Origin of the sequence: Dolichospermum lemmermannii CS-548 (genome assembly GCF_028330815.1) — a bacterium.
GTDB lineage: Bacteria > Cyanobacteriota > Cyanobacteriia > Cyanobacteriales > Nostocaceae > Dolichospermum > Dolichospermum lemmermannii.
The window spans coordinates 1-53,480 of the sequence record NZ_JAQMTJ010000226.1 but is presented as its reverse complement, the minus strand read 5'-3'; the positions used below and the strand labels follow the sequence as shown (position 1 = coordinate 53,480).

Sequence of the window (53,480 nt, the reverse complement as noted above, 5' to 3'; positions counted from 1 at the left end):
TTTCATCACATTGCTACCCCCCTTTCCCCTTGTAAAGGGGGGAAACAATAAAAATCCAGTTCCCTCCCCTTTACAAGGGGAGGGTTAGGGTGGGGTAAAAAATATTTGATACATCAACCATAACTTTTCAAACACCCTCTCAGTAAAAAATATTTTGATGGTTTTTTACTGAGGTAATAATGTATGATATAGTCATGTTACTTTTAGAGTTTTATCTGTTCTCTATTAGCGGCATATACTGGGATTTTTTCGGCACATTATTTCAATCTCATGTTTTTAAACATGAGTTTTTCCATTTGCCCGTTCCCTGTTCCATCTGAATTTTTACCTAAAAAATCAACATGAAAGTTTTTACCCCCCCCATAATCGCTAAAACCCTTGCTCTGACTGGATTTGCTTCTTTATCTTTCATGGTGGCTGCTCCTGCCCAAGCGATTAATTTTACGGGAGATACAACAGGCGCTCCTACGTGGAATCGCCCAAATCAGAATGGAACCAATCCCCCTGCTGCATTATCAGGTGCTGACGTCCCCTATCAAGTGCAAAATTTCTTTGTGGATACTACTGGGGCTTACTCTCTTCTTAGTACGGCCACTTACGATAACTTCACCTTTCTCTATCAGAATAGCTTTAGTGCAGCTAGTCCCCTAACTAATGTCATTATCGGTAATCATGACTATTCAAACGGTTCTGGCTTTGACGGTTCTGGCTTTGAGGGGGGTAACCTGACGGCAGGTACTCAGTATTATTTCGTGAATACGGGATTCTGGAACGATGATTTCGGTGCTTACGCTTCTAGCATTACCGGGGTTGGGAATGTCACTCTGGGAAATGTGGCTGCTGTGCCTTGGGAAACCGACGCTCTTCCTGTGGTGGGTAGTACGGCGCTTTTTGGTGCGGGTATGTGGGCTAAACGCAAATTTGCTCAAAAAAAGATCGGGATTGAAAACGCTTAAATTGTTTTATTGTTGATAAATAGTCAGAACCCACTTAGAGGTTGTTTGAAAAGTATCAGATGAAACCCATAATTTCCAAAAACCTAACCCCCCTGCCCCCCTTCCCTGCAAGGGAATGGGGGTTTTAAAGCCTCTCCCCTTGCAGGGGAGAGGTTTGGAGAGGGGTCAGTCTATACATTCAAAACTTTTCAAACATCCTCTTAATGAGTGGGTTTTTTATTCTGGTTTTAATTTCATGTCAATTTTGATAACTGCTAGATAAATCACGAATTTGAGGATAGAAAGGCAACTCCTTTTATTGGTAAATTCACTCTAGATTTTTATAATCCAATTGTTTTATATTGGATGGGGGGTTGTGTCTAGAACGAAATAACCCCACCCCCAACCCCTCCCCGCAAGCGAGGAGGGAGGCATGATTTGTTTTATTTAAGTGCATACGACTGTAAGAAATTGGGGAATTTGTATCAACTCGAAAACTGCGTAAATCGGCTTAGTTAATAACCCTAATATATGGGTGATCATAACTCCATTCCCCAGGCAAATTTATGACTTCTAGTATTACAGATTCATTTGTGAAAGCTGCTATTGCGTCCATATCTTCAGAGTCAGCAACAACAGCCGAAAAAATTCAAATGCTGATAGAAATAGCACAAGGTTTTCAAAAAAAGCCGAAAACAGCCCAAGATTTACATAATGCAATTGGGCTATTTGACCGCGCTTATCAAATGTGTGGGGATGACTATGTTTTACTGAAAGCACGGGCTAAGGTGGGCATGGCAGGGTCATTACAGATGATTCCTGACGGGGGTTCTCAATTTTTGCAACAAGCACGGGCAGATTATCAGGAAGCTTTGCCGATTTTACAACAATTGGCAACGGCGGAGGAAGTAGCCGCAGTGCAGATGAATTTGGGGTTAGTTTTCCAATCTTTAGTTCCCTATAATTTAGCCCAGATAACTGAGAGTATTCATGCTTATCATGAGGCTTTGCGGGTGTTTACTTGGGAAGATTACCCCCAGGAATATGCGATTTTACATAATAACATAGCGATCGCTTATCTTTCCATGCCCATGTCATCGGCACAGGAATCTTTGCGTCAAGGTTTAGCGGTTCAGTCTTTTGAAATTGCCCTCAAGCATATTAACTTAATTGACCATCCTAGAGAGTATGCAATGTTGCAAAATAATTTAGGAAATGCTTTACAATATTTAGTAAGTTCTCATCCTATCGAAAATAATTTACGGGCTATTTTAGCTTACAATGAAGCTTTAAAAGTGCGTAATTTGCAAGATACACCGTTAGAATATGCGAATACAATTTCTAACAAAGCTAACCTTCTCTTCAACTTACCTGACGACCCCGAAAAACCAGAATTAGGGAATCCCCAAAATCTCTTAAAGGCAGAAGAATACTATCAAGAAGCTTGGCGAATATTTACAGAACATCAGCAATTAGAACAAGCGGAAATAGTAGCCAAAGCCCTCCAAGATTTAACTGCGGAAATTCAAGCATTTTCATTAAATTAAACCCTAAATAGGAGAATATCTATGTTTGAATTAGTAAATGATCCAGTATTTCTCAAATTTCTGCATAGTTTAAATACAGAATTAAATCTCACTACAGGATTTACTTGGTTAATCATTGCTGTGATTTTATCAATGATTGGTGGTGCAATTGGCGGAATTATCCTTGCGGGTAAAGATATCGGATACCAATTTGCAGCCATAATTGGTAGTTTATTTGCACCAGCAGGGGTAATTCCTGCGGTAATTTTAGGGTTATTTATCCTGAATTTATTAGCCAATCATTAGGAGCATATATGTTAGCATTAACTTGGTTTTCTATTCAGTTATTTTTTAAGGGTAAACTATTCCGTGACCCTATGTATTTTCTGCGTCAAATTATTATTGCTGGAGGTATTGGTACGGTTATATTAGTATTATTAGCACAAGCATCAATTCCCCTTTGTATTCCTATTAGTGTGGCTAGTTTGACGACAGGTGCAATTATGCCTTTTTTGTTGCAAGATTTTAGAATGAAATGATTTAAAGTAGGTTGGGTTGACCCCAGGAAACCCAACATAATCATAATGTAAATTCACACTCGGGTTTTCCGATAAACAAGTAGGTTGGGTTGACCCCAGGAAACCCAACATAATCATAACATAAATTCACATTTGGGTTTTCCGATAAACAAGTAGGTTACAACATTTTCAGGAATTTGTTGGGTTTCGCTGTCGCTTAACCCAACCTACAAATATATTACGATTATATGCTATTATGAAAAGAAGATTAATAAATAATTTCCAGGGATTATGTCTGATTTCAATAACTATATCCAAGACTTACAAGAAAATATTAAACGTGGTGGAGAACGCAGTCATTACCCTAGCCTAAAACATCTAATTGAGGGTTTAATGATTGGTATTAATGCCAGAATTGAAGAAAAAGGCAACCAAGCGGGAATCCCTGATTTAACTATCAGAAAAAATGATCGAATTTTGGGATATATAGAAGCTAAAGATATTCATATTGATTTAGGTAAAATCCAAAAAACTGCACAAATCAAACGTTATTTGGAATCCAATATTGGTTACAACTTAATTTTAACTAATTATCTAGAATTTCATTGGTATGTAGACGGAGAATGTGAAAAAACTGCTAAATTAGCTAATTTAGAACAAGGTGAAATTATTCTGGTTAATGATTTACGACCTATTACAGAATTACTCCAGTCATTTCTGAATCAAAAAGCCAGAGATATTAATAACTATTATGATTTGGCTAAAGAAATGGCAGCTTATACTAAAACCATTAGAAACGCTATTCAATCATCTTTAGAAATAGAAACAACTACAGAAGAATTAAGTCAATTAAAATCAACATTCAAAAAATTACTACTTTTAGATATAGATAATGATAAATTTGCAGATATGTACTCCCAAACTATTGCTTATGGGTTATTTACTGCGAAAATTGGTCATGCACAAAACCCTGGACAATTTGCATTTAATCGCACAACCGCAAGTATTTATATTACTGATAGAATCCCTTTTTTAAAAGGTTTATTTGATTTGGTTTTAGGAACTGATAGCGTTAGTAAAATTCACAAATCAATTGAAAATTTAATAGACTTATTTAACACAATAGACATGACCAATATTTTAGAAAACTTTGGTCAGGAAACCCGCACAGAAGACCCAGTTATTCACTTTTATGAAACATTTTTAGCTGCTTATGAATCTTCATTAAGGAAAAGTAGAGGAGTTTATTATACTCCTGAACCTGTAGTTAATTTTATTGTTCGTGCTGTTGATGATATTTTAGATCAAGTCTTTGATTTAGAATATGGTTTAGGAAATCGCAAAGTCACAATTCTTGACCCCGCAACTGGAACAGGAACATTTTTATATGCAGTTATTAAACAAATTCGTGATAATGTTGCTAAGTTTGATATCCGTCAATGGAATAATTTTTTAAGAGGTGCAAGACTTTTAAACCGTCTATTTGGATTTGAATTATTAATGACTCCCTATACTATAGCGCATTTAAAATTAGGTTTATTATTAGGAGATTTAGGTTATAAATTTGTACCAGAAGAAAGATTAAAAGTTTATTTAACCAATGCGTTAGAAGCAGGAATAAAGGAAGGTGATTTAATTCCTGGTATTACTCAAATTATTGCGGAAGAATCCAGTCAAGCAGGAAAAGTAAAAACAGAAATTCCGGTCATGGTGGTATTAGGAAATCCTCCTTATTCTGTCAGTTCTCAAAATGCTAGTAAACGCAAAAGAGTTTTAAATCAAGATGAAAGATATTTAGCAGATGTTGAATATACTGGTTCAGCTTGGAATCGGATTTACAAAACAGGAAAAGCGGGTAAAACCATTACGGAATTAACCCACATTGGCGAACTTTTAGAATTATATAAAGGTAGAGTCAGATTAGAAAAAGAAAAGAATATTCAACCTTTAGATGATGATTATATTAAATTTATTCGTTTTGCTCAATATCAAATTCAAAAAATACCTAAAGGTTATGGTATCATTGGTTTTATTACTAATCATTCCTATCTCAATGGTTTAATTCATCGAGGTATGAGGGAAGAACTATTAAGGTATTTTGATACTTTATATATCATGGATTTACATGGTAATTCTTTATTAAAAGAAACCACTCCAGAGGGAAATGTTGATCAAAATGTTTTTGATATTCAACAAGGTGTAGCGATTTTAATTGCTGTGCGCGAAAAAAGCGAACCTGATTATTTTTCTACCGCTTATAAATCCAGAGATGGAATTAAGGAAATGGCTAAGGTGTTATATTATGATCTGTGGGGAAGTCGTGAGGATAAATATAAGTTTTTAGAATCTGCAAGTTTAGATAATGTTAATTGGATAGAGTTACAACCAACAGAACCTAATTACTTTTTTGCACCGAAAGATTTTGATTTAGCAACGGAATATAATCAAGGATGCTTAATTAGCGATATATTTATAATTAATTCCAGTGGTTTTACTACTCATAGAGATAACTTTGCAATAGATTTTGATAGAGATATAATTAAAAAAAGAATACGTGATTTAATGTCTGAAAATTTATCTAATGATTATTTGCAAGAATTATATAGTATTCATGATAGTAGAGATTGGAATTTAGCTGAAGCACGAAAACAAGTTAGAAAAAATCTCAACTGGGAAAATGATTTAATTTCTTGTTTGTATCGTCCTTTTGATAAGCGTTTCTGTTATTTAAGTACAGTAGCAATGGATTTTCCGCGTCCACCATTGAAACAGCATCTAATACAAGATAATCTGAGTTTATTATGTAATCGTCAGCTTTCTATTATGGGGTGGAGACATATTTTTGTTACTAACTCAGTTCCTGAAATCTGTTCTATTTCGTCAGCAAGTAGAGAAAGGACTTATGTTTTTCCTCTCTACACATACCCAAATACAGAAAATGATCAAACCAATCTTTTTCTGGAAAAAACTCCCAACCTAGCACCAAAATTCCTAGAAACTATCAAAGAAAAACTTGGTAAAATACCCACACCAGAACAAATCTTTTACTATGCTTATGCTATATTTCACAGTCCTACATACCGCACTAGATACGCTGAATTTCTGAAAATAGATTTTCCGCGTCTTCCTTTAACCAGTAATCAAAAACTCTTTCATGAATTAGCTATCAAAGGAGAAGAATTAGTTAATTTACATTTAATGAAATCTGATAAACTCAATACCTTAATCACAACATACCAAGCAATAGGAGATAATCAAGTTACTGAAGTTACCTATAATTCCGAATTGCAAAGAGTTTATATCAATAAACAGAGTTATTTTACCGATATTCCTCCACATATTTGGGAATTTAAAATAGGAGGATATCAAGTATTAGATAAATGGTTAAAAGACCGAAAAAATGCTAATAGAAAATTATCTGTTGAGGAAATTAACCATTATCAAAAAATTGTCATTGCTTTAACAGACACTTTACGATTAATGCAAGAAATTGATAGAATTATTCCAGGTTTTCCCATAGAGTAAAAAAATGTTATAATTAATATGTATTGTCTTGTAAAAACCCAAGCAGTAAAATTACTATAGTCCTTCTATTTGAGGTAAAACTTATGTTACAGCTACAAATTAAATCCGATTCTCCTGACGTTGAAATCGTACAAAACCTGGTTCAGTCAGCCATTGATTCCGAGATTAAAAACTTAAAACGTTCAATAGAAAAAACCAATAAATTACTAATGGAATTTGAAGCAAAATATCAAGTTTCATCAGAGTTTTTTTTCGCCAATTGGACAGCAGAAGACCTTACAGGTGGTGACGAAGAATATGTAAGTTGGGCTGGAGAGATAAAAATTAAACAAAAATTAACTAATTCTCTACAAAAGTTAGAAGCAATTGAATATGTTACTCAACAATTACCAAGCTAATATTGTTACTGTTATTCAAAAATATGTGAATGAAGGATGGATTTTATCATTTAGCTTTTCTGTTGATTCCAGATCCAATTATGTAGGTTTTATCCAAGGTAATTTAGAATTTTTGCAAGGTTCACGTCTATTTTTTAAAGAATATATTGACCTACAAGAATCTATTGAAAAGCTTTCCTATTCATTCCATTATCAAGACCATGAAAATAACTTAATATTTCGTTATGACAACGCAAAGCATAAGCCTGACCTGGGTTATACAGATCATAAACATATCAAAGGTAAAATTATCCAATCTAAAATCCCAGATATTGAACAAGTAATTTTAGAAATTATTAGCGAATACTTAAATAATACAAAATGATTAATATAATTTAATATCAAAAAATAGAGAATTATAAGTTATTTTATCAAATAAATAAACATCCTATAAATCCTTAAATCCTGTAAATCCTGATATGGCTACGCCACGCTACGCTATCAGACAAAAATTATTAAGGATTTTGTTGGGTTTCCTTGCGTCAACCCAACCTACGAAATGTTTAACTCATTAAATCTTGAAACATAGCGGTACTTAAATAGCGTTCACCAAAGGAAGGTTGAATCATTACTATTAATTTACCAGCATTTTCTGGACGTTTACCTACTTCAATGGCAGCAGCTAAAGCCGCACCAGAAGATATTCCTGATAATAACCCTTCTTCTCTGGCTAATCTCCGTCCATAGTCCATTGCTGCTGCGTCCTCAACTTGAATTATTTCATCAATTAGATCTTGACGCAAAACATCAGGAATAAATCCCGCACCAATACCTTGAATTTTGTGAGAACCTGCTTTACCACCTGATAGAATCGGACTATTACTAGGTTCAACTGCAATAACTTGAAAACTTGGTTTGCGTTGTTTAATTACTTCAGCAATACCAGTAATTGTGCCACCAGTTCCGACCCCAGAAATTAAGATATCAACTTCTCCGTCTGTATCTGCCCAAATTTCTTCTGCGGTGGTTTCTCGGTGAATTTTCGGGTTAGCTGGGTTAGCAAATTGTTGTAACATAAAAGCATTGGGAGTATTAGCAACAATTTCCTCCGCTTTGTTAATTGCACCTCGCATTCCTTGAGTACCAGGTGTTAATTCCAAACTGGCACCATAAGCCCGCAACATGGCGCGTCTTTCTTGGCTCATGGTTTCTGGCATGGTTAGAATTAACTTGTAGCCACGGGCGGCTGCTACCATTGCTAAGGCGATACCTGTGTTACCAGATGTGGGTTCGACTAAAATGGTTTTGTCCGGTGAAATTAAACCTTCAGCTTCAGCGGAAAGAATCATACTCACGCCAATTCTGTCTTTCACAGAGGCAGCAGGATTCATGCTTTCTAATTTGACAACTATCCTCGCTACCACTCCCTCGGCTTGGGGAATTTTATTCAACTGAATTAATGGAGTTTTGCCAATAAGTTCTGTTACGTCTTTAGCAATTCGCATTTATTAACCTCTAAAATTTATATATTAATCTATTTTGGTTAAGTATTTATCTGATTGAGTTTTGATATCAGCCATAGCTATTTTAGCATAACTTCTATCTAGTCCGCTAAAAATATTAGTAATTAATGAAAATTAGAATACAATTTCTTCCTTAGAATATCTTAATTTTGTTTCTGAGTTATTCAAGATATCTTAGGTCTAGCCTTGTCATGAGATCCTGTGATTTGAGTACAGTTTGTACTTGTGAATCTTCCTTTCAAAATATCTCAAACCAATAGCCCATCTTAGTTTGAGTTTGAGTACAAAATCCCCCGTCCCTTCCCTCAAAAATGCTAGTACCCCACTCGAAAAATACTAGCACCCCTACACCAAATATTTTTTTAAATGCTTGCACAGTGAGGATTACAGGCTGTGAGTATTGTCGTAATTATCTTAATAATATTAATTGGCATCCCTTAAAGCTAGGACCAGAAAGGCAACTGATATAAACGATATAGGATTTACGCAGAGATTCCCCTCTACCCCCCGAAGTTCCTAAGATGAAAGTCTGACGAATCAGGGGGGACTTCTTAACTCCTATATCTCTCAAGATTCATCTAAATACTATCTGTATTACTCCATACAGAAAGGACATAATTTTATTTTTGAGGAGATTTTGATCAGCATATTTTGAATAACAAAAAGGTGCAAAAATCAATCTAATAGAAATTTTATTTCTATCTAGGTAATCTATACCTGGCAATGGAGAATAAATATGAAAGTCAAACTTTTAAATGTGCTGACTGTAAGTTTGGTAACTTTAGCATTAATTTCTCCAGGGGTAGTAGTATTTGCTATAGTTTGGGGACAACATAGAGAGTTCGTTAAAACACAGAATTTATCCTGTGAATTGCCGAAAATAAATATAGCATCTCCTCAATTAGTTCCCCAACAAAAAATTATCAATACTCAGCCATCTTTAGTCAAGGTCAAATTATCTGACAATAACTTTCTACATCAATTAAAAATTGCTGCAAAAAAATATAAATTAGCAACAATTTTGCAGTGGATATTTTTAGTAACACCGATTTGTACTGGTATAGGAATTATCGCTTATGACAGATATCTTGTCTATCGTGCTGCTGTATTAAAAGAACACATTGCCATCTTAGAAAGAATGTGGCAACAAAGCATCGAACAGTAATTTTTCAAGTTAATCATTCACCATAAACTAAATTATCATGACAGACGAACGCCAAACACAGTATTTTAATTTAATTGATGAACTTCTCCAATGTCCTAATGGTCAAGAACCAGAAGTTTTGGAAGCACAACCGGAATTAATTGACTCTGGTTTAGTGCAAGCAATGTTACAAGTAGCCACAATGTTTGCCCATCAAGGTAATCAAGATGGAGCGCAATTTCTATTTTTTGTTGCTAAACAATTAGCAAAGGAATTAGGTTTATATCCTGAAGTTTCTAATCAAATTGTCACTCAGGAGTAATGATGCTATTGACTTCAACTGATGCTGGAAAAATATCATTAGAATTTCTTTTGGCAGATTGGAATATTGCTGATGATTATAGAGATTGGTTTACAGTGATTAATTCTCGATTAATGGGTGAGAGTTGGTACATTGTAGAATTGGGTGTAGAGGGATTACCTGATAAATGGTTTATGCAGGTTTATGACACAGGAGTTTGTGACCCTAACTATACTTTTATTTCGCCAATTTCTGGTTCAGAGGGATATACCGATTTGAAAAGTCTACCAGATATTATTGCTGATGTTTTAGTAGCAGAACGTAATTCTCGATAAAAACTTGAGATATTTAGATCCCCGACTTCTTTAAGAAGTCGGGGATCTGGTATTTTATTATTAATTTTGTCAGATTTAAATGACAATTATATGTTATACTAAATAGAGTTATGGAAGCTACAGAAGAATCAGTCAAATGATTACTGAAGACATCCTAGCCCAAGAATTTATTAGAGTCGTAAATGACTATTATCCCTCCGTGGGAGAACTTTTAGAAGGCTGCCACGTGAAAGTTATCACTTGCTTTTGGGGACGACCTGCAAAACGGTTTCAATATATAGGAATTTATTGTCGAGAAGACATCATGCCCTATATTGAAGCCAAAAAAGAAATCCTCAGAGAATTAGCCGAAAATATGGGGTTAATTCAAGTAGTTTGTTTCAATGCTAAACGATTGCTACGTGACCCTATGTCGAAGTTAAAACAGTCTGAACCTCGATTATGGTTGGAGTTGCAATTAATGGCAGCCTAATCTGATATTTGGTCAACAATGAAAACAGGACTTTTCTGCAATTACGAAAATCATCACCTAGATGCTAGACGGACTATTTTTGAGCAAGTTTTATTGGTAAAAGAGGCTGAAACTTTAGGTTTTGAAGAAGCTTGGGTAACAGAACATCATTTTAATGAGTTCAATCTCAGTTCTTCAATTTTGCTGTTATTGGCACATTTGGCAGGTGTGACTTCGCAAATTCGTCTAGGAACTGCCGCTGTATTATTGCCATTTCATCAGCCAATCCGCGTGGCTGAAGATATCGCTACTTTGGATAATCTTTGTAGTGGAAGGCTGGCTTTTGGAGTAGCTAAAGGTGGACCTTTTCCGCAGCAAAATAAACATTTTGGGGTGACAACTCAGGAATCTCGCACCAGAATGTTAGAGTCAGTGGCATTGATTCAAAAGCTTTTATATGAGACTAACGTATCATTTAATGGCCAATATTATCAATGCGAAAATCTCACAATTCATCCCCAACCATTGCAAAAACCAATTCCCATATATGTTGCTAGTGGTGATCATGATGCAATTGAATTTGCTGCTAAAAATTCCTTTGGAATCATGGGTGGTCCACCTTTTTCTTTAGAAAGACTCAAGAAGACAGTCAATAAATATCGGGAATTTAATTCCAGTGGTGCTGATAAGTTTCTGTTAGCGCGGTTCTTTTTTGTGGGTAAAACTCATGATGAAGCGGTAAATGAAGCATTGCCTTTTATTCGCCATTTCAGCAAAGAAATGACAGCTAACTCGACTCAAGTAATGCAGAAAAGTCCTCAACAACCAGCATTTGATCGGACAAATATCTGTTTTGATGAAGACTATTTGATTGAGAATTCAATTATCGGTGATGTTAACGGTTGTCGTGACAAAATCAAGAAATTTCAGGACGAATTAGATCTCAGCACACTAGCGTTAAAACCCTCATCTTTTTCTTTACAAAAAAATCGAGAAAGTTTGCAACGCTACAATCAAGAGGTGCGGAATTATGTCTAAACTTTCTTTACTTCCTCCCGATGATTTACCTCCTGCTAAGGTGACAAAAGAGGATGGTATTCTCCATTTGGAGTTGGAACAAGCTATAGGTAGATGCTTCTTCTATGCGTGCGATCGCATTACCCAAGTATTACTATCTAATTGTCAGTGGTACATGACTACAGATAAGACTACTTTGATGTTAATTGTAGACTGTCCCGATATAGTGGCTTATTGGCACATAGTCAGCAATATTCCCCAATTGGGAAATAGACTGGAAAGATTTACTAAAAATGCCAAAATTCGCGTTTATCCTCCTTTTGGAAAAGGATCACCTTTTGAAATTGGAGTAACCGAAATTTCCGCTTATCGAGATTGGTTATAAGTCCTAAATTATATTTTAATTACGACAAGATCCCCGACTTCTTTAAGAAGTCGGGGATCTATCTTGTTATCTTGTTATAATAAAATAAACACAATAATATAACAGTCATGGTTAGCAACTTTGTCAATAATAAAAAAGAATTATTTGACCGTTGGGCAAATAGTTATGATTGGGCATTTCCTTCTTTTATTTACCAAGCTATCCACAAAAGATTACTGACAAAAGTTGAATTATCACCAAATGCCAATGTACTTGATTTAGGTTGTGGAACTGGACGTTTATTAAATAGATTAGCAACTCAGTTTCCAGAAATTACAGCTACAGGTTTAGATTTGTCTCCCCAAATGTTGCGGATAGCTAGACAAAATAACCGCCACCGTCCCCGATTAATTTATCTGGAAGGTAATGCAGAAAATCTCCCCTTTACTGAGGGACAATTTGATGCGGTTTTTAATACTATTAGTTTCTTGCATTATCCCCAACCAGAACAGGTTTTAAATGAGGTAGCAAGGGTACTTTCTCCCGGTGGTAAGTTTTATTTAGTAGACATTACCTTTAATAACTCATCACCATGTCAAATTACACCCCATTCTCCTACAGGAATTAAGTTTTATAGTAAGAATCAAAGAGAAGAAATGGGTAATAATGCTGGTTTAACTTGTGTAGGTCACTATGATTTATTGGGGTTTGTACTATTAACTGTTTTTCAAAAATAATATTCGTAGAGTGCGTTAGTGATAGCGTAGCGCACCATTTTCTTATCTTAGATAGTTAGCATATTTAATATTCCAAGTTTAAACTTCTATCTCTTGAACGACCTCTAGAGGTAATTCTAATATTTCTACAATTTCTTGATCACTTAAACCTAACTGCCTTAATTTTTCGATTTTCTTAACTCTCTTTTTATCTAACTTTCTTTTAGGAGGTTTAGAACCAATATTCACACAACCAATTATATTTTGATTAATACTTTTATCACCTAAAAAAATATTTACATTTCCCTGTCGTTCAAGAACAGATTTAAGATTACTTTTATCAACTGGTTCATCGAAAATATTAGATAACATTTGCAAGAGTTCATAACCTACATCCTTCGCGTGACCGGCACTACAACCACAAGCTTCAGCAATATCAGCATATTTTTGATATTTTAGTGTTCCTTCAATAACGCCACGTTGTAAGTCGTTGAGATGCTGTCCTGTGTTGAGATAAAGAGCGTCATCCACAAGTTGTAGTAGTTGCTGAACCTGCATATTGATAAATGTAACGCGACATAAGTAATTTTAGCAGACTTTATCCGTATTTTTCCGCTTTTTTCCGTCTGGTTTTTAATTTTTTTTGCAATCCGCTTTTTTCCGCTTTTCAATGTTAGGTGTTTGGTGTAGTTTCGTAGAGATATCAGTCCGCAATTTAACTTGCGGGAGTTCGCACATTTTTCTGCGGGGATACTCGTTGATTTTTTGGGTGAGTAAAAATACTATCGGTAAAGGCTTAGGAAATTCCAAGCTGAATCAATACCTTAGCAATTCACAGTAATTTTTTTTTGAGTAACAAGCGTATGAAATTATTTAACATGAAGTCAAAATTTGTTTTCCATGCTTGTTTAGCAGCAGGCGTATCTGCTTTTGGTATTTTATCAGCCTCAGTTGCTCAAGCTGGTAATGGTGTACCTGATTATATTGTTGAGTATAAAGGACAGCCAGCGATCGCAGTTTTTGAAGATGTAAAGCAATCTTACGCGCTCGGTTGCCCTGGATTTCGTAGTCTTTGGAAAAAAGTTCTAGTACAACAGGCTGTCAGTTCCGCAGTGTTTAACAGAATTATCAGCGCGAATCCTATCGTTGCAGATATTCCATGCAATGGATCAGTTGATCCATACGCACCCTCTGGAGAACCCGGTGCATTAGTGATTCCTCACCGTGATGGTAAGTCTTACAGACATTATATAAACAGCCTTGATTTTGTCAAAACTGTGGGGGGCGGCAATTTGATTCCGATTTCTAGAGAGGAGTTTTACAAGCGCTTTCCAAGTCGGGGTACTGACTTTCGTGTAAGTCGGTAGTGATTTTTGCAGTGTTTAGATTTGTCTGTATTGACCAAGCTGCTTTGTAGGCGATCGCACTTCCCAATATATTCAGATCCCCGACTTCTTTAAGAAGTCGGGGATCTAGTTACCCTAAATAGCTATAAAACATCTACTTCGGTTATATAATTAAAACAAATTTGTAAAATATTGAGAACCTTATGACTCAGATTACAATTGAAGAAGCTACTCAAAATTTATATAAACTTCTAGAACAAGTCGCTAAAGGTGAGCAATTTATTTTGATAAAAGAAGGCAAAGAAATTGCTCGTCTTCTTCCTCCCCAACAGGTGAAGAAAGTATTTCCTAGTTTAAACCATTGTAGAAAATCCATAGTTTTAAAAGGAAGTGCAATGAGTACCACGATATTAGAAGAAAGAGAGAACGAAAGATATTGATTTATTTAGATACTAGCACCATTGTTTCTTTATAGACATCTATAACTATTGTAAAGATGTTTCATATAACTTACTCTTGACTTAACCAATTATACCAATCTTCCAAACCTTCTCCAGTAGTAGCAGAAACTTGGAAAATTTTGATTTTAGGATTTACCTGTTTTGCATATTCAATACAGCGTTGAACATCAAAATTGATATAAGGTAATAAATCAATTTTTGTCAAAATCATGATTTCACTATTGCGGAAAATATGAGGATATTTAATAGGTTTATCTTCCCCTTCTGTCACCGATAAAATTACAACTTTAGCCTGTTCTCCCAAGTCAAACAAAGCCGGACAAACCAAATTTCCGACATTTTCAATCATCACCACAGAATTAAGGGGAGGATTCAATTCTTGCAAACCTTTTTCTATCATGGAAGCGTCTAAATGACAGCCTGTACCCGTGTTGATTTGCACAACTTTACAACCTGTTTGTTTAATCTTTTCCGCATCATTAGTAGTTTCTTGATCACCTTCAATCACGCTAATAGTTAATTTATCTTTTAAATCATTAATTGTGCGAGTTAATAATGTCGTTTTTCCCGAACCTGGAGAACTCATTAAATTCAAAGCCAGAATATTTCGACCTTTAAACCAGCCGCGATTTTGGGCAGCTAATAAGTTGTTTTTACCTAAAATTTCTTGTTCTAAAGATATTGTTGTATTATGAATTTTAGCATGAATTTGGGGTGCTTCTTCATGATGATGAGAATGGGTTATTACAGTTCCATCTGCTAAAGTATGGGTATGATAATCTGCATTTTCCATATTTGTAATTGTCATTTGATTATCATCAGAACAGCCGCAAGTTACACACATAATTCCTCCACTTCAATTTCTTTGATTTTTAATTCTTCACCAGCTATGATATCTAATTGCACACTACCACATTGACAAATTCCAAAAGGTTTATCTATCGGAAAAATTGTCCTACATTGACGACATTTAGCCATGCCGGGTATTTCTAATATTTCTAATATTGCCCCTTCAACTATTGTACCTTGGGCGCAAATATCGAAACAGAATTTAATTGCATCTGGCATAATAGCTGATAATTTGCCAATTTCTAATAATACTCTTTGAACTTTTTTATTCTGGGCGTTTTCGCTAACTATAGCGATGATGTTTTGGGTGATTCCTAATTCGTGCATATACTTTTTTTAAACGAACCACAGAGGCACAGAGGACACAGAGAAAAGAAGTGAATTTGTAGGTTGGGTTAAGCGATAGCGCAACCCAACAAAACCACAAAAATGTTGGAAGTGTTGGGTTTCCTTCGTCAACCCAACCTACGCAATTTATACATTTTAACAAATTCTGGGGAGTTGGTCGCCGACTAGCATATCTATGATTCTTTCTGCACCAAAGGCGGTTTTTAAGAGGACTATTCCTGGTGGTGTGGGAATAATTTCACCTATGATAGATGCTTGTTTTCCTGTGGGGTGGTTTTTCATTGTTGCTAAAATCAAATCGGCTTTTTCTGGAGGTGCAACTATGACTAATTTTCCTTCGTTGGCTAAATATAATGGTTCTAAACCTAAGATTTCACATACTCCATTTACCTCTTCTCTGATAGGAATTGCGTTTTCATTAATGCGTATTCCTAAGTTAGAAGTGAGGGCAAATTCATTTAATACTGTGGCTAAACCTCCTCTGGTTGCGTCTCGCATGGCGTGAATTTGGGGACAAATTTTAATAATTTCGGCGACTAATTCATGCAGTGGTTGACAGTCACTTTCTATATCTGTTTCTAATGCTAATTCTCCTCTGGCAATTAATATTGCTGTGCCATGATTTCCTATTTCTCCGTTAATAATTACTACGTCTCCCGGTTGAATGTTGCAAGGAGAAATGTCAATGTTTGGGGGAATTATGCCAATTCCGGCAGTATTAATAAATAGTTTATCAGCACAACCACGATTAACAACTTTTGTGTCTCCTGTGACTATTTGCACTCCGGCTTTTTGGGCTGCTTTTTGCATACTGGCAACTACACGCCGTAATGTTTCTACTGGTAAACCTTCTTCTAAAATGACGCTACAGGTAAGATATAAAGGTTTTGCACCACTCACAGCTAAATCATTAATTGTGCCATTAATTGCTAGTTCTCCTATGTCTGAACCAGGAAAAAATAAGGGGTCTACTACATAGGAATCTGTGGTAAATGCTAATCTGTTTCCATATTGGGAAAGATTGGCTAAATCAAATGTGGCTTGGTCTTCTAATTGGGAAAGAATGGGATTATCAAAACTTTTCACAAAGATATCATCTATTAAATCTCTCATAGCTTTACCACCGCTACCATGGGATAAGTTAATATGAGTATCTCTTACCTTTCCTTGACGACGACGGATTTGTTCAATTTTTTGGAAAAGGGGATTTTGATGAGAGTTGATTGTCATTTTTAAAATTGTTTTGTAATTATAATGTTTTCTTGTGGGACAGGCAAGATGCCTGTCATTATTAATTAATTACCTACCCGTTTCTTCATGTCTACCATTATGTTTATCGTAATGTAAAACGCCACCAACTGCCCAATCTTCCCGTTCAAATTCATCAATATGAATAGTTATCCATTCGGGTTTTGTTCCTAAAGCAGAAACTAAAGCGTCAGTTACAGCTTTAACTAATTTTCGCTTTTTTTCTATGGAGTGACCTTTACCAATTTGGACAGTTACAAAAGGCATATAATTTTCCTCAAATTGTGCAATTTAGACTGATATAGGTTCGGTTGATACACCTGATTTATCTCTTTTTGCCATAGTTGAAAGTCGCCCATATTTGTAATATGCTGCACAAGCACCTTCGGAGGAAACCATACAAGTTCCTATGGGTGTTTCCGGTGTGCAAGCTGTTCCAAATACTTTACATTGCCAAGGTTTTAAAACTCCTTTCAGAATTTCTCCACATTGACAAGCTTTATGATCTGCTACTTTTAAATTAGGAATTGTAAATTTAGCTTCTGCATCAAATTGGGCATATTCTTCGCGGATTTTAAAACCAGAATTGGGGATTTCTCCTAAACCTCTCCATGCAAATTTTTCACGGACTGCAAATACTTTATTTATGGCTGTTAAGGCGTTTTTATTTCCCCTAGGTTCTACTAAGCGATTATATTGATTTTCGACTTGACAACGATTTTCTACTATTTGTTTTAATAACATCCAAATTGATTGGAAGATGTCTAATGGTTCAAAGCCAGAAATAACGATGGGTTTATGATATTTTTGGGCAACAAATTCATAAGGTTCTGTGCCTATGACCATACTTACATGACCAGGACCAACAAAACCATCAAGTTGTAAATCGGGATTTTCTAATAATGCTTGTAATGCAGGAATTACTAATACATGATTAGAAAACATACTAAAATTAGTTATATTTTCTGCGGCTGCTTGGAGAATGGTAAATGCGGTGCTGGGGGCGGTGGTTTCAAAGCCTAAACCAAAGAAGATGATTTCTTTATGGGGGTTTTCTTTGGCTATTGTCAGGCTATCTAAGGGTGAATAAACCATGCGAATATCTGCACCTTGGGCTTTGGCTTGTAATAAGCTGGTTTTTGCACCGGGTACGCGCATTGCGTCGCCAAATGTGGTAAATATGATGTTGGGTAGTTGACAGAGTGCGATCGCATCATCTATTCTCCCTTTAGGCATGACGCACACTGGACAACCCGGCCCATGAATTAATTCAATATTATCGGGTAATATTTCTTCGATTCCGTATTTGAAAATAGCATGGGTATGTCCTCCACATACTTCCATTATTTTTAAATGTCTGTCTATTTGTTGGCTGAGTTTGGTTATTTCTTGTTGTAAAGCGAGGGCTTTTTCTGGGTTACGAAATTCGTTTACATATTTCATAATTTTTGTTTCGCGCAAAGGCGCAAAGGTGCAAAGACGCAAAGGAATAAAGGAGATTTTAAGGATAAGATTGGGCTATTTCTTGCAATAATTGTAATGTTTCTGCGGCTTCTTGTTCGTTGATTCTGTTCATGGCAAAACCGACGTGGACTAATACCCAATCTCCTATACAAGTTTCTGGGGGGTGTTGTTCGTCAACTATACAGGCTATGTTTATTTGGCGTTTGACTCCTCCAATATTAACTATGGCTAGTTTATGTTCTGGGTTGGTTATTTCTGTGATTTGTCCGGGTATTCCTAAGCACATTTTAGTTTTCCTTTTTTAATATTTATTTCACGCAGAGGCGCGGAGACAACAGAGGTTTTTATGTTATTTCTTTTAAGTATTTAGCGGCTGCAATTACGGCTTGTCCTAGTGATAATCCGCCATCATTTGTGGGTACTATACTATGAGTTAATACATTAAGTTCTAATTTTTCTAGTCGCATTTTTACCTGTTGTAATAGAATTTGGTTCTGAAATACGCCTCCTGTTAATGTTACTTGATTAAATTGATGTTCTTGTCTAAGTTGTTGAACCATTGTTACAATAGCAATAGCTAAACTTTTATGAAATCCCGCAGCTATTATTGATGATGAGATGTGCTGTTTAATATCATTAAGAATTTCTCGCCATGTTGGGGATGTATCTATATAATAAATACTATCTAATTTTTTAAATTTAAAGGAATAATTTAGACTTTCTTTATCATTGTTTAAAATATTGATATCAGTTATTGCTTCCATTTCTATGGCTGCTTGTCCTTCATAACTGCATTGTTCTCGACAAATACCTATGGCGGCTGCAACTGCATCAAATAATCTTCCTACTGATGATATTAAGGGTGAATTAATACCTTTTTCTATGATTTGATTGAGTAGTCTAGGGTTTTTATGTTCTAAGAATTTGATTATTTCTAAATCACTATATTTTTCTTTAAGTTCTTCCCAGGTGAAAGCATTAATTAATTGAGAGTATGTATTTCTCCAAGGTTGATAAATTGCCTGTTTTCCTCCTATCATAGGCATAGGTTTAAATGTGGCTAAACGTTGAAAATTTTGATAGTCTGCTAATAAAAATTCTCCTCCCCATAATGTACCGTCTTCTCCATATCCCAAACCATCAAAGGCTATTCCTAATACTGGTTTTGTATCTAAAAAAATTTGATTTTCTGCCATACAAGCGGCTATATGAGCGTGATGATGTTGAATTTCTGCTAATTTAATTTTGTTACCTGTTGCTAGTTCTTTACCAAGTTTAGATGATAGATATTCTGGATGTTTATCAATAGCAATTATTTCTGGTTTATGTTCAAATAAATTCAGATATAAATTCAATATTTCTTGATAAGCATTAAAAGCAGCCGCATTTTCTAAATCTCCTAAATGTTGTGATAAAATCGCCTCATCTTCTCTTAATAAACAAAAGGTATTTTTTAACTCACTCCCCATGGCTAAAATTGGCGGTATTTTCTCAAATCCAGGTGGTAATTTAATCGGTGCTGGTGCATATCCCCTAGCACGTCTAAGGGTTTGTATTTGATTATCAATAACTCTAACTATGGAATCATCTACTCTATTAACAATATCTCGATTATGTAAAAGAAAATAATCAGCTATTTTTGATAATTTATCTTTTGCATCTTCATTATCTATACATTGTGGTTCATCAGAAATATTTCCACTAGTTAAAACTATGGGTACTTTCATTCTTCTGAGAATTAAATGATGTAACGGCGTATAAGGTAGCATGAAACCCAGGGTATTTTGTCCTGGGGCTAGGTCAGATGCTAATTTACTATGATCTTTAATATTTAATAAAACAATAGGTGCAGCAGGACTTGTTAATAATTCTTTTTCCAACTCATTAATATAGCAATATTCAGAAATAATATTAATATCCCTTGCCATTAAAGCCAAAGGTTTATGATAACGCTGTTTACGATTTCTGAGTTTTAAAACTGCATTTTCTAAAGTGGCATCACAAGCTAAATGAAAACCACCTAAACCTTTAATAGCAACAATCTCACCCTTTTGTAATAAAGTACAAACAGCATCCACATCATCTAACATAGAAAACATATCAGATATCACAGGTTTACCGTCAGCCCTTTCTAACCATGCACGCGGTCCACATTCAAAACAAGCCACAGGTTGGGCATGAAAACGACGATTTTCGACATCTTGATATTCCTTTTCACATTCCTTACACATTGAAAAATTCACCATGCTAGTGTTATTTCTATCGTAAGGAATAGCCCGAATAATACTCAACCTTGGACCACAATGAGTACAATTAGTAAAAGGATAACGAAAATAACGACTAAAAGGATCAAAAATCTCCCTTTGACATTGGGGACAAGTTGCAGCGTCAGGAGAAATTTCCGTTTTCACCACACTATTAACACTGCGAGAAATCACAAAATCATTAAAATTAAACTCCCCCAAATATGGACTTCTAATCACCTCATTAATTCTTGCTAAAGGAGGACATTCTTGATATAATTGATTGACAAACTCCGCTATTTCCTCCTCACTCCCAGAAACACGAATTAACACCCCTTCACCATCATTACAAACATCACCTTTTAAACCCAAAACCTTCGCCAAACGATACACAGTAGGACGAAAACCCACCCCTTGCACAATACCACAAACCCGAATTTCTTCTATTCTCATCTTTGCGTCTTTGCTCCTTTGTATCTTTGCGCGAAATAATTAAAACTTCCAAATCAAAACGCGATTATTTCCAGAATCAGCAACTACCGCATTCTCACCACAAACCTTAATTCCATAACACCAATTTAAACTTCCTCTTGTTGGTAGTCCAAAATTCCGATTTTCACTTTTATTTGTAAAGTTATCTTGTCCCATCACACCATCAGCATTAGCACCCTGCAATAATAAAATAGATGCTCGTTTTTTCCATCCTAGCAAACGGGAATTAGCTGTATCAGCAACTATTAACCAATCCCCCGCAATATCTACCCCATAAGGCATACTTAAACTACTGGCACTAGGGAAATAAACACCTTGATTCAATTCCACAAAATTGAAGTTTTTTTGTCCTAAAACCACTGCACAAGGGGCATTATTTGCTGTGGGAATTCCTTCCCAAATCATTACTCGGTTATTACCTGCATCTGTAACAACTAAATTATCTTCCCAAAGGGTGATATCATGACACCAACGCATACTAGCAGCAGTGGGAGAACCACCCCCATTTTCATTGCGTGATATCATATCTGGTTGTCCCAAAACTATATCCGCAGGTTGTCCATTTTCTGTGGGTAATTGATTCCAAATTAATAAGCGACGATTGCCAGTATCAGCTACAAATAACTTACCTTGATGATAGAAAATACCATAAGGCCAATGTAAAGTATTTGCCGCAGGTTGTTGATTTCCTCTGTTATGTAAATTATCAATAAAGTTAGATTGTCCTAATACTAAATCTGCGGGAATATGACTATCTGTAGGGATATTATACCAGATGAGAATGCGATGATTCCAAGCGTCTGCAACGGCTAAACCATGACCACATTTGCAAATACCTGTAGGGACACTAAATGTAGATTTTCCTGGTGTCCTTTTAGCGTTTTGTCCTTCATGAAAAAAGTCAGGTTGTCCTATTATCCAGTCAGCAGGTTGATGATCTTTTGTGGGTAAATTTCGCCACCCTAATAAACGATGATGTCCTGTATCTGCTACCCATAATGGTCCCGTTGGTGATAATAAACAAGCTGCACGGGGTCCAAACATTGTTGTGGGAGTAGGTGCAATAGGTATTGCTATTTGTTCTGGTGTAATATTGTTTCCTAATATTATTTTTGCACCATGAGGGGAGAGGGGTAAATGGGGGATATTTTGGGTTTGCAATGTAGATAGGGAATTAATATTTACGCTATTTACTCCAATACGGTTTAGTTAATAAAATTGTAGGTTGGTTTAAGCGATAGCGCAACCCAACAAAGTTTGGAAAATGTTGGGTTTCCTTGCGTGAAACTCATCTACTTAGATTATTGGAAAACCTGGAATAATTCTATCAATTTCCTGCATTTTTCATAAAGTTTCTGTTAAAGCAATAACAATTGTTTGATACTGGTTATAGAAAAGCTTGCCTCAGCATGAATTATGATATAATTGTATTACTTGATAGAGTTGAGATTACTTTGTTAAATTATGTTGATAAAATAAATACTATGCCAGCTAAAGACATCTATCACAATACTGTAAAAAATGCACTTATCAAAGATGGTTGGAAAATTATCCATGACCCTTTACGAATTCGTTTAGGAAGAGGTAAAAATCTATTTGTTGATTTAGGTGCTGAAAGATTATTAGCAGCAGAACGAGAAACAGAAAAAATAGCTGTTGAGGTGAAAAGTTTTACTCGTCATTAGGATATGAAAGACCTGGAAGACGCTGTTGGTCAATTTGTTTTGTATGATCATTTATTAGCACGTTATTATCCTGAATATAAGTTATTTCTGGCTGTGAGTGAAAGCACTTGTAAAACAGTTTTTGAAGAAGAAGCTGGTCAAACTTTAATTGAAGATGGTGTAATTCGTTTATTTAGTTTTGATGCTGAACAGGAGGTAATTGTCAAATGGATTCCTTAACTAATCAATATCGTCAAATCATTAAAAAAATTCTTGAAGAATATGCTGATTTTCTTGGCAATGATGAACAGGTTAAAGTTGAATTGGTGTTAGATGAGAAAAATGATCGTTATTTATTAGTAGAAACTGGTTGGAAAAATGGTTATCGGATATATGGAACTTTATTACATCTTGATTTAATTGATCATAAGGTTTGGATTCAACATGATGGTACTGAGGAGGGGGTTGCTAATGATTTGGTTGCTGCGGAAATACCAAAATCACATATCATTTTAGGGTTTAAAGCGCCTGAGATTCGGAAATATACGGAGTTTGCTGTTTTTTAGATTTTATCAAAAATCAGAAACGCATAAGGTTAATGTCAATCTGCTTTGATAAGCTATATAAAGCAAATATTTTTACCAGATGAGAGTGTTGCTTATGTTACAGAAAAGAAAAATAAAATCTCAAACTATGGTAATTACTGTTTCCAAAGATGTAATTACAGACAAAGCAATTTCACTACTTAATTTTTCTAATGAATCACTAACTACTTGGACAGAAGTAGCAACTACTAGTGGTGATTTAGCTGCATTCTTAAGTGAACTTTACAACGAATCTGCTTTCATTCTCTCAAAAGAAGGTGAGATATTTCATCTTGATGAGAGTACAAGAAAGAATATAACTGATCGGAGGCTTGAAGAAGGAATAGATGCAAGTAGTATATTGGCTGAAAAATTTACTGTGTATACCATGAACTCAGTTCCAGCACCTGCGGCTGCTCGGACATATAAAAAAATTGCTCCAGATTACTTCTTGTACAATAAAATTTTCGGGAAAACGTTGAAGTATCTTGTAGCTTGGGAGAATGTTTATAGCAATATACTGGCTGATAGTGCGTTTTTTTCACAAGCCCATTTACTTGAAGCAAGTACAGATATAGGTGCTTGTGTAGAAATGGCTGCTCAATTATATTATAAACAATCATTTCAGATACTTCGTGGATTTTTAGAAAACGCAGTTTTACCCGTTCATTTTTGTGATCAACCCAATGAGTTTGAAAAGTGGCGATCTAATAACTATCGTACCCCACAACTACGAGGAAAAGATGGACTTTTGAATAGGTTGGAAAAGTCGGGCTTAATAACTAATGAACTAAATATAAATGTGTCTAACCTGTATGAACAGCTAAATGGCAGCATACATGGTGGGGAAAAGTATTTAATACATAAAGGAGTTCACAAAAATGCTTGGAGTGGGCTACTTTTCAAAGAGCAAGACTTTTTAGATTGGTGTACAGCCATTTCTAAATCTGTAGAAGTTGGAATAAAACTTCTTCAAATCAATGTTAAACAGTCGATGAATTTACGAGGTTCAAATGATACTGTGTGTACAACTTGTCATAATGAAAAAAATTTGAAGTTAGAAGAATTTATATTCGGTAGTAGGAATTTCAAACGATATTTTTGCCACATTTGTGGTCATCAATCAACTTTTGATGATGATGGTAATCTTTCTCATACAGTTACAGAATATGAACAGTAAACAGAAGAGCGATCGCATTATTGATATAGAGTTAAGAGCGATACCTTCAGTGCGCTTCGCTAACGCATTTCTAATGTAGAGTGAGAGCGATCGCCATTTATAATAAAAATATTGCAACCGTCAATGTCACGAGGATTAAAAAAATGGACGTTACACAAATTAGTAACAAAACAATAGAACTATCTGACATTACAGCTTGGGATAAAAACGGAAATAAACTTTTAGTATCAAAAGTTAGAGCTAGAAATATTGTAGAAGATATTACTGCCAAAGTTGAAGATATTCTCAAATTTGAGTATGAACATAATAAAGTTATAATTCCTTATGCTATGACAGCTACCCGTGAAGAAATTAAGATTTTTCAATGGGATGGTGAAAAGTTAGAAAATGTCTACACCTTCCCAACTCATGAAGTTTTGTCTGAATATGATCCAGAATTTAGTCATAAGAAGAGGATTTTTGAATACTATCTGGAAACATTAGTTGAAGGATGGTTGAGAGATTTGGCTGATAATTGGAAAACAGATAATCCACCAAAATCAGAAGAACTAACTCAGATAGGCTTTGTAGATAAAATTGCTGATGCAGCACAATAAAGGTTAGAAAATTTAATGATTACGCTTTATATAGAAACTAATTTTTTTATTGATTTTGCCAAAAATCAAGATCAAAAAACTGAGAAGTTAGTCTATCCCCAAGATCCGGAAGCAACAGCAATACTTAATATAGCAACTCCTGCAATTTGTTGTATGGAATCTCTTTCTGTACTAGAAAGTGACGTTATTCTCTCTCATTTTACCAAAGTGATAAAATAATTAAATTTATCTAACTAAATATAATTTTAACTGTTAAATAGTAAATATGGGAAATCCCCAATATTCCAGAACAAATGGGATTAATTACCTATTATGCAAATTGATACAAATAGCTTTTTATGGTTTGATGTAGCAGATGATGTCAAAGAATTATTAATATTAGCTGCACAGACTTGGGAAAATACAGAAGAATCTACAAAATATATGCAGCAAGCGTTAGCTAAAACAGGAGATAACACAGATGTTTTAGTTGCAGCTTATAGATATTTTTACTACAAAAATAATTATGTCTTAGCACTGACAACAGCAGAGAAAATAACCGCTAAAATAAAAAAAGCGGAAAGTCTACCTGATAATTGGCAAGAACTTAAACCTATCCTAGTTAAACGTCACGAAGAATCTCAAATCAGATTGTACTTAACTGCTTATGCTGCTTCTGGTTTGGTATTAGCTAAACTAGGAAACATAGAAAAAGCAAAGGAAATCAGTATCAGAATAAAAGGTATTGATGACAAAAATGATTTTGGTGCTGGTATTCTTCTAGATATTTTAACTCGTCCACCAGAAGTAGATGATTAAATCTGGAAATAGGGAAAAACCCCTACAAATGACAACCACAAGCAATCAGCAAATTACGAATCATGAATAATTGGTTATCTTTCAACTCAAATTCCCAGCTAATATCCTCATCTTCTAACCAGAATACTGTGATTCTACCGGGAATGCCTACATCTCCAATAACTCCTATAACTAAAATGCCTCAAACCTCTCCTCCTATCATTTTTTTACCTAATTCTGCACAGTCAATATTTTAAAATTTATGCAAGGTCAGGATTTATTTGTTGCTGAAAATGGACAATATCAAGTTTGTAAATCAGCAAGATCATGGGATTTATTGCGTGATAATTATCGTCTGTATCGCTTTTTAACTGAAGTCGAAGATATCCTCAAAAATGTTGAAGATGAATCAACACGACTACCAGAAATTAGAATGTTGGTAAGACGATTAATTATTAATTCCTATTGGGTACAAAGTCAATCTTTACAACCTGATCTAAAAACGGGAATCTCGGTTCTACTATTATATGATGAATTAGGATTTCCCCTAACTGTACAAACAGTAACATTTGCACCAGGAACAACTTCTAATATTCATAATCATGGAACATGGGGAGTAGTCGCAATCTTAAAAGGTCAGGAAAAAAACACATTTTGGCGACGGAGTTCTCATCCAGATTTTCCTGATAAAATTGAAAAAACAGGCGAAGTAAATTTATCCCCCGGTGATATTATCAGTTTTACACCTGAGACAATACATCAAGTTCAAGCCATTGGTAAAGAACCAACAGTAACATTTAATATTTATGGAGAAACAAACCCAAAACAGAGATTTGAATTTGACGTAATTAACCACATTGCTAAAAAATTTTAAAGGTAGTGGCAAAAAAAGAAATAACAGATTATGCTGATAAATATTATAGAAAATAAGATCCCCGACTTCTTTTTAGATATTGTCAATAAATGAATAATTAATCTTAGAAGTCGGGGATCTAAGTGTTAGCTATCAATCAAAATAATCATCTTCCCTCTGCGTTTATCTGCGTTCATCTGCGGTTAATTATTTCCTATCCAAACATCCAACTATAACCTTATAGGAGAAACAGCAATGGCCAGAGTAATTTTCTATGAAAAACCAGGCTGTAAAGGTGGTACAAAGCAAAAAGTTTTGCTAACAGCAGCAGGTCATGAAGTAGTAGCATATAACCTATTAACAGAACCTTGGACAGTGGAAAAATTGCGGTCATTTTTTGGTGATCGCCCCGTCATAGAATGGTTCAATAAAGCTGCGCCTAGTGTAAAATCAGGAGAGGTGAATCCCGAAAACATCACCGCTGAAAATGCCTTGGTCATGATGCTGAAAAATCCCTTATTAATCCGTCGTCCCTTGATCCAAGTAGGGGATAAAAGAGAAGTAGGCTTTGATGTTGAGAAAATTGACGCATGGATAGGCTTGAAAGCCGCAGATGAGTCTTTAAAACAAATGAGTGAACACCTCATGCAGCAGAACCTCCAAGGCTGCACTCATGGACATAATCACGACCACCATCATGGTAAAGGTGGTTGTAAAAATCACTGATAAGGACATGAGGTACTAAAAAATCTCTACCCGCTTCTTTCTTAGTTCTCAAAGTTATTCAGAGAAAAAAGGCGGGTAAAAACAATAATTTATCGGTGTTGCTGATTAAGGGTATGAATTTTAGTCTCACGCAAAGGCGCAAAGGCGCAAAGGTAAGAGTTTTAAAGGTTAAATTTGGGAATTTCATACCTCAATTCAATATGGCTACGCCATTTATCTATAATCCTGTCTTTGAATATCCCGTAATCTCGCTGCATCACGCATACCATAATCAGTGCGAGTAAAGCGATTTAGCTGCATTTCAAAAAATTCCCGATTTGCTTGTAAATGCTGGGGATTTTCATCATCTAAAGGATACAAAAGGGCAGTTCTTAAAGCTTGAATTACCGCCGATGTGACATTATACATCGAACGTTGAAAAGTAATCCCCAATTGAATCAAAATATCCTCTTCTCCTCGACAATGTTCTTGGTAATAATCAACAAGATATTGAGGCAAAAAGTGCAACATATCTTGCATTAATAATGTGGGAGGAATACCCGCTGTACCCACAGGAAAAACATCAGCGTAAAGAATCCCATAATGAAAGTCTTTTTGATCTTCTGGAACTTGTCCCGCTTGGGCATTATAAGACTTTGTGCCTCTAAATGGTGCTGTGCGATAAAAAACAGCTTCTACATAGGGTAATGCGGCTTCATATAGCCAAGTAAAACCTTTAGATTTGGGGATGATTTCATAACATTCACCATCAATATAAACATGATGATAAATCGGACGACCTGCAATAGCAAATATACCATTTATGAGAAAATTCATGGCATCAGGTACACTTTTGAAACCACCTTCATCATAAATATCTGACATTTCAAAAAATACTGGTGCCATGACTTCCCAAAAAAGTCCTAAATTAGAATAATAGGACATCATCCGGCACTGTTCCAAAAACATATCAGGAAACAGTTTATAAAGTCCCGACATGAGGGGGTTTTTCCGAAAATAAGCTTTAATGGCTTTATCAGCATTAGCTTTATATTCTTCGGAATCTAAATAGGCATCAAATTGATTAACAGGTGCATACATTTTGCGATGCCATAACATAGCCTGCATACAAGCTTCCGCAAATTCCATGTTAATTCTGTCATGGAATAAATGATGGAAAATTTTCGGCATTTTGGTAGTTTCACCTTTTTCCATAAATGCCAAAAGTTCTGGGTGTGCAGTGGCTATACCTCGCCAAATTCTTAAATCAGCATCATCCCCGGCATAGTGATTATGTAAGTCTAAATATTCTTGGGGTAGGAAATATTTAAAAGCTGGCAAAGGATCTAAAAATACTCTTTCGGCAATATAAAGTAAGTCTCGCCAATAGAAATCCATTGGTACAGCATAAGCTTTATAAATACCGATAATTTGCATGAGGTTTTCTGGAGTATCTGGCAACATTGAACCGCCAGCTTCTAAGCGATGAATAATTTCTGCAAATTCGTGTTTTGAAGGTGGGATTTTTGTATTTGGTTTAGCTGGAGTTTGTACCATAATATTTTTGTTTTGGTTAATAAAATTTTTTTGATTGCGGAACAGTTTTCTTCTCGTTCCCATACTCTGTGTGGGAATTTCTCGTTCCCATACTCTGTGTGGGAATGAATTCTAGAAGGCTCTGCCTTCAATAATATTAGAATTAGAGGCAGAGCCTCTGTGATAGCATTCCCAGTCGGAGACTGGGAACGAGATAACTACTTCAAGGCAATTACGGTTTTTGCGGTGGTGGGAACTGCCGCTACCATAGCGGTAGTTGTGGTTTCACTCCAACGCACTAACCAAGTGGGTTGTACTCCCAAAAAGATAATTAAGAATGCCAAAATTAGCGCGGGAACTTTTTCATTCCATAATACTCTGGGATAGTAGGCTAGGTTATTTTGCAGTTTGCCAAAACAGGTACGGTTGAGAAGAATAAGAAAATAAACTGCGGTTAAACCAGATGCTACTACACATAAAATTGTGGGAATGGGAAAGCTGGAAAAACTGCCTTGAAAGGAAATAAATTCCGCAATGAAACCTGTTAAACCGGGAATACCAGCACTAGCCATGCCACTTAAAACCAGCAAGGCACTAATTAATGGTAAACCGCGAATAGGACTCATTAAACCACTAAGTTTATCTAATTCTCTTGTCCCAACTTTGGTTTCAATAACTCCGACTAAATGGAAGAGAATAGCGAGAATAATTCCATGACTAAACATTTGGGCGACTGCACCAACTAATGCTAAAGGCGTGGCGGCTGCTGCTGCTAGTAAAATATAGCCCATGTGGCCGATAGAACTATATGCTACCATGCGTTTGATGTCTGTTTGGGCGATCGCTACAACTGCCCCATAAATCGCGCTAATTGCCCCCCAAATTGCTAAAGTTGGGGCGATAATCTGCCAAGTTTGCGGAAACATTCCCAACCCAAATCGCAATAATCCATAAGTTCCCAGTTTTGCTAATATTCCCCCTAGCAAAATAGCAATAGGTGTGGAAGCTTCAACATAAGCATCTGGTAGCCAAGTATGGAAAGGAATTAAAGGAATCTTAATGCCAAAACCTAAAACTATTCCTGCTAATAATACTAATTGCATTCCCGCAGAAATGTTTTGAGTCGCCACAGCATCAAAGGCAAAACGATGAGAACCTGTTAACCATACCATGCCTAAAAATGTGGCCAAAATTAAAGCCCCAGAAATGGCTGTATAAATCAGGAATTTCATGCCCGCATAGGCTCGTTTTTCTCCTCCCCAAATGGAGATTAGTAAATAAAATGGAATTAATTCCAATTCATAAAATAGGAAGAACAAAAGCAAATTTTCTGATAAGAAAGCACCAGCAACGCCACCACTAACAAACAAAATCAGGGAATAAAATAACCGAGGACGTTCTGTATCTTTACTGCTGCTGTAAATAGCAATCCAAGTGAGGAAGCTATTTAATACCAACATTAATATTGATAATCCATCAACTCCTAATTGATAATTTAAACCTAATGTTTCATTCCAAGGTAGATATTCTGTAAATTGCATCCCTGGATTGCTGATATCAAATTTTAACAAAATGAAAATATTCCACAGCAAAACTAAACCTGTGACGATTGAAGATACTAACCGAATCTGACTCGCAGGAACATTTTTTGCTGGATAAAAACCGATGATTATAGCGGCTATAATTGGTAGCCAAATTAAAACACTCAACATATTTATTAATTGGTAATTGGTAATTGGTAATTGGTAATTGGTAATTGGTAATTGGTAATTGGTAATATAGCGGTTCTCGATTGAGTGAGATACAAGAACCCCATCCCCAACCACCTCCAATATCAAAAGTTTATCCTTTTCTTCCCCCCGCTGTGGGGTAGATTATTATCAGCAGTCTAAATCATAGATATTTAGAAAATTAAATTCATGAACTGAATTCCCCAGAAAGGCCATGTCACCCAAGCACCTAAAAAACCGACTCCTAACAGAACTGTTAAGGCATAAAATTGAGTTTGTCCATTGTTACTATATTTCAAGCCTTCACCACCCAATAGAGAGAATAAACCCACAGAGTTGACAATACCATCTATTACAAATCTGTCCAGCATATCGGCAAATTTAGAAAGTTGGGCAACGCCAAAAATAATGGTAACTTTGTAAATTTGAGGGGTGTAAAAATCGTAAGCAAATAAATTTTGTAAACCTTGCCATGGTAAACGAATTGGTTTGGGAATGTTGCCTAAATAGATGATGCTACTAATACTACAGCCGAAGATACTTGACCAAATTAATAGCAGGGCTACGTCTTTATTTAATGTTGCCCAGTCTGGAAGTAATGATAAACTTTGCAACACTAAAGGCAGGTGTAAAACAAAGCCAGATAAAATCATCATTGGTAACACCATTAACCAAATAGCTTCAGGAGAACGTTCACTCATTTGTTTGGGTTTACCACCAAAGATTAAAGCAAATTCTCTAGTTAAACTAAATGTAGTTAAGGCATTAACAAAAATTACTATTCCTACTAAAGTCGGATGTGTTTCCCATAACCCATCAGCTAATTTAAATAATGCCCAAAAACTACCTAAAGGGGGAAAACCAATTAAACCCAATGTACCGACAATAAATGCTATCCCGGACATGGGACGACGTGACCACAATCCACCTAATTGGGTAACATCTTGGGTGACACTATTCCAAACAATGCCCCCGGTACTCATAACTAATAATGCAGCGGATACGGCATGGGTGAGAACTAATAATAATGCGGTTTCATCCTGCTGTGTGCCTACAGCAATAAATATCAAGCCCATGTAAACACTGACAGAATAGGATAAACAGCGTTTAATGTCAATTTGAGCGATCGCAATTAACGCCCCACCAATAGCTGTCACCGCCCCAATCGCCACTATCGCCGAAGATGCCACAGGTGATAAACTAAACACAGGTTGCAATTTAATTAATACCCATGCCCCACTGGCCACTACCACCGAACTCCGCAAAATTGTACTGGGAACAGGTCCCTCCATGGCCTCATCTAACCATAGGTGCAAAGGAAACTGGGCGCATTTACCCATTGGCCCAGCAATTAATCCGAAACAGACTAAAGTGATAATTGTGGGGTCAACATTCGCCGTGGCCGCCCATGCAGTTAACTCTGTATAATTCCAAGTTCCTGAGAGTGTCCAAAGTCCCAAGACACCCATTAATAAAAACAAGTCTCCCACCCGTTTAGTCAAAAAAGCATCACGCGCCCCAGTCACTACCAAGGGTTGACTAAACCACAAACCTACTAATAGGTAAGTTCCCAATGTGAGGACTTCCAGAATTACATAAGTGGAAAATAAATCGTTACACAAAACCAAAGCACAAAGACCAGCTTCAAATAATCCTAATAAGGAAAAGAAGCGTCCCCAACCCCAGTCCATTTCCATGTAACCAATAGCGTATATCTGCGCTAACAAGTTCAAGCCGGTAATAATAATTACTGCCCCGATGCTGACAGCAGAAAGTTCTAAATTAATAGTCAGGTTTAAACCTGCTGTTGATAGCCAAGGAATAAATACTTCTTTAGCTGGATGATTCCAAATAGCAAAGAAAGCAAAGACGGCATGGAAAAAGGAGATAAAGGTCATCACCACGTTGACATATCCCGCCGGTCGAGGACCAGTTTTGCGAATGATCCCCGGCGACCAAGGTATAGCTAAAAGCCCACCTATCAAAGCATAAACCGGAATTAGCCAAACAGTGTCTACTAAATACTGATCCATTAAATTACCTCTATAGTTTGCAGCAAAAATTCAAGAAAACACACCAAATAGGTTTGATCTCTATCAACTTAGTGATGACAGACAATGAAAATTTATCTTTATTTAATATTGTTAGAAATAGCTTACCTTTATCTGTGCCAAAAAAGAATTACCTAATTAAACAAATTCACGATTTCTTTTGTAAAGAATTCTTATATTTCAATCAATTGAATTATCAAATAGCAACTATTACATTTAGTCTATGGATTGTATTTGTCTATAGTATCTATAGTATAGGGGCGGTATTTTCCACCCCGATCAAATTCACACTTTAGCAATTATGTCAAGTTGCAAATTGGGTAAATTACTTGACGCAATGATTACGACTGGGCTGAGTTGACTAACGGGCGCTGGCTTCATATCCCGATAATCAATAATTTGGACAACGATTAGGTATGCAATAGCCAGAAGTATAGAAATTGCACCTGTAATAATCGCAACTATCTGAGAACGGTTCATAAGTGTTTCCTACAAATTAAGTTATTGAGAGACTTATATATCTAGATTGCCATAAATTCTGAAATCAGTTTCATTTGCCAAAATATATCTGAAGCTGATAGGATAATGAAAAAGTTAGATATCAAGAACTCTCAGTAATTCTTTAGCTACATACTCAACCACAGGAACAGGAACAGCATTACCAAACTGTTTTTTAGCAACCTCATCTTTTTTATGGTATTCAAAATTCAGAGGAAATCCTTGTAATTTACAAGCGTGTTTTGCAGTAATGGGTATATATTTCTGCGGTTGATAAATTTTTTCTAAGAAAAGATTTTTATATTCCTGTGGATGACTAGCATGAATAGATACAGTTGCGATATAGTCTTTAGAACCAGTAGCAGTTAAAGTTGGGAAAATTTCAGCAGTCGGTAAAATAATTCTATAAATATTATTAATACCTGTCATATTTTTAGAATTTACAAATTCATATTTATGATCAGATGTTAACCGGAATATTCCTTTTTTAACTAAAATATTTAATTCATTTATCCCTATATCAATTATTCTTTCTCGAAAATTGTCAAAAGATAAAGGATTACCATCTTTATCTCCATATTTTTTACTTCTTCTATATTTAAGAAGTGTTAAGCAAATCATTTTTTCTCTATCACTCGTATTGATAATATCCCAAGAGTGAATTGTTGTATGTCCATTCCTTAAATCAGAAAAAATGAAAAAATCATTTAACTCATCATCTTTTTGAAATCTCGTTCTTGATGGTGGAATTACACCTTTAAATAAAGTATTTGCATCTAGTTTAACTTTTTCAACAAAATTAATATTTTTTAATTCATCCAAAATATCTAGAACTTTTGGGTGAATATTCAAAGGTTTAGGAAATTTATACTCCTGACATCTTTCTATATCCCTTCTAATCCCAACAATAAAAACTCTATCTCTATTTTGAGGTAAACCAAAATCGTAAGCATTAAGAACTTTCCATTTCACGCAATATCCTGTATTTGCTAATTCGTTAAGAATCAGTTCCAAATTATCCCGATTTTTAGGACTTGCTAATCCACTAACATTTTCAAAAATGAATCCTTTCGGTTGATTTTTATTCACTAGTCGAATTACATCAAACCATAATTTTCCTCGCTTGTCTTCAAATCCTCTTAAACAACCGGCAACAGACCAAGGTTGACAGGGAACACCACCGACAATGATGTCAACACTATGTGGAAGTTGACTAATTTTTGTGATATCTCCTAATTCAATTTCATGTTTATTAAAGTAACTAATAAAATTTTGCTGATAAACTTTAACTTACCTTTGGGGGTTAAAGTCCCCTGCTTCTACAAGCAGCGGGTTTTGCGTCGGGGTAAAATCCCCGTTGCAAAACGTAATTCTAAATTCTAAATTCTAAATTCTGCATTCTTTTAATTGCTTGTTTGTCTATTTCAGAATAGCCTAAACATTGACCACCTAATTTATCTAAAGCAATTCTAAATCCACCAATACCAGCAAAAAGATCAATAAAAGTGAATTGTTTTTGATGAGTTACTAATTTTAGAGGTAATTCTACTTGTTTTGATATTGGTGAAAATATAGATTTCATATTTGTTAGCTATTGTATCAACTAACTATTACATAGTTATAAATTTAGTATATCATCAAATACACAGATGGAATTAAATTTTATGTCCCTAACCGAAGAAATTCTTTCCCAACTCCCAGGCGATGTTTTAGGCGGCTTGCATCGTACTGACAGCATATTAGCATCGTTGCGAACAGGTAACGCACCCATACCCAACGTAGTTAAAGAAAATCCCAAAAATTTAGAATCTGTAGAATTTGATGTCATTATCTGCGGTGGAACTTTAGGAATTTTAATCGCTTCTGCTTTAGCTGTGCGCGGTGTGCGCGTAGCGTTATTAGAAAGGGGAATTTTGCGCGGAAGAGAACAGGAATGGAATATTTCTCGCAAAGAGTTAGAAGTATTTCGGGAATTGGAATTGTTGACAGCAGACGAATTAACACAAGCTATCGTCACAGAATATAATCCCGCACGAGTTAGCTTTCAAGGAGGTACAGAAGTTTGGGTAGAAGATGTTCTTAACATTGGTGTCAATCCTATTTATCTCCTCGAAACCTTAAAAACCCGCTTTCTTAAGCTTGGAGGAAAGTTATTTGAAAATACACCATTTAATGATGCAGTAGTTCACCCAAATGGAGTCATAGTCAATAATCAATTTACTGCAAAATTGTTACTAGATGCTATGGGAAATCTTTCTCCCATTAGCCAACAAGCGCGTCAAGGAAAAAAACCAGATGCACTTTGTTTAGTTGTGGGAACTTGTGCTAAAGGATATCCAGAAAATAACTCAGGAGACTTGTTGTTATCTTTCACAGCTTTGGAAAATCAATGTCAATATTTCTGGGAAGCTTTTCCAGCTAAAGATGGTAGAACTACATATTTATTTACTTATATGGATGCCGATGCACAACGGTTGAGTTTGGAAACCTTATTTGATGAATATTTACGCCTGTTACCAGAATATCAAGGTGTGGAAATTAATCGCCTAAATTTTCAACGGGCGTTATTTGGTTTCTTTCCTAGTTATCGTCAAAGTCCTCTGCAAACCCCTTGGAATCGGATTTTACCAGTGGGAGATAGTAGCGGGAATCAATCACCTTTAAGTTTTGGTGGTTTTGGGGCTATGGTACGTCATTTACAAAGGTTAACTTTGGGAATTGCAGAAGCATTAAAAACTGATCAATTATCTGCCCAATCTTTGGCAATATTGCAACCCTATCAACCGAGTTTAAGTGTAACTTGGTTATTCCAAAAAGCGATGAGTGTAGGTGTAAATCAGAAAATTGATCCTAATCAAATTAACCAATTACTCTCCGCTGTATTTGCCCAAATGCAGCAGTTAGGAACACCTATTTTAAAACCTTTTTTACAAGATATTGTTCAGTTTTGGGCGTTAACAAAAACTTTGTTAAAAACTGGTTTATCTCATCCTTTATTAGTTGCGAAAATCATTCCCCAAGTTGGTTTATTGAGTTTGTTGGATTGGATGTTACATTATGTGAATTTAATTGTGTATACTAGTTTGTTCTCTCTAAGTCCAAGATTAGAAATATTAGTTAATAATCTATCACCAGAAAACCGATATTATTGGCATCGGTTAATAGATAAATGGAAGTTTGGTTCTGGTAGTGATTATTCTGAATAATACAGCACTTTCCGGTGTGATGAGGTACATATCCAGCGGGCAAGACTTGTACTGAGCAGTTCGACCTTTCGACAAGCTCAGGGCATCGCAAGCTCACTGTAACACTTGTCGATAGCGCAGCGTGGCGTTAGCCATAGTATGCCCGCACTACAAGAGTTTCATAATTCAAGTTTGTACCTCATTAGAGCGAAATCTGCTGTATCTGGTAAATGGTTATGAATAGAGGTTTTGTGATTTTATCGTCAAATTAGTTTAACGCTCCCATTGACATAGTATTAATATTGATACTATTATTTATTTAACGCTAATCATAAGCATCTTACTTATCCTAATTCTTCAAGTTTAAAGTGCAATAGTTTACCAAGTTGCTTTCTAAGAGGACTCCGTAAAAATTTCCGCGACTATTCAAAAAAAGCCGTAGAGATTGGTCGGTAGTAATTTCACTGAGACTTCGCGGTACTCAGCATGATAAGTTATTTATTTAACTGCAACTTTGTACAAGCCTATGGCACAAATCAAAAAACTCCTTGCAGAATTCAGGAATAATCCTAAAAATGTGAACTTTGCTGATTTAGTGAAAGTTTGTAATCATTATTTTGGAGAAGCCAGACAGCAAGGAACAAGTCATTGTGTCTACAAAACACCTTGGGCTGGAGATCCGCGAGTCAACATTCAAGAAGAAAAAGGAAAAGCAAAGGCTTATCAAGTTAAGCAGGTTTTAGCCGCAATTGAAAAAATTGAGGAAATGGAAGATGGTTAACTATACCCACTACACATATAAAGTTACTTGGTCGGAAGAAGATCAAGAATTCGTGGGATTGTGTGCTGAATTTCCCAGTCTGTCTTATCTTCATAAAGATCAGAATGCTACACTCAAAGGTATTACAGATTTAGTAAAAGATGTAGTAACTGATATGGAATCTAATGAAGAGCTAGTTCCAGAACCTCTTGCAGAAAAAACTTATAGTGGTAAATTCCAAGTTCGTATTACTCCAGAGCTACATCGTAAGTTAGCTATAGAAGCCGCAGAGGAAAAAGTTAGCTTAAATCGCTATGTGAGTTATAAACTTGGATAAAACAAGTTTGTAGTCTAAAGTCCAGCTATAAATGGTTTGATTAGTCCTATATATTTTTTCAGCTATGAAGACAATGGCGGATTTTTTGCATCTCCGTTGTCGCTAAACTTAAATACATTTGCTGTAATTCTGTGGATAAATCAGGGTTTTTGATCAAATGTTCTATCCGGCTTTCAACAGTAGCAATCAAGTTATCTAAGTTTTCGTCAGCAACTATATGTTGTTTCTGTATCTGCTTTAAGTCTGGCTGTAGAGGTAGTTCGGTGGAGTTACTTTGGTTATGGAAAGATTTAGCTTTCTCTGTTTCTAATTGAGCTACAGTTATTTGTAATGTTTCTATGACTCCATACATCTCCAGTGGATCAAATATTCGCAACAAGCTGGTTTGAGTGACGATCGCTAACTTTGCTCCCCAATCCCAGGATACAACTAATCGCTGCACTCGTCGCTGCTGCATTTCTTGATGAGCAGACCAGAGGGAATCTTCTGGACTTAGCAAAAATAATGGTGTACTCATCACTGTTTTTGCTTGAATTTGAGCCAAATTTAATCCCAATGCTTGAAATTGTACGATGTCTCTTTCTGTCACAATTCCTACTGGTTTAAAGGCTGATAAGACATCGTTCCAGGAATCTGTTTTGACTATCACCACGCAACTAACTTGATTTTCCGCCATCATCTGCGCCAAGCTGAGTACGGAGGCTGTAGGTGGTGCATGAATTACCTGAGTTGTCATTACTTCTGACACCCGCCGCATTTTCAGCAAGTTGGTGGGGCGCAAAACTTGCCTAATACTTTCTGGGGAGACAATCCCCACGAGTTGTTCCTCTGCATTGACTATCACCAAGTGGCGAATGCGATATCGTCGAAACAAAAACAGTGCGGCAAAGATATCCCGAAATGCAGTTTCCGCCAAGGTTATGACTGGATGCACCATGACATCAGCTATTTTCACATCAGCAAAATCTCTACCCGCCGCTGTAAGTTTGACAATATCTCGCTCCGTGAAAATACCCAGTATTTCTGTTTCTTCCATGACTAAAATACAACTTGAACGCGTACCTCCCATGGAACTAAAGCCAATTGCTGAATCAAAATCAGGTAATAAACAACTATTACCTCGCGTCTGATTCATTAAATTCACAACATCAATTAGGGAAGTATGGGGCGCAACAACCAGTGGATGCCTATCTATCGCCTCTTCTAAGCAGGGAACGCCAATGAGTGGGTCATCAATTTGCATGGTTGACAATAGCTGATGAAGTTAATTTATGAAGTTTTGTAAAGTTTTTTGTCATATACATATTATTTCTACAAATTTCAGTTATGATACGGGGGATGTAAAGGATAAAACGGGGTAAACAGTTTATATATAAAGGATTGAACGCTCAAAAGGTAAATATGGGATAAAATTTAAAGTTGTCTATCCAAATAGGGCAAAGAAGACATTTTTACGTTGTGGTTCTAAATCAGAGCCAATGTGGGCATCAGTCTTCGTCCATGCCAGAAATCCTCTGTATTTTACCATATAGCCTGTCTAGGACTCTTTTAACTGATACAGGTTGCCACTGACTGCCTCGCTTGGTTGTATATCCTTGCTGGTTAAGCCACGCGGCAATTTGTGGAAGTGATTTTCCTGACTTGTGGTGACGGCGAATTAATTCAATGATCTGTTGTTCAGATGGATTCTCTACTAGTTCACCATTAACTGACTGTTGACCAAAAGCAGGTGAACCATAGCCGGCATAGCCGCCACTGGCAGCTTTCGCTTTCCTGGCTTGGTCTAGCTTTTCCCACAGGTAAGAGTCTTTTGATTTTTCAGTTGCCATAGTTTTGAGAATTCAATCACCTCTGTAGATATGATATCTCAAATATTGGCTATTCCTAGAGGAATCCTATATTTGGCGATTGTATTGGTTGTTGATTTCATCTCATCTTAGGTTGGAAATAGGGGGTGTTTGAATGCGATTGATTTTCTTGGGAGTACCGGGTGCTGGCAAGAGTACCCAGGGGGCAGCACTGTCAAGCCAATGGCAAATTCCGCATATTTCCATGGATGATATATGCCGTCAGGCGATCGCTAAAGAGACTTCTTTCGGCTTAAAAGTCAAGCCGTATATAGAAAGAGGTGATTTAGTTCCAGATGATTTCATTCTTGATATCATCCGCCAACACTTCAGTCATTCCTCTGCCCAACGGGGTTGGATTCTGGATGGATTTCCTAGTAATTTATCCCAGGTGAAACTTCTTGATCAATTACTATTAGAAATCCGGGCTAAAGGCAACACTGCATTATCAGAACAGCCTTACGACCAAGTTTTTAGCTTTTATGTCCCAATTGATGTTTTGGTACAAAGGTTACTGCAACGAGGTCGCTCAGACGATAATCATGAGGTTATTTATAGGCGAATAGAAGTCTATCAGGAGCATTCTACTCCCTTAATTCAGCATTATCGCCAACAAGGTTGTTTAACTGTGATTAATGGCGATCGCCCAGTCGAAATAGTAACTCAGTTTTTACAAGATTCTTTTTCTAAATCTCGTTTAATAGGAAACAAAAAAACTTTAAATGCTAGAAAAAGATTAATCAAAGCAGGAAAACAGATTTTATCTGCATGACACAAAAATAAAGTAAAAGTCCTGAGTATTTTATGCGAAATAAAAGAAAAATCAAAAGATTGAAATTTCTATGGCATCAGGGTTATAGCACTTCTGAGATTGGCTTTACCTCAACAAACAACTTAACTCATGGACATTCCATCTTATCCTTGACAATTTCCAATTTCCCAACCACATAATCACCAATTTTAATTTTTACTGGAGAAACCTATGGCTACTTCTGAAAGTCCGAATGAAACTCTTGTTCAATATATCCAAAAATCAGACTTTGAATCGCTCTTAGAGGCGAAAGAGTTGTTTGTCATGGACTGCACCGCAACTTGGTGCGGACCTTGTAGGATGGTTGCTCCTTTAATGGATCAACTAGCCCAAGAATACAAAGATCAGGCAAAAGTAGTCAAATTAGATGTTGGTGATGGCGAAAATCAAAGCATTGCTAAAAAGTACGGTATTCGCAGTATTCCCGCAGTTATGTTTTTCAATCATGGCGAATTATCAGAAATAGTTGTTGGGGTAGTTCCCTATGAGAAATTCACCACAGCTTTAAACAAAATACTTTCACCTTCTTGAGGGGGTTTCTCCATGCAGAGAGCGTATATATTTCCATGTCCTAATTGCGGTAGTGAAGCAAAACGTCAGTTTTTAACTGATGGAAAACTAGCTCACAAGCATTCTTTGATGAATCAAATTATCCGTACAGAGTGTCCAGTTTGTGACTACCTGATGGTAATGCGCTCTCTGGATGGAAGTGTCATTGAAGCTTACGCACCCGGAATACCAAGTAATTTTCAACCATTAACTACATCTAATCTTTCTCCAAAAGTGTCTGAGCAGCAAATATTAGAAATAAGTGAATCTATTTCAATCTGCTCCATATTTAGACATTTACCCAATCAAAGTCCCACAGACTCATACCCATTACTTTCAGGATTTTAACCATGATCAAAGCTGAAGACATAATGACCACAGAAGTTGTCACAATCCGTGGTTCAGCAACCGTAGCCGAAGCCGTAGCACTGATGAAAGAACGCCATTTGCGATCTTTAATTGTCGAACCTCGCACAGAAAATGACCCCTATGGCATGATCACTGAAACTGATATTGTTTATAAAGTTGGTGCTTATGGTAAAGACTCCAAACAAGTGCGAGTTTATGAAATTATGACCAAGCCTTGTATTGTCGTCAATCCTGAACTTGGTGTGGAGTATGTAGCCCGCTTATTTGCCAATACAGGCATCCGTCGCGCCCCTGTAATTAAAGGTAAGCTATTAGGAATCATCTCAATTACCGATATCCTCAGAAAAAGTGACTTTGTGGAAAACCCAAAAAGCTATTTTGAGATGTATTGTCAAGAATTTCCCAATGCTTTAGAAGCCAGAATTTACGAAGATTAAATCCAAGAATTCATGGTTTTTTGCTCAGTCAAGCATACTCATTTACATAAGAATAATCAGCAATCTGGAGAAGGCTGAAACGGGCTTTTTGCAAATTCATTACAATTCACAAGTTACCCACAAATTTCAATCCAACTATTGACAGGAATTTATAAACCGATGATGAAAGCTGAAGACATAATGACCACAGAAGTGATTACAATTCGTGGTTCAGCAACCGTAGCGGAAGCTGTGGATTTGATGAAATATAAAGGTTTGCGTTCTTTAATTGTGGAACCTCGTACAGAAAATGACCCCTATGGCATGGTCAGTGAAACTGATATTGTCTATAAAGTTGCTGCCTATGGTAAAGACTCCAAACAACTGCGAGTTTATGAAATTATGACTAAGCCTTGTATTGTCGTCAATCCTGAGCTTGGTGTGGAGTATGTAGCTCGCTTGTTTGCCAATACCCGTATTCGTCGCGCTCCCGTAATTAAAGGTAAGCTGTTAGGAATCATCTCAATTACCGATATCCTCAGAAAAAGTGATTTGTTTGAAAATCCAAAACGTATCTTTATTGAGGACGAAATAGAAGTTGCACGGGAAGAAGCGAGAACAATTTGTGCAACTAAGGGCGATTCTTCTCGTGAATGTGCAGCAGCTTGGGATATTATGGAAGAACTTCTGGCAGTAGCATCTGACCAAAGATTAGTGAAGGAGAATGTTGTCGAATAAATATTATTTACCTTGCCTGATTTTCCCAACATCCTCTTAGGGGTAAAGGTTTTCTCTTTGCTTTTTCCCCTTAAATAACAACTATGGGGATAAGTTTTGCACCATAAAATCCACCTAATGCACCAGTCCCCAATATTGCATAAGTGCGTTTATCCATTTTATGTATAAAAAAATATTCAGAAAATCATCAGAATATATTTTATCAGAATTGTCATTAATAAAACTTAAACATGATTTACTATTTTTTAGAACCTTTGGTAGATGAGAGGTAAAGTCAATGCCTGATATTGTTGATATTGCAGTTAGTAATGATGCGTTTAAAACTTTAGTGGCGGCTGTCCAAGCTGCTGGGTTAGTGGAAACATTAAAAAGTCCTGGTCCATTCACCGTATTTGCACCAACTGACGACGCTTTTGCTAAGTTACCCCCAGGCACGATTACAACTTTATTACAAAATATTCCTCAGTTAGCAAGGATTTTAACCTATCACGTCGTGCCTGGTAAGTTAACAAAGGCTGATTTAGCAAAACTTGGTACTGTAACTTCTGTGGAAGGTTCTCCTATTAAAATTAATTGTGATGATGGTTTTGAGGTAAAAAATGCCACAGTTTTAGCAGCAGATATTGATGCTGATAATGGCGTGATTCACGTTATTGATACTGTGATTTTGATGGGTTAATCGGAGAGAGTTTTTCATCTGGGAGACATTGTAGAGACGTTTCTGACAGCGTCTCTATCATTAATAAATTTAGTTGCCAAGGCTAATTCTTTAAAAATTGTTACATAAATGGCGTAATTACTCACTTTTAAGGTACTATGATTTTATTAATGATATTATTGATAATAAAACTTAATAATAAGAACCTACAATTATCCCCAAAAATTAATGTTAGATTTCAACACCTTAATCGAATTTTCCCGCAACAACTGTATAGGCATTTGTGCCTTTCTTGTTCCAGCTAATATCCTGACAACCTTATTCACAATTGTCCTCACCTTCCTAAATCGTCCCATGCTTCAGGTGTGGATATCTGTTGGATTTGCTTGTCTGTTTGCTAGTATCATGCTTCTGCACGTTTACACTTGGTTCATGATTGGTGTAGTTATGCCACCAACTTATATTTTGTTATCCCTAGCAATTACCTGTTTATTAACTAATCTTTTGGTAATTATGTGGCGAAAAAATTCTCCACAATTGTTTTCTTTTGGTAAGTAATTACAACAGAAGTCAGAATTTCACGATTGCTATAAACCTGATATTTGACTTTTTTATAACCTGTTAGAATAGTAGTAAAAAATAAAAATTACTATTCTGACTATTAGTAATAGCTGTTAGTTAACTAACAGCTATTTTCTAATTTTAATGACCCCAATATTTTCCGTTATAACCACTCTTGGAATTGTTGTGAGAGTAATTGTTTTTATGAGACCAACAACTATGATAACCTCCACCAATAACATTTTGTACTTCCTCATTAGCTAGTTCATTGAGAAAACTAGCGGGATCATTAAATAAATCATAACCGATAGGAAGTAGTGCAGATATTTGGATATTAGCCATGATAATTCCTCCTTGATATCTCGTCTTGATCAAATACAATTTAATAGTCAAAATAGTAATAAAAAATAAAAATTACTATTTTGACTATTCGTAATAGCTGTGAATTAACTAACAGCAGCAACCCCAGCAGCAACAGTTCTTATAACCACCATAACCTCTACCATAACCACCATAACCTCCACCATAAACATCTTGTACTTCCTCGGTAGCTAATTCATTCAGAAAACTAGCAGCATCATTAAATAAATCATAATTGGCAGGAAGTAGTGTGGATATTTGGATATTAGTCATGATAATTCCTCCTTTATATATCGTCTTGATATCAAACAAATAAGATTAGACTTGATATTGACTAACCTTACTTTTGATTCTTCCAAAAATAATCCATAAATTCAAGGCTTTGATCTCAATGGATAAGACTTTATTGAAATATTTTTGTCTAGCTATTGATAACAATTAATGGTTTATTTTCATTCGTTAAACGACTTTTTAGATTGTTTTTTGCTATATGGTAGAGATGTTTTATGCAACATCTCTACAAAAGATGTAATTTTCTTGTGGATGATATTTCTGAGAAAATACCGACTTAATTAAGTTTGTTTTGTCTAAACTATAGCAAATAGACAACATATTGAAAATACAATTTTCAACTCTTTTTAATTGGTGAATTCTGCCCGTAATTGGTTGACAACTCGATCTAATCCCACAGAATGGGCTGCTTTGAATAATAAGCGATCGCCTGTTTGCATAAATGTTTTTAATCTTGTTACCAAATCGGTATGATTAGTGAAACATTCACAAGATATATTATCGGCACTATTAGCCATAATTTCCGCATCTTTACCATCAACTAATACTAATAATCCATCAAGATGCAAACTTTTGACCATTTCCCCGACTTTTTGATGAAGTTCTGGGGATCTTTCTCCTAATTCCTTCATTGCCCCTAAAACCGCAATTTTCCGCTTTCCGGGTGTGTCTGCTAACAACTGCAAAGCCGCTAACATGGCTTCTGGGGCGGCATTATAGGTTTCATCTAAAATCACCACATCATTAGCTAAAGTGAAGCGTTGACTTCTACCTGTGGGCATATTTACCATGACCCCAGATTGTAATAATTGCCAATCAATTTCTAATACCTTAGCTACTGCTAAAGCTGCTAAAAAATTGGTAGCATTATGACGACCAGGTAAAGGTAAAGGTAAACGGATGCCAGCAACTTCTACAGTTTCACTATCAATTAATTTTCCTTGGATATCACCACCAGAAAAGCCATAACTGATAACTTTACCCTGCCAAAATTTCGCTGCTGTTGTCATTAATAGGGGGTTATCATGATTAAGAATGGCGATACTATCATTTGGCATTGTTGCTAATAATTCACACTTAGCTTCAGCAATGGCTTCTTCTGAACCAAGTAACTCAATATGTGCAGTTCCCACATTGGTGATTACCCCAATTGTCGGTTTAGCAATTTCTGTCAGTTCGGCAATTTGTCCCCTGCCTCGCATTGCCATTTCAATCACAGCAAAGTCATTTTCTCGACCCATTTCTAACAAGGTTTTGGAGACTCCTATTTCATTATTAAAATTCCCGTAGGTTTTATGAACTTTTCCTTTTGTGGCTAAAACTGCGGCAATTAGTTCTTTAGTTGTAGTTTTCCCTACTGAACCTGTGATGCCAATTACAGGAATAGTAAAGCTTTCACGCCACCATTTAGCAATTTGTTGATATGCCTTTAAAGTATCTTTAACCCGCAAAACTGGAAAACCGGGATTTTCGTAAGCATGATCAACTATGGCAACTATAGCCCCTTTAGCGATCGCTGTCGCGACAAAATCATGTCCATCAAACTTTTCTCCTCGCAAAGCCAAAAAGACTTCACCCGGTTGCAAAATGCGAGTATCTGTTTGTATCCCCATCCCCAACTGAGTTAAGGTAGACGCAGATACATTCACCGATTCAGCTTGAAGTTCTTCAAGCAGTTGAGAGATAGTGATAGAGACTGACATATTGATAAATGACAGGGTATTTTAAAGCTATTTACATTAACATTTTTTGTGTCATTTTCAATAAAATTTAAAATCTCCACCTTGGCGGCATTTTCCTTATAAACCTATATTAGGGTTGTTAGGGTTATTAGATTTTGGTGCATCGAAAAGCTCTAATTGATTAGTAGTCGAATTATATCGGTATTTTAAACCAGTTAAAGGAGGTCTAGGCTCAACACAGTATTCTTTATTGCCAAACATAATTGATACTACTTGTCTACCAGGTTCACAAGCTGTAGGATTGTATCCGAAATTTTGAATAATCTGCAAATTTCGGTCATTGGAGGAGATTTTTGCTGGCTCAGATTGGGGGATTGTCTCCGTGTCACTTGAGATAACTTTCCCTTTGGTTAACTGCAAATAAGTTTTAATAGGAATGCCGGCATTAAATCCCGATTTAGTAGCATCTGCAAGTCCGTGAATGGCTACAAGATTGCCATTAATATCAAATACACCTCCTCCACTATTACCAGTCAAAGTATTGGCATCATAAACCAAACTATAACCATTTCGGAGATTCTGATTAAAAACAATTCTCCCTCCTGTAAAAGCAAAGTCTCTATCTGCACCTTTTTTGCCAAATACGGCTGGAAAACCAGCAACAAAAATGTCTGTACCAATTTCCAATGGCTTATCTTCAATAACAACAGGACGATAATATTCTGAGTCTGGAGCTTGAAATGTAATAATTGCTAAATCAACTCCATTTTGATCTGTCTGTAAAACTTGACGATTTTTCATAACATACTCTTTCCCTGTGTAGGTACGAATTGAGTAATTGATATCTTGAGAGCAATTAATCTTCCCTGGTCGTTTTATGGCACTACAAACAACATGATTGGCAGTTAATACAGTGTAAATATTATTTTCTTCGTCAATAATCACTCCTGAACCTCCAGGAGAACCATTATCTTTGCTATTGATTTGGACTATAGATTCTCTGACATTTTCGGCGATTCCTTGAGGTACACTGTTAGCTAATGCTGGAATAGTCATAGCCATTGCTGTTATTGCCAAAAACACCCTAGTTAATTGATTAGTTATTAAAAGCATATTCAATATTTTTGATTTTTTTTCAGTAATTATGTAAATTTTGCTCAACTAGATTTTGTGTCTCCATAAAATCAATGACTTTAGTAATAGGAATAGCCCAACTTAAAGAGTCTATTTTTGCATAAATTTGTTGATTAGGTACAGAACCATCAGTAAAAGCCTTAATCCCCTGGAAGGGATACTTTAATAAGCCATTAATTGCTATTAATTCTCCTTTTTGATTTAAAAGTGGTCCACCGCTCATCCCTTGCCTAACATCATTAGTATAACCAACTTGGTAACCTCCAGGAAGTGTTTTCGCAAGTTGCATTTCGATCTTTCCCGTTGTTAAATGAAAAGCTCTAATTCCCCAATTACGAGTTTCTTCAAATCTGGTAATTTTGTTTCCTTCTCGGATAAAATTCCAGGCCGGAAACCCTGCTGCATATACTTTTTCTCCCTCTAGTATTTTTGGTAATTTCTGCAATTCTACTACTTGATAGTTTTGTTTGCTAGTAAATTCTACCAATGCCAAGTCCAAGGTCGCAATTTTAACTTGAGTCCTATCCCGTGCTGAATACAGCTTACCATCAACCGTCATGACTTGATAGCCATTTTTAGGGTTATCTGCCACTACATGATGATTTGTTAGTGCTAGATAAGTTTGCCCATAACGCTTAATAATTACTCCTGATCCAGAACCAAACTTAGTGATAATTCTGACAGTTACTTGTTTGGCAATTTCTGAGGCATTGACATTGATTGTCTGGACTGAATTTCTCAAATCTTGCTCAGATAAAGTTACAGCTTGAGCATTTGAGTCCAGAAAAAACTTACTCATAAATATAGTCAGGAGTAATAATAAAAAAGATTTTTTATATAAGAAAAAAATATGATTGATCATGCAATAATTTTCCGAAAATTGATAAAAAATGACAAAAAAATAAGTAGGAATCAGGGTTCAGTATTTTTCGCTAAACCCTGACAAAATAATCAACTAAAATTTTGGAGTTGCAGATTTACGATTTGCATTACCCATAGTTGCTTTTTCCCAATCTCCTAAATTTACTTGAACACGATTATCAGTTGTTTCTAAAATTGCAGTCGCGCTCGAACCTTCACGGCTAATTTTCACGATTTGGGACAGAATTTCTTCTGCTTTTTCAGCATTTTCCGGTTTCAGCGTCAGAAGAACATTGTTTTTATTACAACCACTATCTGTCATCGAGACTACACAAATTACGGTACTACCACTAACCTTGCCAGTCATTAAAACGACATCTTTCAAACTACCACCACTGTCAGCTACAGCTTTATTCAATTTTGGTGTGACGATACCGCAACGTTTTTGTGGACTATACTTTCCACCAAAAGCATCAGCACCCTTTTTAGTCCAAATAATTAAAGGAATTGGCTGTCCACCGGGACGTTGACCAATTGTAGCCACGTTACCATTATTTTCCGCAACGCAACTAAATTTAGTACCATTGACCGCTGAATCACTAACCCCTGCATTATCAACGGGTACATTATTGACTGAATTATCTACAGGAGGCTTGGCTTGGACTGTGGACGTTAATCCTAAACCACTAGATAGAGTTAAAGTTGCAATTAATACGGGGGCAGCTAATGGAAATTTCATAGTTTAATCCTAAATCTTACAAATGTAGAAACGAAGTTTTTGGGTACAACTTTTCCAGAGAAAATACTGCATCAATATTTTAATACACAGAGGCAACAGATTGACTTATGACTTAGATAATTACTAGCCTCTTTTTCGCGGAGGATGGCATTGCAGCGAAGTTAAGAGTCTGAGTTTACCATAAGTCCGATTATATTGGTAGCTTCCCGCAGTTAAACCAGGATGGGGGTTAACACAGTATTGTTTGCTATCAATAATAATTGTAATTATACCATGTCTATGTTGAAAACCATAGTTATTGAAAGTATTGAAATTTCTGCGTAAAGCTTTGTTAAGATTGCAGCACCTATTCACGTTCAAAATTTCCCCATTGGTTACAAACCATTTATGGGTTATGAAGGTACAAATCAAATCACTGATTTAATCTACAATTCCTTCACTTTGGGAATGGAAGATAACTTATTAGAAATCTTTGGTGGACACGATATAAAAGAAGTGATTACCAAAGGAATTTCTGCGGAATCTGGTTTGAATTGGACAAAAGACGGCCAAGCAGAATTGAATAAAATTCCTGGTTTTGTGCGCGGGAAAGTGAAGCGAAATACTGAAAAGTTTGCCCGTGAGCGTGGGTTTAAGGATATTTCGGCTGAGGTTTTGTATGCAGCTAAGGAGTCTGTAGGGGCGTAGGTTTGGGGGTTAGTTAAGAAGATTAAGCGGTAAGGATTCATTGATGATCTTTACCTCTCAATCTCCTTTGCAAAATAGTTGACAAATTACTATTTATAAAGCACAATAAAGATTATTATTAAAAATTATTAAAAATACTTAAGTAGGTCGGCGTTAAAAAATCAATCTATGTAACGAAATATAAATTAACGAATACCTTATAAATAGGGTGTTTCACGGTTTTTACAAAACTAAACATATATCGATTTTATTGGGCCGACTTACTTATAATGACAGAATTAAATAAACAGCAGGATAAGGTCTCACTCTTAGCAGCACTCCGTAAAAATGGGATTAAGCACACACCAGAGGAGGTAAAGAGTATAGCTCAAACTCCTGATGGTAAAATTGTCTTTTTAGAAAAAGGAACATCTGAAGCAGGGCTTCAACATATATTAGAAGAACATTCTTCACAATTTGCGGGTCAAGGAATAGAAGCAGACCAAATACCAGATGCAATTATTACAGCAGTAATAGAAGGTAAAATAGTTGGTTATCAAGGAAGAAAAAAACGCCCTATTTATGAAGTTAACTTTAATGGTAAAACCCATTACATCTCTGTGACTGTAAGCGATAATGGATATATAGTTGGGGCTAACCCCAGGACTTCCCTATAACTCAATACGGTTCAGTTAACTAAATCACAAGGGGTTGAAACCATTGAAATTTCGTTACCTAATAGTATCTGAAAAACCCTTAACTGAACCCTATTCTCCTATAACTTGGTAAACTCACTATGGCAGACAAAATCAAACTCATGGCCGATTATGGATGCTACCCACTATGGTGGGCTAGTTATGATAAAGCTGGAGATATTGACCCTCAAACACTGCTACTAAGCAAAGAAACAATTAGCCGCTTAGAAAAATGGGCAGATATTTATGATGCGAAATTAAACTGGGAAGATCCTAATTCATCAGGTTTTCCCAGTTTAGAGGCTAAAGCGGCTTTTGAAGCAGAAGGTATTAGTTTATGGAAGCAACTACAAAAAGAACTTGCACCTAATTATGAAGTTTTCTATTTCAGTGAAACTTTACGTAAAGTTGTTACTGACATGAAGGAATTAGACTCTTTGCGTGTTATCTATGCTTAAAATACTTCAAATACGTCAGTGTGAGCATAATGTTTAGAATTTATCTAGAACGTTCTTGCTTACACTTTGGACAAAGACTACTATTCATCGTTATTTTAACATGGGATGAAAACACTCTCTTGCACTCAGGATTATTGCATGAAGCTACATAATTACCTTGCATAATATGTACGACTTCTCGCTCTAAGAGAATTGGGTCATGGTCAAACTTAAAATTACTCAATTCAAAAGATGAAGCTTAAGTTGATTCATCATATTGTTCAGGAGTAATCGTTACCAAAATCAATTTTTTTGTATAGTCTGGAATAATTGTTTTTATTCCTGGTAAAATATCTAAATCCCCTGCAATAACAACTTGAATATCTGTTTCTGTTAGACCTATCAGGGTATGCTCAACTAGCCTAGCAACCAGGGATGTATCAACCATTTTTTCCTGATACCTGAATTCGTTTAAAGCTTTACACATCCAAGGTTTCAAGGTAACGTGGTGTACACCTGAAATATCAAAGCCAGCATTTTCTGATGATTTTATAAATGTTTCTCTTGCATTTACATTTCTTTTAAATTTTTCTATAAAAGCATCAATATCTTTAATATTTTTTAGATGCTCATTATTCTCAGTATGCCATTTACGAATTTGATTTTCTTCATAATCAAATATTGCTGAAAATAGATAAAAATCACCTTTCTCAATTGAAAAAATTTCAAAACTTTTTATAAGCTTATCTTGTATTAATTTAATTAACTTATTGAAATCCAAGTTGAAATTCCTGTCTTTTTGATACGTTCTTTGAGACAAAGCTTTGTTAGCCCCACAGATTTTAAATAACCAGCTACCATCAACAAAAACATTAAACTTCATAGTAAACACCCGTTAAATTAAATGAACTTTTCTATTTTTCCGCTTTTGAGAAAACATACTGTACAGTATGTCATTGTATCAACATTATTATAAAGCTGCGTGTGCCATTTATTATTAATTTTTTATTAATTTTTTTCTTCTGGCAAAAGTCGTCTCAAGACGACTAGAATAATCTTTGAGTCCGTTTTAACGGACTTCGGCTATGAGACTGGGAATTAATTCCCAGACGGGTGAGAAAGCTTAACAGATGCTCGTAATAACCTAGCTGACATCTGCGCTCAAGTAGTTGCAGATAGATAAGTAATGATGATTACCCAACCTGATGGTGCAAACCTCCCCCCTCTTGCTGCTGACGAATTAGAAAGTTGATTAGAAACAACTCATTTACTGCGCTCATCTCAAAATGCAGCGCGTCTTTTAACTGCTTTAGAAAGAGCAAAAACCAGAACTTTAAAACCGCAAAGTATCAACGAAATGTAAATATTGCATAATAAAATGAACCTTAGTGCAAATTTTAAGTTAGATAAAAGATCAGATTTTTGTGAAAATTACTGAAAAATTAAACATTAAGTAACTTTAAAGACAGAAAAAAGTAGCAAATAATACGAATTATATTTAATTAAGACTAATATTGTAGACACAGAGGAGCGAAAATAAATGTTCAAAAAAGTAGTCATTATTGGGTGTTTAACCCTATTTCTGTTGGTAGGGTTATTAACAGGAAATGCCCTTGCAGAAGCCGCTGCTGCACCCCCTCCTAATTCAGGTGATACAGCATTTATGCTGATTTCATCAGCCTTAGTATTGCTAATGACACCGGGATTAGCCTTCTTTTATGGTGGGTTTGTGCGATCGCATAATATCCTCAACACATTGATGATGAGTTTTGTGTTGATGGGCATTGTCGGAGTCACCTGGATTCTCTGGGGTTATAGCCTTTCATTTGCCCCTGGGTTGCCCTTTATCGGTGGTTTGCAGTGGTTTGGGTTAAACGGTGTCGGCTTAGAAACAACAGGCTATCTGCAAGGTTCAGCCCCTGCGGAAGTTGTTTCTTATGCAGGGACAATTCCCCATCAAGCATTCATGATCTATCAAGCCATGTTTGCAATTATTACCCCAGCCTTAATTTCGGGAGCGATCGCCGAACGGATGAGTTTCCGCGCCTATTGCCTATTTGTCCTGCTCTGGTCAACTTTCATCTACACACCCCTGGCACACATGGTTTGGGCAAAAGGAGGATTTTTAAGTTTATATGGCGGCATCGGCGCTCTAGACTTTGCTGGTGGGACAGTAGTGCATATTAGTTCCGGTGTGTCAGCATTGGTAGCAGCAATTGTTCTCGGCCCCAGAAAAAACTATCCAGATCGTCTTAGCCCTCCCCATAACGTCCCCTTTATTTTGTTAGGTGCTGGCTTACTTTGGTTTGGCTGGTTCGGTTTTAATGCTGGTAGCGCCTTATCCGCAGGAACAGTAGCTACCGTAGCCTTTGTTGCTACCAATACATCAGCCGCCGCTGGGGGATTAATGTGGTTAATTTTAGAAGCCACATTACGGGGAAAACCCACCGCAGTAGGCGCGGCCACAGGTGCGGTAGCTGGTTTAGTTGGGATCACCCCAGCCGCCGGATTTGTCACACCTCTAGGAGCAATTCTCATCGGTTTTATTACCGCCTTCTTCTGCTTCTATGCTGTCAGTTTCAAGCACAAATTGCGGATTGATGATGCCTTAGATACCTATTTCGTTCATGGCGTTGGTGGGACGATTGGCGCAATTTTAACAGCTATTTTGGCGACAACCGAAGTTAATAGCGGCGGTAAAGATGGGGTATTGCGTGGTAACTTCGGTGAATTATTTGTAGAATTAGGAGCGATCGCCCTAGCCTATATCATTGCGGCTGTCGGGACTTGGATCATTCTCAAAATTATTGCGGCTACAATTGGTTTACGAGTTCCGGATCAAACTGAAGATCAAGGTTTGGATATTAACGAACACGGAGAAGAAGGTTATAACCCACATTCCGCACCCCAAACTGTCACAGATCAAAAAAGCCCTTAAAGTAGTACATAATAACTAAAGTCAATTCAAAAATTAAGATGCTTAATGAGAATAAGTAGCATTAAAAGGGACGTGGTGTGATAAAGTGA

61 protein-coding genes and 2 pseudogenes are annotated in these 53,480 nt (G+C 36.1%); 38 read left to right on the top strand and 25 right to left on the bottom strand.

Features of this window, described 5'->3' with window-relative positions; genetic code table 11:
• Positions 1 to 341: 341 nt before the first annotated feature.
• The 7 genes from PN450_RS15430 (at position 342) to PN450_RS15400 (ending at position 7,266) form a co-directional block, all read left to right on the top strand.
• Complete coding sequence (locus PN450_RS15430; RefSeq protein ID WP_271836845.1) at positions 342 to 956, top strand: hypothetical protein; 615 nt, start codon at positions 342 to 344, stop codon at positions 954 to 956.
• Positions 957 to 1,501: 545 nt separating this feature from the next.
• Entirely contained in the window at positions 1,502 to 2,482 is a 981-nt protein-coding gene (locus PN450_RS15425; RefSeq protein WP_271836844.1) for a hypothetical protein, read from the top strand.
• Between the two features lie 21 nt (positions 2,483 to 2,503).
• Positions 2,504 to 2,767, top strand: coding sequence for an asr0689 family protein (locus tag PN450_RS15420; RefSeq protein WP_213711658.1), 264 nt, complete (start codon positions 2,504 to 2,506; stop codon positions 2,765 to 2,767).
• Positions 2,768 to 2,775: 8 nt separating this feature from the next.
• On the top strand, positions 2,776 to 3,000 hold the full coding sequence (locus PN450_RS15415) for a hypothetical protein (RefSeq protein WP_271836843.1): 225 nt from the start codon (positions 2,776 to 2,778) through the stop codon (positions 2,998 to 3,000).
• Positions 3,001 to 3,270: 270 nt separating this feature from the next.
• Positions 3,271 to 6,504, top strand: coding sequence for a type ISP restriction/modification enzyme (locus PN450_RS15410; protein ID WP_271836842.1), 3,234 nt, complete (start codon positions 3,271 to 3,273; stop codon positions 6,502 to 6,504).
• An 83-nt stretch (positions 6,505 to 6,587) separates the two neighbouring features.
• Positions 6,588 to 6,902 carry a hypothetical protein gene (locus tag PN450_RS15405; protein WP_168632511.1) on the top strand — a complete coding sequence of 105 codons (315 nt, stop codon included), beginning with the start codon at positions 6,588 to 6,590 and terminating at the stop codon, positions 6,900 to 6,902.
• Positions 6,877 to 7,266: a toxin-antitoxin system TumE family protein gene (locus PN450_RS15400; RefSeq protein ID WP_168632510.1), complete on the top strand. Its 390-nt coding sequence runs from the start codon at positions 6,877 to 6,879 to the stop codon at positions 7,264 to 7,266. Before PN450_RS15405 ends, PN450_RS15400 begins: the two co-directional genes overlap by 26 nt.
• Before the next feature lie 178 nt (positions 7,267 to 7,444).
• Here PN450_RS15400 and cysK read toward each other — a convergent pair whose 3' ends face one another.
• Complete coding sequence (gene cysK, locus PN450_RS15395) at positions 7,445 to 8,386, bottom strand: cysteine synthase A (protein ID WP_148761936.1); 942 nt, start codon at positions 8,384 to 8,386, stop codon at positions 7,445 to 7,447.
• A gap of 754 nt (positions 8,387 to 9,140) precedes the next feature.
• On the opposite strand from cysK, the gene PN450_RS15390 reads away from it, so the two are divergent.
• From PN450_RS15390 to PN450_RS15360, 7 genes are all read left to right on the top strand, one after another.
• Positions 9,141 to 9,569 (top strand): hypothetical protein, encoded by a 429-nt coding sequence (locus tag PN450_RS15390; protein ID WP_271836841.1) that lies wholly within the window; start codon positions 9,141 to 9,143, stop codon positions 9,567 to 9,569.
• 37 nt (positions 9,570 to 9,606) lie between these two features.
• A complete protein-coding gene (locus tag PN450_RS15385; protein WP_271836840.1) occupies positions 9,607 to 9,870 on the top strand; it encodes a hypothetical protein in 264 nt (87 codons plus the stop codon).
• Between the two features lie 2 nt (positions 9,871 to 9,872).
• A complete protein-coding gene (locus PN450_RS15380) occupies positions 9,873 to 10,184 on the top strand; it encodes a hypothetical protein (RefSeq protein ID WP_148766856.1) in 312 nt (103 codons plus the stop codon).
• A 136-nt stretch (positions 10,185 to 10,320) separates the two neighbouring features.
• Complete coding sequence (locus PN450_RS15375) at positions 10,321 to 10,656, top strand: hypothetical protein (protein WP_213798614.1); 336 nt, start codon at positions 10,321 to 10,323, stop codon at positions 10,654 to 10,656.
• Between the two features lie 18 nt (positions 10,657 to 10,674).
• The gene (locus PN450_RS15370) at positions 10,675 to 11,673 is read left to right on the top strand and encodes an LLM class flavin-dependent oxidoreductase (RefSeq protein WP_015079392.1); all 999 of its coding nucleotides are present in this window, start codon (positions 10,675 to 10,677) and stop codon (positions 11,671 to 11,673) included.
• Positions 11,666 to 12,037, top strand: coding sequence for a hypothetical protein (locus PN450_RS15365; protein WP_271836839.1), 372 nt, complete (start codon positions 11,666 to 11,668; stop codon positions 12,035 to 12,037). Before PN450_RS15370 ends, PN450_RS15365 begins: the two co-directional genes overlap by 8 nt.
• Before the next feature lie 107 nt (positions 12,038 to 12,144).
• The gene (locus PN450_RS15360) at positions 12,145 to 12,753 is read left to right on the top strand and encodes a class I SAM-dependent methyltransferase (protein ID WP_271836838.1); all 609 of its coding nucleotides are present in this window, start codon (positions 12,145 to 12,147) and stop codon (positions 12,751 to 12,753) included.
• Positions 12,754 to 12,831: 78 nt separating this feature from the next.
• Here the strand turns inward: PN450_RS15360 and PN450_RS15355 are convergent, their stop codons facing one another.
• Positions 12,832 to 13,290, bottom strand: a complete 459-nt coding sequence (locus PN450_RS15355; RefSeq protein WP_271836837.1) for an RNA polymerase sigma factor — start codon at positions 13,288 to 13,290, stop codon at positions 12,832 to 12,834.
• A gap of 320 nt (positions 13,291 to 13,610) precedes the next feature.
• Between PN450_RS15355 and PN450_RS15350 the strand changes: the two genes are divergently transcribed.
• Together PN450_RS15350 and PN450_RS15345 are read left to right on the top strand one after the other, a co-directional pair.
• Positions 13,611 to 14,099 carry a hypothetical protein gene (locus PN450_RS15350; protein WP_271836836.1) on the top strand — a complete coding sequence of 163 codons (489 nt, stop codon included), beginning with the start codon at positions 13,611 to 13,613 and terminating at the stop codon, positions 14,097 to 14,099.
• A 182-nt stretch (positions 14,100 to 14,281) separates the two neighbouring features.
• Positions 14,282 to 14,518, top strand: coding sequence for a type II toxin-antitoxin system Phd/YefM family antitoxin (locus PN450_RS15345; protein WP_271836835.1), 237 nt, complete (start codon positions 14,282 to 14,284; stop codon positions 14,516 to 14,518).
• A gap of 70 nt (positions 14,519 to 14,588) precedes the next feature.
• Here the strand turns inward: PN450_RS15345 and hypB are convergent, their stop codons facing one another.
• The 8 genes from hypB to PN450_RS15305 all read right to left on the bottom strand — a co-directional run bounded on the left by hypB (position 14,589) and on the right by PN450_RS15305 (position 22,344).
• Entirely contained in the window at positions 14,589 to 15,383 is a 795-nt protein-coding gene (gene hypB, locus PN450_RS15340) for a hydrogenase nickel incorporation protein HypB (RefSeq protein ID WP_271836834.1), read from the bottom strand.
• Positions 15,374 to 15,715: a hydrogenase maturation nickel metallochaperone HypA gene (gene hypA, locus PN450_RS15335; protein ID WP_168697416.1), complete on the bottom strand. Its 342-nt coding sequence runs from the start codon at positions 15,713 to 15,715 to the stop codon at positions 15,374 to 15,376. Before hypA ends, hypB begins: the two co-directional genes overlap by 10 nt.
• 156 nt (positions 15,716 to 15,871) lie before the next feature.
• Complete coding sequence (hypE, locus tag PN450_RS15330; protein ID WP_271836833.1) at positions 15,872 to 16,966, bottom strand: hydrogenase expression/formation protein HypE; 1,095 nt, start codon at positions 16,964 to 16,966, stop codon at positions 15,872 to 15,874.
• A gap of 69 nt (positions 16,967 to 17,035) precedes the next feature.
• Positions 17,036 to 17,251, bottom strand: coding sequence for a tautomerase family protein (locus PN450_RS15325; protein ID WP_015079398.1), 216 nt, complete (start codon positions 17,249 to 17,251; stop codon positions 17,036 to 17,038).
• Positions 17,252 to 17,275: 24 nt separating this feature from the next.
• Positions 17,276 to 18,427 carry a hydrogenase formation protein HypD gene (gene hypD / locus PN450_RS15320; protein WP_271836832.1) on the bottom strand — a complete coding sequence of 384 codons (1,152 nt, stop codon included), beginning with the start codon at positions 18,425 to 18,427 and terminating at the stop codon, positions 17,276 to 17,278.
• Positions 18,428 to 18,485: 58 nt separating this feature from the next.
• Positions 18,486 to 18,734, bottom strand: coding sequence for a HypC/HybG/HupF family hydrogenase formation chaperone (locus PN450_RS15315; protein WP_148761956.1), 249 nt, complete (start codon positions 18,732 to 18,734; stop codon positions 18,486 to 18,488).
• 58 nt (positions 18,735 to 18,792) lie between these two features.
• Positions 18,793 to 21,144, bottom strand: coding sequence for a carbamoyltransferase HypF (gene hypF, locus PN450_RS15310; protein ID WP_271836831.1), 2,352 nt, complete (start codon positions 21,142 to 21,144; stop codon positions 18,793 to 18,795).
• A 39-nt stretch (positions 21,145 to 21,183) separates the two neighbouring features.
• A complete protein-coding gene (locus PN450_RS15305) occupies positions 21,184 to 22,344 on the bottom strand; it encodes an NHL repeat-containing protein (protein ID WP_168695681.1) in 1,161 nt (386 codons plus the stop codon).
• Positions 22,345 to 22,667: 323 nt separating this feature from the next.
• Here PN450_RS15305 and PN450_RS15300 point away from each other — a divergent pair.
• From PN450_RS15300 to PN450_RS15265, 8 genes and pseudogenes are all read left to right on the top strand, one after another.
• A pseudogene (locus PN450_RS15300) lies at positions 22,668 to 23,087 on the top strand (XisH family protein).
• On the top strand, positions 23,075 to 23,413 hold the full coding sequence (locus PN450_RS15295; RefSeq protein ID WP_271836830.1) for a XisI protein: 339 nt from the start codon (positions 23,075 to 23,077) through the stop codon (positions 23,411 to 23,413). The pseudogene PN450_RS15300 and the gene PN450_RS15295 overlap by 13 nt, the downstream one beginning before the upstream one ends.
• Positions 23,414 to 23,507: 94 nt before the next feature.
• Positions 23,508 to 24,611, top strand: a complete 1,104-nt coding sequence (locus PN450_RS15290) for a hypothetical protein (RefSeq protein WP_168653090.1) — start codon at positions 23,508 to 23,510, stop codon at positions 24,609 to 24,611.
• A gap of 143 nt (positions 24,612 to 24,754) precedes the next feature.
• The gene (locus PN450_RS15285) at positions 24,755 to 25,207 is read left to right on the top strand and encodes a hypothetical protein (protein WP_271836829.1); all 453 of its coding nucleotides are present in this window, start codon (positions 24,755 to 24,757) and stop codon (positions 25,205 to 25,207) included.
• Positions 25,208 to 25,222: 15 nt separating this feature from the next.
• Complete coding sequence (locus PN450_RS15280; protein WP_213798600.1) at positions 25,223 to 25,426, top strand: hypothetical protein; 204 nt, start codon at positions 25,223 to 25,225, stop codon at positions 25,424 to 25,426.
• A 93-nt stretch (positions 25,427 to 25,519) separates the two neighbouring features.
• Positions 25,520 to 26,005, top strand: coding sequence for a hypothetical protein (locus tag PN450_RS15275; protein WP_271836828.1), 486 nt, complete (start codon positions 25,520 to 25,522; stop codon positions 26,003 to 26,005).
• A 241-nt stretch (positions 26,006 to 26,246) separates the two neighbouring features.
• A complete protein-coding gene (locus PN450_RS15270; RefSeq protein ID WP_271836827.1) occupies positions 26,247 to 26,858 on the top strand; it encodes a cysteine dioxygenase family protein in 612 nt (203 codons plus the stop codon).
• A gap of 234 nt (positions 26,859 to 27,092) precedes the next feature.
• A complete protein-coding gene (locus tag PN450_RS15265) occupies positions 27,093 to 27,563 on the top strand; it encodes an ArsC/Spx/MgsR family protein (RefSeq protein WP_271836826.1) in 471 nt (156 codons plus the stop codon).
• Positions 27,564 to 27,776: 213 nt separating this feature from the next.
• Here the strand turns inward: PN450_RS15265 and PN450_RS15260 are convergent, their stop codons facing one another.
• The 6 genes from PN450_RS15260 to PN450_RS15235 all read right to left on the bottom strand — a co-directional run bounded on the left by PN450_RS15260 (position 27,777) and on the right by PN450_RS15235 (position 34,939).
• Positions 27,777 to 29,099, bottom strand: coding sequence for a CO2 hydration protein (locus tag PN450_RS15260; RefSeq protein ID WP_271836825.1), 1,323 nt, complete (start codon positions 29,097 to 29,099; stop codon positions 27,777 to 27,779).
• Positions 29,100 to 29,296: 197 nt separating this feature from the next.
• On the bottom strand, positions 29,297 to 30,790 hold the full coding sequence (locus PN450_RS15255; protein WP_271836824.1) for an NADH-quinone oxidoreductase subunit M: 1,494 nt from the start codon (positions 30,788 to 30,790) through the stop codon (positions 29,297 to 29,299).
• 191 nt (positions 30,791 to 30,981) lie between these two features.
• Complete coding sequence (locus PN450_RS15250; RefSeq protein WP_271836823.1) at positions 30,982 to 32,841, bottom strand: NAD(P)H-quinone oxidoreductase subunit F; 1,860 nt, start codon at positions 32,839 to 32,841, stop codon at positions 30,982 to 30,984.
• A gap of 303 nt (positions 32,842 to 33,144) precedes the next feature.
• Entirely contained in the window at positions 33,145 to 33,339 is a 195-nt protein-coding gene (locus tag PN450_RS15245) for a hypothetical protein (protein ID WP_015079417.1), read from the bottom strand.
• Between the two features lie 114 nt (positions 33,340 to 33,453).
• Complete coding sequence (gene dcm, locus PN450_RS15240) at positions 33,454 to 34,584, bottom strand: DNA (cytosine-5-)-methyltransferase (protein ID WP_417033752.1); 1,131 nt, start codon at positions 34,582 to 34,584, stop codon at positions 33,454 to 33,456.
• Between the two features lie 145 nt (positions 34,585 to 34,729).
• Positions 34,730 to 34,939, bottom strand: a complete 210-nt coding sequence (locus PN450_RS15235) for a DNA cytosine methyltransferase (protein ID WP_271836822.1) — start codon at positions 34,937 to 34,939, stop codon at positions 34,730 to 34,732.
• Between the two features lie 82 nt (positions 34,940 to 35,021).
• Here PN450_RS15235 and PN450_RS15230 point away from each other — a divergent pair, with 82 nt between their 5' ends.
• From PN450_RS15230 to PN450_RS15220, 3 genes are all read left to right on the top strand, one after another.
• On the top strand, positions 35,022 to 36,563 hold the full coding sequence (locus PN450_RS15230; RefSeq protein ID WP_271836821.1) for an FAD-dependent oxidoreductase: 1,542 nt from the start codon (positions 35,022 to 35,024) through the stop codon (positions 36,561 to 36,563).
• A gap of 505 nt (positions 36,564 to 37,068) precedes the next feature.
• On the top strand, positions 37,069 to 37,323 hold the full coding sequence (locus PN450_RS15225) for a toxin HicA (RefSeq protein WP_213798591.1): 255 nt from the start codon (positions 37,069 to 37,071) through the stop codon (positions 37,321 to 37,323).
• Complete coding sequence (locus tag PN450_RS15220; protein ID WP_213798590.1) at positions 37,316 to 37,639, top strand: type II toxin-antitoxin system HicB family antitoxin; 324 nt, start codon at positions 37,316 to 37,318, stop codon at positions 37,637 to 37,639. Before PN450_RS15225 ends, PN450_RS15220 begins: the two co-directional genes overlap by 8 nt.
• 58 nt (positions 37,640 to 37,697) lie before the next feature.
• Here the strand turns inward: PN450_RS15220 and PN450_RS15215 are convergent, their stop codons facing one another.
• Together PN450_RS15215 and PN450_RS15210 are read right to left on the bottom strand one after the other, a co-directional pair.
• Entirely contained in the window at positions 37,698 to 38,882 is a 1,185-nt protein-coding gene (locus PN450_RS15215) for a CBS domain-containing protein (protein WP_271836820.1), read from the bottom strand.
• 244 nt (positions 38,883 to 39,126) lie between these two features.
• Positions 39,127 to 39,468, bottom strand: a complete 342-nt coding sequence (locus tag PN450_RS15210) for a recombinase family protein (RefSeq protein WP_015079420.1) — start codon at positions 39,466 to 39,468, stop codon at positions 39,127 to 39,129.
• A 133-nt stretch (positions 39,469 to 39,601) separates the two neighbouring features.
• Between PN450_RS15210 and PN450_RS15205 the strand changes: the two genes are divergently transcribed.
• The 7 genes from PN450_RS15205 to PN450_RS15175 all read left to right on the top strand — a co-directional run bounded on the left by PN450_RS15205 (position 39,602) and on the right by PN450_RS15175 (position 43,585).
• Positions 39,602 to 40,258, top strand: a complete 657-nt coding sequence (locus PN450_RS15205; protein WP_148761980.1) for a nucleoside monophosphate kinase — start codon at positions 39,602 to 39,604, stop codon at positions 40,256 to 40,258.
• Between the two features lie 210 nt (positions 40,259 to 40,468).
• Positions 40,469 to 40,828 (top strand): thioredoxin family protein, encoded by a 360-nt coding sequence (locus PN450_RS15200; RefSeq protein ID WP_015079422.1) that lies wholly within the window; start codon positions 40,469 to 40,471, stop codon positions 40,826 to 40,828.
• A gap of 12 nt (positions 40,829 to 40,840) precedes the next feature.
• Positions 40,841 to 41,194, top strand: a complete 354-nt coding sequence (locus PN450_RS23955; protein ID WP_334311494.1) for a hypothetical protein — start codon at positions 40,841 to 40,843, stop codon at positions 41,192 to 41,194.
• Positions 41,195 to 41,196: 2 nt separating this feature from the next.
• Positions 41,197 to 41,652: a CBS domain-containing protein gene (locus PN450_RS15190; RefSeq protein WP_015079424.1), complete on the top strand. Its 456-nt coding sequence runs from the start codon at positions 41,197 to 41,199 to the stop codon at positions 41,650 to 41,652.
• Between the two features lie 159 nt (positions 41,653 to 41,811).
• Positions 41,812 to 42,369, top strand: coding sequence for a CBS domain-containing protein (locus tag PN450_RS15185; protein WP_271836819.1), 558 nt, complete (start codon positions 41,812 to 41,814; stop codon positions 42,367 to 42,369).
• 277 nt (positions 42,370 to 42,646) lie between these two features.
• Complete coding sequence (locus PN450_RS15180; RefSeq protein ID WP_015079427.1) at positions 42,647 to 43,048, top strand: fasciclin domain-containing protein; 402 nt, start codon at positions 42,647 to 42,649, stop codon at positions 43,046 to 43,048.
• Between the two features lie 207 nt (positions 43,049 to 43,255).
• Positions 43,256 to 43,585 carry a hypothetical protein gene (locus PN450_RS15175; RefSeq protein WP_015079428.1) on the top strand — a complete coding sequence of 110 codons (330 nt, stop codon included), beginning with the start codon at positions 43,256 to 43,258 and terminating at the stop codon, positions 43,583 to 43,585.
• A 144-nt stretch (positions 43,586 to 43,729) separates the two neighbouring features.
• Here PN450_RS15175 and PN450_RS15170 read toward each other — a convergent pair whose 3' ends face one another.
• The 6 genes from PN450_RS15170 to PN450_RS15145 form a co-directional block, all read right to left on the bottom strand.
• Positions 43,730 to 43,930, bottom strand: a complete 201-nt coding sequence (locus PN450_RS15170; protein WP_148761985.1) for a hypothetical protein — start codon at positions 43,928 to 43,930, stop codon at positions 43,730 to 43,732.
• Between the two features lie 108 nt (positions 43,931 to 44,038).
• A complete protein-coding gene (locus tag PN450_RS15165) occupies positions 44,039 to 44,221 on the bottom strand; it encodes a hypothetical protein (protein WP_271836818.1) in 183 nt (60 codons plus the stop codon).
• A gap of 365 nt (positions 44,222 to 44,586) precedes the next feature.
• Complete coding sequence (locus PN450_RS15160; RefSeq protein ID WP_271836817.1) at positions 44,587 to 45,942, bottom strand: UDP-N-acetylmuramoyl-tripeptide--D-alanyl-D-alanine ligase; 1,356 nt, start codon at positions 45,940 to 45,942, stop codon at positions 44,587 to 44,589.
• 96 nt (positions 45,943 to 46,038) lie between these two features.
• Positions 46,039 to 47,034: a S1 family peptidase gene (locus tag PN450_RS15155; RefSeq protein ID WP_271836816.1), complete on the bottom strand. Its 996-nt coding sequence runs from the start codon at positions 47,032 to 47,034 to the stop codon at positions 46,039 to 46,041.
• Between the two features lie 22 nt (positions 47,035 to 47,056).
• On the bottom strand, positions 47,057 to 47,854 hold the full coding sequence (locus PN450_RS15150) for a S1 family peptidase (RefSeq protein WP_246863090.1): 798 nt from the start codon (positions 47,852 to 47,854) through the stop codon (positions 47,057 to 47,059).
• 156 nt (positions 47,855 to 48,010) lie between these two features.
• A complete protein-coding gene (locus PN450_RS15145) occupies positions 48,011 to 48,655 on the bottom strand; it encodes a COP23 domain-containing protein (RefSeq protein WP_271823403.1) in 645 nt (214 codons plus the stop codon).
• 336 nt (positions 48,656 to 48,991) lie between these two features.
• On the opposite strand from PN450_RS15145, the pseudogene PN450_RS15140 reads away from it, so the two are divergent.
• From PN450_RS15140 to PN450_RS15130, 3 genes and pseudogenes are all read left to right on the top strand, one after another.
• Positions 48,992 to 49,342, top strand: a pseudogene (locus PN450_RS15140) (ferredoxin:protochlorophyllide reductase (ATP-dependent) subunit B); the annotation flags it as partial.
• Between the two features lie 269 nt (positions 49,343 to 49,611).
• Positions 49,612 to 49,998, top strand: coding sequence for a hypothetical protein (locus PN450_RS15135; RefSeq protein WP_148761995.1), 387 nt, complete (start codon positions 49,612 to 49,614; stop codon positions 49,996 to 49,998).
• A gap of 119 nt (positions 49,999 to 50,117) precedes the next feature.
• On the top strand, positions 50,118 to 50,474 hold the full coding sequence (locus PN450_RS15130; protein WP_148761997.1) for a hypothetical protein: 357 nt from the start codon (positions 50,118 to 50,120) through the stop codon (positions 50,472 to 50,474).
• 238 nt (positions 50,475 to 50,712) lie between these two features.
• Here PN450_RS15130 and PN450_RS15125 read toward each other — a convergent pair whose 3' ends face one another.
• Entirely contained in the window at positions 50,713 to 51,336 is a 624-nt protein-coding gene (locus PN450_RS15125) for a hypothetical protein (RefSeq protein WP_271836815.1), read from the bottom strand.
• A 657-nt stretch (positions 51,337 to 51,993) separates the two neighbouring features.
• Here PN450_RS15125 and PN450_RS15120 point away from each other — a divergent pair.
• Entirely contained in the window at positions 51,994 to 53,391 is a 1,398-nt protein-coding gene (locus PN450_RS15120) for an ammonium transporter (RefSeq protein WP_271836814.1), read from the top strand.
• Positions 53,392 to 53,480: the final 89 nt, after the last annotated feature.

Excerpts from the sequence above, each read along its gene's own strand:
- PN450_RS15400 (WP_168632510.1), top strand. The coding sequence starts at position 6,877 with ATGTTACTCAACAATTACCAAGCTAATATTGTTACTGTTATTCAAAAA.
- PN450_RS15420 (WP_213711658.1), top strand. The coding sequence starts at position 2,504 with ATGTTTGAATTAGTAAATGATCCAGTATTTCTCAAATTTCTGCATAGT.
- PN450_RS15160 (WP_271836817.1), bottom strand. The coding sequence starts at position 45,942 with ATGTCAGTCTCTATCACTATCTCTCAACTGCTTGAAGAACTTCAAGCT.
- PN450_RS15270 (WP_271836827.1), top strand. The coding sequence starts at position 26,247 with ATGCAAGGTCAGGATTTATTTGTTGCTGAAAATGGACAATATCAAGTT.
- PN450_RS15250 (WP_271836823.1), bottom strand. The coding sequence starts at position 32,841 with ATGGATCAGTATTTAGTAGACACTGTTTGGCTAATTCCGGTTTATGCT.
- PN450_RS15415 (WP_271836843.1), top strand. The coding sequence starts at position 2,776 with ATGTTAGCATTAACTTGGTTTTCTATTCAGTTATTTTTTAAGGGTAAA.
- PN450_RS15405 (WP_168632511.1), top strand. The coding sequence starts at position 6,588 with ATGTTACAGCTACAAATTAAATCCGATTCTCCTGACGTTGAAATCGTA.
- PN450_RS15165 (WP_271836818.1), bottom strand. The coding sequence starts at position 44,221 with ATGACTAATATCCAAATATCCACACTACTTCCTGCCAATTATGATTTA.
- hypD (WP_271836832.1), bottom strand. The coding sequence starts at position 18,427 with ATGAAATATGTAAACGAATTTCGTAACCCAGAAAAAGCCCTCGCTTTA.
- PN450_RS15170 (WP_148761985.1), bottom strand. The coding sequence starts at position 43,930 with ATGGCTAATATCCAAATATCTGCACTACTTCCTATCGGTTATGATTTA.
- PN450_RS15295 (WP_271836830.1), top strand. The coding sequence starts at position 23,075 with ATGGATTCCTTAACTAATCAATATCGTCAAATCATTAAAAAAATTCTT.
- PN450_RS15385 (WP_271836840.1), top strand. The coding sequence starts at position 9,607 with ATGACAGACGAACGCCAAACACAGTATTTTAATTTAATTGATGAACTT.
- PN450_RS15265 (WP_271836826.1), top strand. The coding sequence starts at position 27,093 with ATGGCCAGAGTAATTTTCTATGAAAAACCAGGCTGTAAAGGTGGTACA.
- PN450_RS15175 (WP_015079428.1), top strand. The coding sequence starts at position 43,256 with ATGTTAGATTTCAACACCTTAATCGAATTTTCCCGCAACAACTGTATA.
- PN450_RS15290 (WP_168653090.1), top strand. The coding sequence starts at position 23,508 with ATGTTACAGAAAAGAAAAATAAAATCTCAAACTATGGTAATTACTGTT.
- PN450_RS15135 (WP_148761995.1), top strand. The coding sequence starts at position 49,612 with ATGACAGAATTAAATAAACAGCAGGATAAGGTCTCACTCTTAGCAGCA.
- PN450_RS15380 (WP_148766856.1), top strand. The coding sequence starts at position 9,873 with ATGCTATTGACTTCAACTGATGCTGGAAAAATATCATTAGAATTTCTT.
- PN450_RS15325 (WP_015079398.1), bottom strand. The coding sequence starts at position 17,251 with ATGCCTTTTGTAACTGTCCAAATTGGTAAAGGTCACTCCATAGAAAAA.
- PN450_RS15285 (WP_271836829.1), top strand. The coding sequence starts at position 24,755 with ATGGACGTTACACAAATTAGTAACAAAACAATAGAACTATCTGACATT.
- PN450_RS15355 (WP_271836837.1), bottom strand. The coding sequence starts at position 13,290 with ATGCAGGTTCAGCAACTACTACAACTTGTGGATGACGCTCTTTATCTC.
- PN450_RS15130 (WP_148761997.1), top strand. The coding sequence starts at position 50,118 with ATGGCAGACAAAATCAAACTCATGGCCGATTATGGATGCTACCCACTA.
- PN450_RS15345 (WP_271836835.1), top strand. The coding sequence starts at position 14,282 with ATGACTCAGATTACAATTGAAGAAGCTACTCAAAATTTATATAAACTT.
- PN450_RS15235 (WP_271836822.1), bottom strand. The coding sequence starts at position 34,939 with ATGAAATCTATATTTTCACCAATATCAAAACAAGTAGAATTACCTCTA.
- hypB (WP_271836834.1), bottom strand. The coding sequence starts at position 15,383 with ATGTGTGTAACTTGCGGCTGTTCTGATGATAATCAAATGACAATTACA.
- PN450_RS15150 (WP_246863090.1), bottom strand. The coding sequence starts at position 47,854 with ATGAGTAAGTTTTTTCTGGACTCAAATGCTCAAGCTGTAACTTTATCT.
- PN450_RS15390 (WP_271836841.1), top strand. The coding sequence starts at position 9,141 with ATGAAAGTCAAACTTTTAAATGTGCTGACTGTAAGTTTGGTAACTTTA.
- PN450_RS15145 (WP_271823403.1), bottom strand. The coding sequence starts at position 48,655 with ATGAAATTTCCATTAGCTGCCCCCGTATTAATTGCAACTTTAACTCTA.
- PN450_RS15280 (WP_213798600.1), top strand. The coding sequence starts at position 25,223 with ATGATTACGCTTTATATAGAAACTAATTTTTTTATTGATTTTGCCAAA.
- PN450_RS15425 (WP_271836844.1), top strand. The coding sequence starts at position 1,502 with ATGACTTCTAGTATTACAGATTCATTTGTGAAAGCTGCTATTGCGTCC.
- PN450_RS15245 (WP_015079417.1), bottom strand. The coding sequence starts at position 33,339 with ATGAACCGTTCTCAGATAGTTGCGATTATTACAGGTGCAATTTCTATA.
- PN450_RS15365 (WP_271836839.1), top strand. The coding sequence starts at position 11,666 with ATGTCTAAACTTTCTTTACTTCCTCCCGATGATTTACCTCCTGCTAAG.
- PN450_RS15120 (WP_271836814.1), top strand. The coding sequence starts at position 51,994 with ATGTTCAAAAAAGTAGTCATTATTGGGTGTTTAACCCTATTTCTGTTG.
- PN450_RS15215 (WP_271836820.1), bottom strand. The coding sequence starts at position 38,882 with ATGCAAATTGATGACCCACTCATTGGCGTTCCCTGCTTAGAAGAGGCG.
- hypF (WP_271836831.1), bottom strand. The coding sequence starts at position 21,144 with ATGAGAATAGAAGAAATTCGGGTTTGTGGTATTGTGCAAGGGGTGGGT.
- PN450_RS15220 (WP_213798590.1), top strand. The coding sequence starts at position 37,316 with ATGGTTAACTATACCCACTACACATATAAAGTTACTTGGTCGGAAGAA.
- PN450_RS15315 (WP_148761956.1), bottom strand. The coding sequence starts at position 18,734 with ATGTGCTTAGGAATACCCGGACAAATCACAGAAATAACCAACCCAGAA.
- PN450_RS15275 (WP_271836828.1), top strand. The coding sequence starts at position 25,520 with ATGCAAATTGATACAAATAGCTTTTTATGGTTTGATGTAGCAGATGAT.
- hypE (WP_271836833.1), bottom strand. The coding sequence starts at position 16,966 with ATGACAATCAACTCTCATCAAAATCCCCTTTTCCAAAAAATTGAACAA.
- PN450_RS15370 (WP_015079392.1), top strand. The coding sequence starts at position 10,675 with ATGAAAACAGGACTTTTCTGCAATTACGAAAATCATCACCTAGATGCT.
- PN450_RS15205 (WP_148761980.1), top strand. The coding sequence starts at position 39,602 with ATGCGATTGATTTTCTTGGGAGTACCGGGTGCTGGCAAGAGTACCCAG.
- PN450_RS15255 (WP_271836824.1), bottom strand. The coding sequence starts at position 30,790 with ATGTTGAGTGTTTTAATTTGGCTACCAATTATAGCCGCTATAATCATC.
- PN450_RS15260 (WP_271836825.1), bottom strand. The coding sequence starts at position 29,099 with ATGGTACAAACTCCAGCTAAACCAAATACAAAAATCCCACCTTCAAAA.
- cysK (WP_148761936.1), bottom strand. The coding sequence starts at position 8,386 with ATGCGAATTGCTAAAGACGTAACAGAACTTATTGGCAAAACTCCATTA.
- hypA (WP_168697416.1), bottom strand. The coding sequence starts at position 15,715 with ATGCACGAATTAGGAATCACCCAAAACATCATCGCTATAGTTAGCGAA.
- PN450_RS15410 (WP_271836842.1), top strand. The coding sequence starts at position 3,271 with ATGTCTGATTTCAATAACTATATCCAAGACTTACAAGAAAATATTAAA.
- PN450_RS15180 (WP_015079427.1), top strand. The coding sequence starts at position 42,647 with ATGCCTGATATTGTTGATATTGCAGTTAGTAATGATGCGTTTAAAACT.
- PN450_RS15185 (WP_271836819.1), top strand. The coding sequence starts at position 41,812 with ATGATGAAAGCTGAAGACATAATGACCACAGAAGTGATTACAATTCGT.
- PN450_RS15225 (WP_213798591.1), top strand. The coding sequence starts at position 37,069 with ATGGCACAAATCAAAAAACTCCTTGCAGAATTCAGGAATAATCCTAAA.
- PN450_RS15200 (WP_015079422.1), top strand. The coding sequence starts at position 40,469 with ATGGCTACTTCTGAAAGTCCGAATGAAACTCTTGTTCAATATATCCAA.
- PN450_RS15210 (WP_015079420.1), bottom strand. The coding sequence starts at position 39,468 with ATGGCAACTGAAAAATCAAAAGACTCTTACCTGTGGGAAAAGCTAGAC.
- PN450_RS15190 (WP_015079424.1), top strand. The coding sequence starts at position 41,197 with ATGATCAAAGCTGAAGACATAATGACCACAGAAGTTGTCACAATCCGT.
- PN450_RS15125 (WP_271836815.1), bottom strand. The coding sequence starts at position 51,336 with ATGAAGTTTAATGTTTTTGTTGATGGTAGCTGGTTATTTAAAATCTGT.
- PN450_RS15375 (WP_213798614.1), top strand. The coding sequence starts at position 10,321 with ATGATTACTGAAGACATCCTAGCCCAAGAATTTATTAGAGTCGTAAAT.
- PN450_RS15155 (WP_271836816.1), bottom strand. The coding sequence starts at position 47,034 with ATGCTTTTAATAACTAATCAATTAACTAGGGTGTTTTTGGCAATAACA.
- PN450_RS15430 (WP_271836845.1), top strand. The coding sequence starts at position 342 with ATGAAAGTTTTTACCCCCCCCATAATCGCTAAAACCCTTGCTCTGACT.
- PN450_RS15230 (WP_271836821.1), top strand. The coding sequence starts at position 35,022 with ATGTCCCTAACCGAAGAAATTCTTTCCCAACTCCCAGGCGATGTTTTA.
- PN450_RS23955 (WP_334311494.1), top strand. The coding sequence starts at position 40,841 with ATGCAGAGAGCGTATATATTTCCATGTCCTAATTGCGGTAGTGAAGCA.
- PN450_RS15350 (WP_271836836.1), top strand. The coding sequence starts at position 13,611 with ATGAAGTCAAAATTTGTTTTCCATGCTTGTTTAGCAGCAGGCGTATCT.
- PN450_RS15360 (WP_271836838.1), top strand. The coding sequence starts at position 12,145 with ATGGTTAGCAACTTTGTCAATAATAAAAAAGAATTATTTGACCGTTGG.